This window comes from Bradyrhizobium diversitatis, from assembly GCF_016031635.1.
Taxonomy (GTDB): domain Bacteria; phylum Pseudomonadota; class Alphaproteobacteria; order Rhizobiales; family Xanthobacteraceae; genus Bradyrhizobium; species Bradyrhizobium diversitatis.
The window spans coordinates 1-56,349 of sequence record NZ_JACEGD010000034.1; the positions used below are offsets into that span (position 1 = coordinate 1).

Sequence of the window (56,349 nt, forward strand, 5' to 3'; positions counted from 1 at the left end):
CCGCCGAATCTTCATCTCTGGCCAGAAGCGCGGCGTCTTCGGTGTCATCAAGCGCGAGCTGCGCCGCCGTTCCGCCATCGAACCCATCATCGGACACCTGAAGACCGATGGCCACCTCGGCCGCTGCTACCTCAAAGGCCGCGCCGGCGATGCGGCCAACGTCATCCTCTCAGCCGTCGGCCACAACTTCCGCCGCATCCTCGCCTGGATCAGAGAACTCTTGTGCCTGTTCCTGATCCAGCTCTGGCGCACGCGCGCCTGTCCGGCCCCGCTCAATTCGGCTTCTTAACGGACGACCAGTTAATCGCAGGTGACGGTGTCGCGCCTCATCCACAGGCGAGCAGCGTGATCCTACGGCGCCAGATACCGCACCAGCTCCGGATTGTCCCTGACCTCGCCCGCCTCGCCTTGCAGTGCGACCCTGCCACGGTCGAGGACGTAGGCGTAATCGGCGACGCGCAAAGCGAGGTCGAGGTGTTGCTCGACGATGATGACGGCGATCTCCTTCGCAAGCTCGATCAGGCGTTCGGTGATCTCCTCGATCACCCCGATCCAGACGCCCTCGGTCGGCTCGTCCAGCAGCAGCAGCTTCGGGTCGCCGAGCATGGCGCGGCCGATGGCGAGCATCTTGCGCTCGCCGCCGGAGAGGGTGCCGGCGGGCTGGTCGAGCCGCTGGCCGAGTTTTGGGAAGATGGTCAGCACGTGATCGACCGCGTCGGCCTTCTTGCTCGCGAGCGAGCCGACCGCGAGATTGTCGCGCACCGACAGGCGCGCGAACACCGAATGCTCCTGCGGCACGTAGCCGATGCCGGCGCGGACGCGCTCCTGGGTGGCGCGGCGGCTGATGTCGCGGCCGTCGAAGCCGATCTCGCCGTTCCACGCCGGCAGCTCGCCGACGATGATCTTCATCAGCGTGGTCTTGCCGGCGCCGTTGCGGCCGAGCACGGCGACGCCGCCGCGCCAGGGAATGCCGAGGCTGACGTCGAACAGGACCTGGCTGCGGCCGTAGCCGGCGTCGAGATGCTTGATGTCCAAAAATTCAGGCACGGCGCAGATAGATCTCCTGGACGGCCTTGTTGGCCTGGATCTCGGACACCGTGCCTGACGCCAGCACCTTGCCCTGGTCGAGCACGGTGAGGCGATCGCAGATGTCGCGGATGAAATCGAGGTCGTGCTCGACGATGACGAGCGAGCAATGCTGCTTGATCGGCTGCAGCAATTCGCCGGTGACGCGGCGCTCCTCCAGGCTCATGCCGCCGGTGGGCTCGTCGAGCAGCAACAGCTTCGGCTTGCCGGCGAGCGCCATCGCAATCTCCAGCCATTGCTGCTGGCCGTGCGACAGCGCGGCGGCGGCATCGAAAGCGCGGTCGGCGAGGCGGAACTGCGTCAGCATGGTCATGACCTGGTCGTGCAGGAGCCCGCGCGTGCGCGAGAACACGAGGTCGAGCAGCGAGCACTGCGCCTGCAGCGCGAGCAGGATGTTGTCGTAGAGCGTCAGCGTCGGCAGCACGCTGGTGATCTGGAATTTCAGGCTCATGCCGGCCCGCGCCCGCTCGGTCGGCGTGAACGCGGTGATGTCGGTGTTGACGAAGCTCACCTTGCCCTGGGTCGGCACCTCGGCGCCGGCGATGCACTTCATCAGCGTGCTCTTGCCGGAGCCGTTCGGGCCGATCAGGCCGTGGAACTCGTTCTCGCCGACGGTGAGCGCCGCGCCGTCGAGCGCGGTGAGCTTGCCGAAGACCTTCTTGATGCCGGCGGCCTCAAGGAGCGGCATTGCGCTTCTCCTTTGGTTTCGCACCGAAGCTGCCGACCCGCTCGCGCTCGCCGAGCACGAAGCTGATCAGGCCGAGCGGCCGGAACAGGATCACGAGCAGCAGCAAAAGACCCAGGATGATCGGCCAGACGTCACGATAATTGTCCGACAGCCAGAAACTGACGCCCTCGACGATGACGGTGCCGATGACGGCACCGATCAGCGTGCCGGAGCCGCCGAACAGCACGTAGAGCACGACCTGGGTCGAGACCACGACGCCGACCATGTTGGGCCAGACGAAGCCCTCGTGGAAGGCGTAGAGGCTGCCGGCCAGGCCCGCAATGGCGCCGCCAATGGTGAAGATGATGGCTTTCAGGTGCTGCGCCTTGTAGCCGAAGAAGGCGATGCGCTGCTCGTTCTCGCGCAGGCCGGCCAGCGCCAGGCCGAACTGCGAACGCACCAGGAAGCGGCAGAGCAGATAGACCACGACGAGGATGCCGAGCACGAGATAGTAGAAGGCCGGACCTTCCGTGAACTCGTAGCCGCCAAGCGACATCGGCGCGATCGAGGGAATGCCGTTCTGGCCGCCGAGATAGTACCAGCCGCGAGCCAGGCGATCGGCGGCATAGGAACCGGTGAGCGTGCCCAGCGACACGAAGATCACGCTGGAGGGATGCCGTCCCAGCAGCAGGAAGCCGCCGAGCAGGAGCGCGGAGGTAAGTCCGATGATGGTCCCCGCCGGCAGCACCAGGAGGATGTTGGTGATGTCGAGGTCGCGCGCGAGCAGCGCGACGCCGTAGCCGGCCGAGCCGAAGAACAAGGCCTGGCCGAAGCTCATGATGCCGGCATAGCCCCAGACCAGGTCGAACGACAGCGCGAACAGCGCCAGGATGATCACCCGCGTCGCGAACACCGTGAGGTAGTCCTGCAGCACCAGCGGCGCGAGCAGCGCTGCGACCAGCACGACGCCCTCCACGATCGGCAGGATTTTTCGCCCTGACGATGTGCTCTTGGCCACCGGAACGTCCGTTTCGCTGCCAACGTTGGCGTGGACAGCCTGTTTAGCCGCACCCATGGACTTCAGCATTTCGCATTCGACATCGTGGGATCAGTCCGCCTTGTCGTGTGTCACCTCTCCCCAACGGGGAGAGGTGAAGAGAGAGCCTCTCGGCTGGTGCAGATGCAAGCCAAACTGACGATGACCCGCATTTGCCGTCAGCATTCCTTGGGATCGACGAGGCCGTTGCTGCGGGCGACGATCTCGTAGTTCCCGCCCTTGGCGACCGCGGTGTACATCTTCATCTTGCAGTGCCGCTTGCCGGGCACCATCTCGGCGGGCCCGCCCGGACCTTCGGCGATCTTGGCGTGGTCGAGCGCGGCGGCGACCGATTCGCGATCGATCTTGCCGGCTTCCTTGACCGCAGCTTCCCACAGCTTGAGGCCGCGATAGGTGCCGGTGGCGGCACTGCCGGCGGCGAACAGGAAGTTGCCGGGGAAATCCTTCTCGTAGGCGGCCTGGATCTTGGCGTCGAACGGGTTTTCCTTGGTCAGCACCTTGAAATAGTCGAGGCAGCTGGCGAGGCCCTCGATCTCCGCGGCCTGGTTGATGTTGAGCGTGTTCTCGTCATAGTAGACGCAGGCGAGCCGCCCGCCGCTCTTGAGGAAGCCCGCTTCATAGAGCTGCTTGAAGAACGGACCGACGCCCGGCGGGATGACGGTGTTGAAGACGACGTCGACCTTGTTGGAGATGATGCGGTTAACGGTCGAGGAGAAGTCGACCTGGTCGAGCGGGTAGTATTCCTCGAACACGACCTCGCCGCCGTTCGATTCGATCACCTTGCGGGCGTAGACGTTGAGCGTGTGCGGCCAGACATAGTTGGCGCTGGGCAGCGCGAACTTCTTGCCGCCGTTCTTGATCAGCCAGGGGATGAACTCGTCGCACTGCTGCGCCGGCGTCGGGCCGGTGCAGAACAGGTAGGGCGTGCACTCCTTGCCTTCGTAGAGCTGCGGATAGATGTAGAGCGTCTTGCCGCGGGCGACGATCGGATCCTTGATCGCGTTGCGCATCGACGAGGTGATGCCGCCGAGCACCATGTCGACCTTGTCGCGCTGGATCAGCTTTCGCACGTTGCCGACGGCGACGGATTCGTTGGACGCGGTGTCCTCGATGTAGAGCTCGAGCGGACGGCCGAGCAGGCCGCCGGCCGCGTTGATCTCCTTGATCACCATTTTCGCGACGTTGGCGTCGGCGTTGCCGGCATAGGCGATGGGGCCGGTGAGGTCGGTGGCGATGCCGACCTTGATCGGGCCCTCGGCCGCATTGGCCCAGGGCGCCGCGATCACCCAGCTGCCGACACCGGTTGCGACCGCGCCGGACGCAAAGGCGAAATTGGAGAGGAAACGACGTCGCGTGAGCCGAGTACGATCGAGCATGTGATTAAACCCCTTTTCCAGCGATGAGGCCCTGCGGGCGGAATTTGATGAAGACAATGGCGAGCACGAAGACGAGGACATCGGCGACGACGGGCGCCATCACCCAGGGCAGGGCGGCGCTGAGGGTGCCGATGACGCCGGCGCCGGCGACCGGACCGATGAAGGAGCCGACGCCGCCGACCATGACCGCGACAAAGCCCTGGATCAGGAAGCGCAGCCCGAGATCGGCGTAGAGGCTGAACACCGGCACGATCAGCGCGCCGGCAAGCCCGGCGAGCGCGGAGCCGAACGCGAAGGTGGCGCCGTACATCAAGGGCGTGGAAATGCCGGAGGCGCGCGCCAGCGAGGGGTTCTCCAGCGTGGCGCGCATGCGCAAACCGAAGCTGGTGCGCGAGAGCAGCAGGTAGCAGCCGGCCATCACCAGCAGCGTGATGACGATGATGGTGAACCGCCAGGCCGAGATGTGGACGGAGCCGATGTCGATCGAACCGCCGATCGGCTCCGGCACGGTGAGATAGAAGCCGCCGATCAGCCCGCGCACGGATTCGCGGATGATCAGGCCGAGCGCATAGGTGCCGAGCATGGCGACGATCGGAGCGGCGTAGAAGCGGCGGATGATCAGCGCTTCCAGCACGAAGCCGAGCGCGCCGACGACGAAGGGCGCCGCGACCATGCCGGCCCAGATCGGCAGGCCCCTGGCATAGGCGAGATAAGTGATGTAGGCGCCGAGCAGGACGAACTCGCCTTGCGCGAAGTTGAAGATGCCCATCATGCTGGCGATGATCCCGAGCCCCAGCACGATCAGAACGATGATCGCCCCGAAGCTCAGGATCTCGAACGTCGCGACGAACGCATTAGCCATGCGCCGGAGCCTTTCCCGTTCCGATGAAATCGGAACGGGCCTCTAGAATCCAGATTTGACGCATTTTCCTGACGCGAACCGGGGTCCAGTTCGCGCGAAAACGCCCTGGCGTTCCGCCCACCCGCATCAACACCTCGTTCACATCTTCTTCCAGTCGCCGATCTGCTCGAAGGCATGGGCGGCGCGGTAGATGGTCGTCTCCTCGAACATGCGGCCGACCAGCATCAGGCCGGCCGGCAGGCCATCGACCATGCCGCAAGGCAGCGACATCGCGGGATGATGCGTGATGTCGAACGGCGCAGTGTTGGAGATCATCTCGAGCGCGCGGGCGACGTACTCCTCGCGGCTGGCATTGGGCTCCGGCAGCTTGGTCGCCTTCATCGGCGTGGTCGGCATCAGCAGGAGATCGTAATCCCCAAACGCCTTGTCGTAGGCCGCGGTCAGGCGGCGCGAGATGTTGAGTGCCTTGCCGTAGAAGCGTGGACCGAAATTGTTGTTGATGTAGGTGCCGAGCATCATGAACAGCTTCGTGGTCTCCGACAGCGAATCGGCCTGCCGGCGCCAGCCGCGATGGAAATCCATCAGCGAAGTCGAATAGAGGTCGCCGCGGCTGAGGCCGTAGCCGTCGCCGAACATCATGGTCTGGGTCAGGCCTTCGGTGCCGATCGGGGTCCAGATCGCGCCGCCCAGGAGGTGCATCGGGATCGACACCGTCTCGACGCTGGCCCCGAGATCCTTGAAGCGCTTTGCCGCCTCGCGCACGCTTTCATTCACCGCAGCCTCGGCGCCCGGCTGATCGAATCCTTCCTTGACGATGCCGATCTTCATGCCCTTGACGCCCTGGCCGAGCGCCTTGGTGTATTCCTCGACCTTCGGAGCCTTGATGCGAGGATCGTAGCCGTCGTCGCCGGCGAGCACTTCGAGCAGCAGCGCATTGTCGGCGACCGTCGCGGTCATCGGGCCGGTATGGTCGACATAGATCTCGATCGGCATGATCCCGGTATAGGGCACGAGGCCCCAGGTGGGCTTCATGCCGTAGATGCCGCAGAACGAGGACGGCATGCGGATCGAGCCCCCCTGATCGCCCCCGATCGCCATATCGACCTCGCCGAGCGCGACCACGACGCCCGAGCCCGACGACGAGCCGCCGGCCGAGTAGCCCATCTTGTGCGGATTGTGCACCGGTCCGTAGGAGCCGGTGTGGCTGCCGCCGGACAGGCAGAAGTGCTCGCAATGCACCTTGCCCTTGATCTCCGCGCCGGCGTCCAGCATGCGCGTGACGATGGTGGCGTCGAAATCGGGCACATAGCCTTCCAGCGTCGACGACCCGTTGGTCATGGGAACGCCGGCCAGCATGATGTTGTCCTTCAGCGCAATGGTCTTGCCCTTCAGCTTGCCGCTGGCGGCACCTTTCACGGTCGACTTGCGATACCAGGCGTTGCGCGGGTTCTCCTCGGCCGAGGGCCGGTAGCCGGGCGTCCGCGGGTACTTCACCTCCGGCACCTCGTCCGGCATCGCGGCAACGAGATTGTAGGCCTCGATCGAGCCCTGCATCAGGCCGCGGAACGAGGCGACGTCGTCGTCGGTCAGCGAAAGGCCGCACTGCTCGGCGACGCTGCGAAGTTGGTCGGGCGTGGGAAGGACAACTGTCACGGCGCTCTCCTTGAAGGCTTCTTGTTTCCTGGCGTTGAACGGAAGCCTTCCGCCCGCGCCTGCACGGCGCGGGCCAATCTGGCTTCGCGGCGATATTACAGACGGAAATATTTTCCTTTTCAAGTATTATTTCACGCGACGGCTGCGACGTATCGGCGGCCGCATTCAGAACGTCTTGATGATCCTGAAGTCGAGACCGTCGGCTTCAGCGAAGTACATCGGCATCTCGGCGCGGCCGTCGCGAAGAGTCACGGGACCGCGGCCGGCCGAGTAGACGGTGTTGCGCGCGGCCTTCAGCAGCGGACGAAACGCCAGCGAGCCGGCGCGGTTGGCCACGGACTCCAGGAAGCGCAACCCTTCATAATTCGACTGGCCGACGGAACCGACCGGCGGCGCATTGGCGCCGAACATGGCTTCGTATTTGCTGAGGAACTCGTCGTTGGCGCGTGACGCCATGCAGTTGAAATAGCCGGAGGCGCAGAACAGATTCTCGGTATTGTCGGCGCCGATGCCGAGCAGCACGGTCTCGTCCATCGCGCCCCCGAGCCGCAACGTCGAGGTGGCAAGGCCCGCTTCGGCGAAGGCGCGGTTGAAGGTGATGCTGTCGGTGCCGATCAGGGAGATCAGCACCACGTCCGGCCTGGCGGCGCGGATGCGCGCCAGATGCGGCTCGTGATTGTCCTCGCCGACCGGAACGAACTCCTCGCCGACAACCTGGCCGCCCGCTTCCTTGATGTAGCGCTTCACCGCGCGATGCGATTGCCAGGGCCAGACGTAGTCGCTGCCGATCAGGTACCAGCGCGCCGCCTTCTTGACCTCCGCGAGCCAATGGATCGAGGGCCGGCTCTGCCAGCGCGGCGTCTCGCCGATCGCCATGACCCCCGGCGTGCGCTCGCCGCCTTCATAGACCGGGGTGTAGATATAGGGGATGCGGTCGCCGGTGACCTTGCGCAGCGCGACGCGGACGGCACTGATATGCGAGCCCATGATCAGATCGACCTCGTCGAAGGCGATCGCCTGCTCGGCGCGACGAACCACCTCGTCGATCGGGCCGCCGGAATCGTAGATCGACAGCTCCAGCTCGCGGCCCAGAATGCCGCCGCGCTTGTTGATCTCGGCGACCGCCAGCATCGCGCTGTTGGTGGAACTCGGGCCCCAGATCCCCGGCGAGCCGGTGAAGGTGAGGAAGTTGCCGATGCGCAGCTTGTTGCGGGCGCCGCGCCGCTTCATGAAATGTGCATCGACCGGGGACAGGTCGAAATCCGCCACCGATGACGACAAATTCCTGAACAGCAGGGACGGCGGCAACGCCGGTCCGCCGTGAGCCGGGAAGTTCACCGTCGCGCGCACGCCAACTCCTGTCTGGGACCAGACCTGAAAGCACATTGATCAGGCGGCCGCGGCTTCCGCCCTTTTGTTGGGCAATGATCCTATTTTGAAAATATTGAATGTTCAAGAATTGAAGTGCATATAGATGCAGCATTGATTGCAAGACATTCACTCATCTGGGTCAAGACGAAGTCTTAGCCGTGGCAAAACCGCCGAAAGAAAACTCCCCGATCACCGAACACCTCGCCTACCTGCTCGCGCAAGCCAACCGGGAAATCAACCGGCAGCTCGAACTGCGGTTGAGCAAGGAAGGCGTTCCCGTCGAGCAATGGCGCATCCTGAAAGTGCTGTCGGATGGCAACGGCCACTCGATGGGCGAGCTTGCGGATGCGGTGCTGCTCAACCATCCGACATTGACCAAGATGATCGACCGCATGGTCTCCGACACGCTGGTCTATCGCGTGCAGGACCCGAACGACCGCCGCAAGGTCCTGATGTTCATCTCCGACCGCGGCAAGGTGCTGTGCAGGAAGCTCAACTCGCTCGCGGTGGACCAGGAGGAGCACATCCTGGAGAGCTACGGCGGCAAGTCGACGAGCGAGCTCAAGCGGCTGCTGGAGAGCCTGATCGACAGCTCGAATTGATCTGCGCGTGAATTGAAACGTTAGCTTGGCGAGTTCTCAACGCTTGTCGTCCCGGACAAGCGCAGCGAAGCGGAGCGCAGATCCGGGATCCATAGCCACAGGCCGGTCGTTTCAAAGATTGGACCAGCAGTTGCGCTTTCTCGCGCGGTACGACCACCGCGCGCCACCGATGGATTCCGCGGTATGGGTCCCTGCGTTCCGCAGGGACGACGGCGTGGTGAGAGCTGAGCGCCACATGCTCAACCGTCATCGCCCGATTTAATCGGCCGATCCAGTATTCCAGAGACGGATGTGATTGAGCCGAGGAGCCGCGGCGTACTGGGTCGCCCGGTCGAGCCGGGCGACGACAGCGGAGGATGAGGCGCGAATATCGCGCCTTACGCGCGCACGGCCGCGAAGTTAGCCGCTAAGCATACCTGCCGTGGCAGTGCTTGTACTTCTTGCCTGAGCCGCACGGGCAGTCCTCGTTGCGGCCGATCTTGCCCCAGCTGGCTGGGTTCTTCGGATCGCGCAGCGACGCATCCGTGGCCGGGGCACCGAGGGTGACGCTGGCAAGCGCCATTTCGTCTTCGCCGGTATTCGGGTCGAACTTGTGCGCCTCCATCGGCGGCAGGACAGGAGCTTCCTGCTCCGGCGGGACGATCTCGACCCGCATCAGCTGCGCCGTGACCGCCTCGCGCAAGTGAGCGCTCATCTCCTGGAAGAGATTGAAGGCTTCGGTCTTGTACTCCTGCAACGGATCGCGCTGGCCGTAGCCGCGCAGGCCAATGACCTGGCGCAGGTGATCGAGCATGATCAGGTGCTCGCGCCAGAGATGGTCGAGGGTCTGGAGCAGGATGGTCTTCTCGACGTAACGCATCACGTCGGGACCCCATTGCCCGACCTTGGCCGCCATGTGCTCGTCGGCCTTGGTCTCGATGCGGTTCAGCAGCTCCTCGTCGGCGATGCCTTCTTCCTTCGCCCATTCGTCGACCGGCAGGTCGAGATCGAGCACGCGCTTCAGTTCCTCCTTCAGACCCGCGACGTCCCACTGCTCGGCATAGGCATGCTCGGGCACGTGCTTGGCGACGAGGTCGTCGATGAAGGCGTGACGCATGTCGGTGACGGTCTCGGCGACGCTCTCGTCCTTCATCAGCTCGACGCGCTGATCGAAGATCACCTTGCGCTGGTCGTTCTGGACGTTGTCGAACTTGAGGAGGTTCTTGCGGATGTCGAAGTTGCGCGCCTCGACCTTCTGCTGCGCCTTCTCCAGGGCCTTGTTGATCCAGGGATGGATGATGGCCTCGCCCTCTTGCAGGCCGAGACGCTGGAGCATGCTGTCGAGACGGTCCGAGCCGAAGATCCGCATCAAGTCGTCTTCGAGCGACAGGAAGAATTTCGAGCGGCCGGGGTCGCCCTGACGGCCGGAACGGCCGCGCAGCTGGTTGTCGATGCGGCGGGATTCGTGGCGCTCGGAGCCGATGATGTAGAGGCCGCCGGGCTTCTTCACGGTCTTGGCAGGCTTGGATCCCTTCGCCGGCTCGATCTCGACGGTCTCCTCGGCCTTGAGCACGATTTCGCGGAAGCGCTCGATGTCGGCCTTGATCTGCTCGATCTTCTTCGTCTTCTCGGCCTCGTCGGTGATAGCAGCGGTCTCCTGCTGGATGCGCATCTCCAGCGAGCCGCCGAGCTTGATGTCGGTGCCGCGGCCGGCCATGTTGGTGGCGATCGTGATCGCGCCGGGCACGCCGGCTTCCGCGACGATATAGGCCTCTTGCTCGTGGAAGCGCGCGTTCAGCACCGCGAACAGCTTCGCCTGCTTGCCGGCGCGGGCCGCGGCGTAGAGCTTGTCGAGCGCGCCCTCCTTGCCGAAATCGATCTGCTTGTAGCCGTTCTTCTTCAGGAACTCGGCAAGCACCTCCGATTTCTCGATCGACGCCGTGCCGACCAACACGGGCTGGAGCCGCGAATTGGCGCGCTCGATCTCGGCGAGAATGGCTGCGTATTTCTCCTGCTGGGTACGATAGACCTCGTCGTCCTCGTCGAGGCGCGCAACCGCCAGATTGGTCGGGATCTCCACGACCTCGAGCTTGTAGATGTCGAACAATTCGTCCGCTTCGGTCGCGGCCGTGCCGGTCATGCCCGCCAGCTTCTCGTACATGCGGAAGTAGTTCTGGAAGGTGATCGAGGCCAGCGTCTGGTTCTCGGGCTGGACCTGGACGTGCTCCTTGGCCTCCAGCGCCTGGTGCAGGCCTTCCGAATAGCGGCGGCCCGGCATCATGCGCCCGGTGAACTCGTCGATGATGACGACCTCGTTGTCGCGGACGATGTAGTCCTTGTCGCGCGTGAACAGCGTGTGGGCGCGCAGGGCCTGGTTGATGTGGTGCACGACGGAGACGTTCTCGACGTCGTAGAGCGACTCGCCCTTGAGCTGGCCGGCGTCGCGCAGCAGGGTCTCGATCTTCTCCATGCCGGCTTCGGTCAGCGTCACCGTGCGCTGCTTCTCGTCGACCTCGTAATCGGTCTTGTCGAGCCTGGGCAGGAAGCCGTCGATGGTGTTGTAGAAATCCGAGCGGTCGTCGAGTGGACCGGAGATGATCAACGGCGTGCGCGCCTCGTCGATCAGGATGGAGTCGACCTCGTCGACGATGGCGAAGAAGTGCGGGCGCTGGACCATGTCCTCGAGCCGGTACTTCATGTTGTCGCGCAGATAGTCGAAGCCGTATTCGTTGTTGGTGCCGTAGGTGATGTCGCAGGCATAGGCCGCCTTGCGCTCGGCATCGTCGAGGCCGTGCACGATCACGCCGGTGGTCATGCCGAGGAAGCCGTAGATCTGGCCCATCCAGCCGGAGTCGCGGCGGGCGAGGTAGTCGTTGACGGTGACGACATGGACGCCCTTGCCGGCGAGCGCATTGAGGTAGACCGCGAGCGTCGCGACCAGCGTCTTGCCTTCGCCGGTCTTCATCTCGGCGATGTCGCCCTCGTGCAGCACCATGCCGCCGATCAGCTGGACGTCGAAATGACGCTGGCCGAGCGTGCGCTTGGCAGCCTCGCGCACGGTGGCGAAGGCCGGTACCAGGAGATCGTCGAGCGTCTTGCCTTCGGCGAGCTGCTTCTTGAAGTCGGCGGTGCGCGCTTTCAGCGCCTCGTCCGAGAGTTTCGAGACCTCGGGCTCCAGCGCGTTGATCGCGTTGACGCGGGACTGATATCCCTTCACCCGCCGGTCGTTGGCGGAGCCGAAAAACTTGCGGGCGAGCGCGCCGATCATGCCTAGTTCCTGTGTTCGCGATTCAACCGCGTTGCAGCCAAGAAGTTGTCACCCGCCCGCCTATCAACTCACCGTGACGCCTCGCGGCATCAGAGCCCGGACTGCGGGTTCATCCGCCATATGGGTGGGAATTGGGCAAGTCTGGGTTCAACGGCCAAAAACGCAGCAAAATAAACGCCATCGCCATGGTCGCGACCGGGCAGAGATATGGCCCGGTCAGGGCCTTGTCAACGGCGGGCGCATTGCGGCTAATTCATCATTTTGACAGACTTTTCGCGTTGCCAAGCCCCCCTGAATTGGGCGAGTGTCCGCCCCGCTCGAGCAGCCCCCTGCTTCAACATAAGGATTTTCCATGACCACCTCGTTCCCGGTAACCACCGGCCAGCGCTTCCGGCATGCGTCGGCCCTGGCTGGCAGCCTCGGCTTGACAGCCTGCTTGGCGCTGTCCCTGGCGTTCGCGGGCCCGCTCCGGGCCGCCGACGATCCGGTGCTGGCGAAGGTCAATGGCGCGGAAATCAAGAAGAGCGACGTCGCCATGGCCGAGGAGGAACTCGGGCCGAGCCTCGCCCAGATGGACCCGGCGACCAAGGACGAGAACGTCCTGTCCTTTCTCATCGACATGAAGATCGTCAGCAAGGCTGCCGAAGACAAGAAGATCGCCGACAGCGAGGAGTTCAAGAAGCGCCTGGCATTCGCCCGCAACCGGCTCCTGATGGACAGCCTGCTCGCCAATGAAGGCAAGGCCGCCACCACGCCGGACGCCATGAAGAAGGTCTACGAGGAAGCCGCCAAGCAGATCACCGGCGAGCAGGAGGTGCGCGCCCGCCACATCCTGGTCGAGACCGAGGACGAGGCCAAGGCGGTCAAGGCCGAGCTCGACAAGGGCGCCGATTTCGCCGAGCTCGCCAAGAAGAAGTCCAAGGACCCGGGCTCCGCCGATGGCGGCGACCTCGGCTTCTTCACCAAGGAGCAGATGGTGCCGGAGTTCTCGGCCGTGGCGTTCTCGCTTGAGCCCGGCAAGATCTCCGACCCCGTGAAGTCGCAGTTCGGCTGGCACATCATCAAGGTCGAGGAAAAGCGCAACCGCAAGGCGCCCGATTTCGAGCAGGTCAAGGCCCAGATCGAGCAGTACGTGACCCGCAAGGCTCAGGCCGAGTATGTCGCCAAACTGCGCACCGAAGCCAAGGTCGAGCGGCTGGACCAGCCGGCGGCGGATGCGTCCAAGGACGCCAAGCCGGCGGATCCTGCCAAGCCGTCCGACAGCAAGATGGCGCCGCCAGCGAAGAAGTAAGAATTCGCTGTCACTTCGCTGACGCCGAGAGTATCTAAGCATCGCAATGGCCGGGCATCCCCCGGCCATCTGCATGTCCAGACCCACCAAGGCGCCCCACGATGTCCTCTGCCGTCTCTCCCCTCGCCCCCAAAGCCGTTCCCGACATGCCCGTGATCGCGGGCATCCGTCTTGCGACGGCCGAAGCCGGCATCCGCTACAAGAACCGCACCGACGTGCTGCTGGCGGTGATGGACAAGGGCACCGCCGTCGCCGGCGTCTTCACCAAGTCGAAGTGCCCCTCCGCCCCGGTGGAATGGTGCCGCGCCAAGCTGAAGGGCGGCAAGGCCCGCGCGCTCGTGGTCAATTCCGGCAATGCCAATGCCTTCACCGGCAAGACCGGCCGCGCCTCCACCGCGCTGACCGCGAAGATCGCCGCCAAGGCGGTCGGGTGCAGCGAGGGCGAGATCTTCCTGGCCTCGACCGGCGTGATCGGCGAGCCGCTGGATGCGACCAAATTCGACGGCGTGCTCGGCCGCCTCGCCGAGACCGCCGAGCCCCGCGACTATCTCGCCGCGGCCAAGGCGATCATGACCACCGACACATTCCCGAAAGTCGCGACCGCGACGGTCAAGCTCGGCAAGGCCAGGGTCACCATCAACGGCATGGCCAAGGGCGCCGGCATGATCGCCCCCGACATGGCAACGATGCTGTCGTTCATCTTCACCGACGCCCCGATCGCGCCGGCCGCGCTGCAGGCGCTGCTCAAGAGCGGCGTGGAGGACACTTTCAATGCGGTGACGATCGATGGCGACACGTCGACGTCGGACACGCTGCTGGCCTTTGCGACCGGCGCCGCCGCCGGGCAGGGCGCACCGAAGATCAGCCGCGCCAGCGATCCGCGCCTGAAGGCCTTCGTCAAAGCCTTCAACCAGGTGCTTGCCAACCTCGCCGAGCAGGTGGCACGCGACGGCGAAGGCGCGCGCAAGCTGGTCGAGATCACGGTCGAGGGCGCCAAGACCAAGGCCTCGGCGCGCAAGATCGCGATGTCGATCGCCAACTCGCCGCTGGTGAAGACCGCGATCGCGGGCGAAGACGCCAATTGGGGGCGCGTGGTGATGGCGGTCGGCAAGGCCGGCGAGCCGGCCGATCGCGACAAGCTCTCGATCTCGTTCAACGGCATCCGCGTCGCCAAGAGCGGCGCGCGCGATCCTGACTATGACGAAGCGCAGGTGTCGGAAGCGATGAAGGCGCCGGAGATCGCGATCAAGGTCTCGCTCGGCCTCGGCAAGGGTCGCGACCGCGTGCTGACCTGCGACCTCACCAAGGAATACGTCGCGATCAACGGGGATTACAGGTCCTGATCGGATGGCCGAACTGAAGCTCACCCTCGTCGTGGCCTGCGCGCTGGTCGATGCCGACAAGCGCATCCTGATCGCGCAACGTCCCGAGGGCAAGCAGCTGGCCGGCCTTTGGGAATTTCCCGGCGGCAAGCTCGAGCCGGGCGAGCGGCCGGAGCAAAGCCTGATCCGCGAGCTCCATGAGGAGCTCGGCATCACCGTCGCCGAGCCATGCCTCGCGCCGCTGACCTTCGCCAGCTACGGCTACGAGACCTTTCACCTCCTGATGCCGCTCTACATCTGCCGGCGCTGGGAAGGGATGGTGACGGCGCGCGAAGGGCAGAACCTCGCCTGGGTCCGCGCCAACAAGCTGCGCGACTATCCGATGCCGCCGGCGGACATTCCGCTGATCCCGCATCTGATCGATCTGCTGATGTGAGGTCGCAGTCGCCACTGCCTCAATCTCTTCGCCGTCCCGGACAAGCGCGCCCAAAGCGCGCGCAGATCCGGGATCCATAACCACGGAGCCATGTCGTAGAGGAAGTAGTCACTCCGAATCCTCGCCAAACGACTTCCTGTGGTTATGGGTCCCGGATCGGCGCTGCGCTCTGGACAACGCTGCGCGTTGCCAGGCTACGCTTGTCCGGGACGACATCCAATTCTTGGACGACGATCTCGGCCACGACGGAGAGAACGACTCAGCGTTCCCCCATCTTCTTCACTGCCTCTGCGAGGCTCGCCTTGGCCGATCCCGGCTTCAACGGCTGCTGCTGGCTCGCATGGGGGGCCCAGCCGGACAGCCAGATGACGTCGAACGTCGCCCGGATGCGGCCGTCGGCATCGGCAAAGCGCTCGGCATAGATTTCGGCCATCCGCAGCATCGTCGCGCGGCGGCTCGGCGTGCGGCGCCGTTCGATCAGCACATTGGCCGCGCCCATGCGGCGAAGATCCTGCATCAAGGCGAACGCATTGCCGTAGCGCACCACGACACGGTCGACGTCGGTCACCGGGAGCGCGAAGCCGGCCCGCTGCAACAGCGCGCCGATGTCGCGGAGGTCAGCGAATGGCGCCACGCGCGGCGACACGCCGCCCTCGCATTCGGCTTCTGCCGCGGCAAAGGCCTGCCGCAGCTCGGTCAGGCTGTCGCCGCCGATCATCGCGGCAAGCAGCAATCCGTCCGGCTTCAGTGCGCGACGGACCTGCGCCAGCACGCCCGGCAGGTCGTTGACGAATTGCAATGCCAGCGCCGAGACGACGAGATCGAGGCTTTCCGGCGCGAAGGGTAGTGTCTCCGCACCCGTCGCATCGGGTGCAATCCGCGCGATTGCCGGAAGCCGCGTGCCCAACGCCGCGAGCCCCTCGCCGGGCGTCCAGAGATCGGCCGGAGCGTGAAACTCGCGCATCACCGCAGCCAGCCGGTCGGACATGTCCTCGGCCACGCGATCGAGCAAAAATGTCACCTCGCCCAGCGCCTGGGCGCGCCGCTGCCGCGCGTTCAGCAAGGCGCGATCGAACAAGGCGGGCGGGGTTTGCGGGGTCTGAGCCATGCCGCTGGTTACGCCGATCGCCACGGTTCTTGCAACGCTCTCGTGTCCCGGACGCGCTGCAGCGCTCTTGCGCTGCTGCGCAGAGCCGGGACCCATGCATCTGCACGTGCGGCTCGCTGGGCCCCGGCTCAGCAGCGCACCATTGCGCGGTGCGCTGCGTCCGGGGCACGAGACCGGTATAGCCGCTTGAGCCCACGCAAACGGAGCGCTAGCCTTCCCTTATGGAAGCCAACGCCGCCCCCACCCCCTCGATCGCCGCACCGCTGCGGGCCGCGTGGACGACTGGCCGCCACGTGCTGTCGCGCGCGGCACGGCTCGCACTCGACATCGCGCTGCCGACGCAGTGCGTATCCTGCCACGAGCCGGTCGACGGCGAGGGCGTTTGCGCTTCGTGCTGGGCGCGGCTGTCGTTCATCGAACGGCCCTACTGCCCGCGGCTCGGCATCCCCTTTGTGTATGACCCCGGCCCCGACATGCTGTCGATGGAGGCGATCGCGAGCCCACCGGCCTACCAGCGCGCGCGGGCGGCGGTGCGTTACGACGACGTCGCGCGCACGCTGGTGCATGCGCTGAAATACCAGGACCGCACCGATCTGGCGCCTGCCATGGGCCGCTGGATGGCGCGCGCGGGCGGCGAGCTGCTCGCCGGCGCCGACATGCTGGTGCCGGTGCCCCTGCACTGGCGGCGAGCCTGGCGCCGCCGCTACAACCAGTCCGGGGCGCTGGCGCGCGTGATCGCGCGGCAGAGCGGCGTCAAGGTGCAGAGCGAGGTGCTGCGCCGGGTGCGCGCCACCGAGCAGCAGATCGGCCTGTCGCGGTCCCAGCGCGCCACCAATGTGCAGGGCGCATTCCAGGTATCTCCCGACCGTCAGGCCGAGGTTCAGGGCCGCCGCATTGTCCTGATCGACGATGTCCTGACGTCGGGGGCGACGCTGGATGCCTGCGCGCGGGTCCTGCTGCGCGCCAAAGCGGCCCAGGTCGACGTGCTCGTCTTCGCCCGGGTTGTCGAAAGCGGCCCCCGTCCCATATAGTTCAATGAATTCATGACATGAGAGCGCCAGACGAAATGACTGCTGCTGTCGAGATCTACACCCGGCCGGGCTGCGGCTATTGTTCCGCCGCCAAGTCGCTGCTGACCCGCAAGAAGGCGACCTTCACCGAATTCGACGTCGCCAAGAACCCGTCCTGGCGCCAGGAAATGTACGGCCGCGCCGGCCAAGGTTCGACTTTCCCGCAAATCTGGATCGGCGGCACCCATGTCGGCGGCTGCGACGAGCTCTATGCGCTCGACCGCGACGGCATGCTCGACGGCATGCTCGAGAGCGTCAAGGCGGTCTCATGAGCGAGAATCGCACCTTCACCGCGGCCATGGTGCAGATGCGCACCGGCCTGATGCCCGAGCCGAGCCTCGAACAGGCAACGAAACTGATCCGGCAGGCTGCGGCCAACGGCGCCGACTACGTGCAGACGCCCGAAGTCAGCAACATGATGCAGCTGAACCGCAAGGCATTGTTCGAGCATCTGCAGAGTGAAGAGGACGACGCTTCGCTGAAGGCCTATCGCGCCCTCGCGGCGGAATTGAAGATTCATCTCCATGTCGGCTCGCTGGCGCTGCGCTTCTCGCCGGAGAAGGCGGTCAACCGCTCCTTCCTGATCGGGCCCGAGGGCGATGTGCTCGCGAGCTACGACAAGATCCACATGTTCGACATCGAGCTGCCGGACGGCGAGAGCTATCGCGAATCCGCCAATTACCAGCCGGGCGAGACCGCCGTGATCTCGGATCTGCCCTGGGGCCGCGTGGGCTTGACGATCTGCTACGATGTGCGCTTCCCGGCACTCTACCGTGCGCTCGCCGAGAGCGGCGCGTATTTCATCACGGTGCCGTCGGCCTTCACCCGCAAGACCGGCGAAGCGCATTGGCACGTGCTGCTGCGCGCACGCGCGATCGAGACCGGCTGCTTCGTCTTCGCCGCGGCCCAGGCCGGCCTGCACGAGAACAAGCGCGAGACTTACGGCCACTCGCTGATCATCGATCCCTGGGGCGAGATCCTCGCCGAGGGCGATGTCGAGCCCGGCATCATCATGGCCAGGATCGACCCAGCCAAGGTCGAGACCGCCCGCCGGGCCATTCCGTCGCTCCAGCATGGCCGCCGCTTCGGCGTCTCCGACCCCAAGGCGGGACCGGACCATTTGCATCTCGTGCGGGGATCGGCATGATCCGCTACGCCCTTCGCTGCGACCGCGACCACGCCTTCGAGAGCTGGTTCCAGAGCTCGTCGGCCTATGATTCGCAGGTGAAGCGGAAGCTCGTGACCTGCCCGATCTGCGGCTCGGCCAAGGTCGACAAGGCGATCATGGCGCCACGCATCGTCGGCAAGAAGGGCCGCGGTCCCGCAGTGCCGCCGCCGGAGCCAGTTACCACGGCCACGACGCCCGATGCTGCACCGTCAGGACCGACCCCGCTGCTGATGGCGCAGGAGCGCGAGCTGCGCGCCAAGCTCAAGGAGCTGCGCGATCACATCGTCAAGAACGCCGACAATGTCGGCGAGCGTTTTCCGAACGAAGCCCGCGCCATGCACTACGGCGACAAGGAGCACCGTCCGATCTACGGCGAGGCCTCGCCGGAAGAGGCGAAGTCGCTGATCGACGAAGGCATCGAGGTCTCGCCGCTGCCGACGCTCCCGGAAGACCGGAACTGACGCGCGGAGCGCGTCATCCCGGAACGGTCCGAAGGACCGGACCCGGGATCTCGAGATTCCGGGTTCGCCCGTCGAGCGCCCCGGAATGACGCCCAGCTACACCGCCACCAGCACCGCCACGCCGATCACGATCAGCGCGATCCCTGCGAGCTCGCGCGGCGCGATCGGCTGCTTGAACGAGTAGTAGGCCACGGCCTGCGCGAACAGCACCTCGATCAAAGCGAGTGTGCGGACATTGGCAGCCGCCGTCAGCGCGAACGCCAGGAACCAGAATTGCGAGGCGAAGGCGCCCGTGAAGCCGGCGAGCATCGACGGCCGCCATAATCCGAGGATTCCCCGCAATACGTCTGGCGCGCGTAGAAGCAGATAGATCGTCAGCACCAGCGTCTGCACGAACAGGCCGAGCACCAGCGTGAACGAGGAGGCCGTCACGAACGACACGTCGGGCACCGTGATGATCGCTCCGCGAAAACCAACCGCGGACAGCGCGAACGCCGCGGCGGCGACGAGGCCGGTGATGGTCGGCTTCAGTTCGGCAAAGCTCTTCTCGCCGCCGGGGCGCAGCGCGGTGATGACGACGCCGACGGTGGCGATCGCGATCGCGAGCACCTTGAGCCAGGTGAGGTGATCGCCGAGGAAGATGAAGCCGAAGATCGCGGTCTGTATCGCCTCGGTCTTCAGGTAAGCCGTCGTCACCACGAAGGAGCGGTCGTTCATCGCGAGCAGCATCAGGCCGGTGGCGACGATCTGGCTGAGCGCCCCTAACAGCAGCCAGGCCCAGAACACGATCGGCGGCATGCTCAGATGATCGCCGGTCGCGAGCAGCACGACGGCGAGGAACAGCACCGAGAATGGAAAGCCGAACAGGAAGCGGATATTGGTCGCGCCCCAGGTCCCCAGCGGCTTCGTCAACGACCGCTGCATCGCATTGCGCGCGACCTGCCCGAGCGCGGCAATGATGGTGAAGGGAATCCAGAGGCTGGCGATGGTGAGCATCGGGGTGGGTAATCAGAGAGGAATGGTGATCAGCGTGACGGGAACAGATTCGCTGGTCAACCGCATGGGTGTCATGGGTGCGATGCGCTCGCAACAAATTCGGTGTCGTCCCTGCGCACGCAGGGACCCATAACCCCAGGGAGCAGTTTTGCGGAGGTCGCCAACCCGCGCGTCTCATACCACTCACTGCCGATAGATTCCGCGGTATGGGTCCCCTGCGTTCGCAGGGACGACAGTCTTTGCTGGGCAGCGTCAAACCAGGAGATCGCTCAGGTCCTGCCATTCCGGGTTGTCGCGCTCGATCAGCTCGATCTTCCAATCGCGCTTCCAGCGTTTGAGCTGCTTTTCGCGGGCAATCGCTTCTTCTGCCCGCTCGTACGCCTCGGTGTAGACTAACCGATACACACCATAGCGCTTGACGAACTCCGAGCCTTTGCCGGCGCGATGCTCTTCGAGGCGTTTCTGGAGCGAGTTGGTGACGCCGATGTAGAGCGTTCCGTGATGGCGGCTGGCGAGGATGTATACGTAGTACATGCTCGGGGCGCCTGTCTGGGCTAACTGGATGGGCCGGTGGTTATGGGTCCCTGCTTTCGCAGGGACGACACCATTCTAGAGGCACGACTTCGCATCTCGCTCATGCCCCCTCACACCATGGCTTCCGCAACCACCATGTAATTCACGTCCATATCGGACGAGAGGGTCCATTTGTCGGCGAAGGGGCTGTAGACCACGCCGGTCTGCTCCGTGATGACGAGGCGGGTGTCGAGCAGGTGTTTTGCGAGCTCGTCGGGGGTGACGAACTTGCTCCATTCGTGGGTGCCGCGCGGCAGCCAGCGCAGCACGTATTCGGCGCCGACGATGGCGAGCGCGAAGCTCTTCCAGTTGCGGTTCAGCGTCGAGACCACCATCAGGCCGTTCGGCTTCAGCATCGCGGCGCAGCGCTTCAGGAAGACGCCGACATCGACGACGTGCTCGACCACCTCCATCGCCAGCACGATGTCGAAGCGCTCGCGCGGGTCGATCTCCTCCACCGTGGTGCAGCGGTAGTCGATCGCAAGATGGCTCTTGTCGGCGTGGAGCTTTGCGGCCGCGATGTTGCTCTGGGAAGGATCGATGCCGATGACCTGTGCGCCCAGCCGCGACAACGGCTCGCACAGCAGGCCGGCGCCGCAGCCGATGTCGAGCACGCGCAGGGACCCGAGGCAATTGAGGCTGCGCACGTTGCGCTCGAACTTGCGGCAGGCGGCATCGCGGATATAGCCGAGCCGCAGCGGGTTGATCCGGTGCAGCGGCGCCATCTTGCCCTTGGGGTCCCACCACTCCGCGGAGAGTTTTGAGAATTTCGCGATCTCGGCGGCGTCGACGGTCGAGCCCGACTGGGCGGAAAGGGAAGTATTTTGCTGCATGCTCATGGTTGCGCGCGGTCCTACCGCGTAGTGATCGAACTACGGAAGGCGAGCGGCGAGGCGATCGTCCTGATCGTCTCGATGCCCTCGCCGACGCCGCGAATCGTCACGTCGCCGTAGTTGAGAATACGTCCAAGGATGGACTGGTCGACGTCGACGCTCTCGACCTTGTCCAGCGCCATCTCGAAGGTTCGGCGCTTGATGAAACCGGTCTTGTGCACGACCCTGAGATTGGTGACGTCGGTCTCGGTGGTGAAGCGATGGAACCAGCCCTTGATGGTCCAATACAAGGCCGCCAGAGCCACGAGACCCGAGGCGACCAGGCAAAGCAGGACGAGCCAGTCGGCGGTGGCCTGCCGGGACAGCACGAACAGGGCCAGCGCCACGATCCAGGCCACGATGGCCGGAAAGTGGAAGATCCAGTGCGCATTGGTCGAATACAGCACCCGCTCGCCCGGTTGCAGGATCTCGTCGATATAGCGCGCCATGATCTCGGTTGACCTACTTCCCCCGCGCCCTGCCCCCGCAGGAACCCGCTTGCCCCCGGCCCCGCCGCTATGTATACGCGCGTCGGTGTCCGCGAGGCACCCGTCCAGTGCGGGTCACCATACTGATCCTTATGAAGGAATGCACGCGTCGTCATGAGCCGCCTCGTGATGAAATTCGGCGGCACGTCCGTCGCCAACATCGAACGTATCCGCAACGTCGCACGCCATGTGAAGCGTGAGGTCGATGCCGGCCATGAAGTGGCCGTGGTCGTCTCGGCGATGGCCGGCAAGACCAACGAGCTGGTCGCCTGGTGCACCGAGGCCTCGCCGATGCACGACGCGCGCGAATACGACGCCGTGGTCGCCTCGGGCGAACAGGTGACGTCGGGTCTTCTTGCCATCGTGCTCCAGGGCATGGGCATCCAGGCCCGCTCCTGGCAGGGCTGGCAGATCCCGATCAAGACCAGCGACGCCCATGCCTCGGCCCGGATCGAGGACATCGACGGCAGCGAGATCATCAAGCGCTTTAGGGAGCGCAAGGAGGTCGCGGTCATCGCCGGCTTCCAGGGCATCAACCCCGAGACCAATCGCATCACCACGCTCGGCCGTGGCGGCTCCGACACCTCGGCCGTGGCGATCGCCGCCGCCGTCAAGGCGGACCGCTGCGACATCTACACCGACGTCGACGGCGTCTACACCACCGACCCGCGAATCGTGCCGAAGGCCAGGAGGCTCGACAAGATCGCGTTCGAAGACATGCTGGAACTGGCCTCGCAGGGCGCCAAGGTGCTCCAGGTCCGCTCGGTGGAACTCGGCATGGTCCACAACATGCCGATCTTCGTCCGCTCGAGCTTCGACAAGCCCGAGGATATCGACCCGCATGCCAACCAGCCGCCCGGCACGCTGATCTGCAGCGAGGAGGAGATCATGGAAAGCCACGTCGTCACCGGCATCGCCTTTTCGAAGGACGAGGCCCAGATCTCGGTGCGCCAGATCGAGGACAAGCCCGGCGTCGCGGCCTCGATCTTCGGCCCGCTGGCGGATGCCAACATCAACGTCGACATGATCGTGCAGAATGTTTCCGAGGACGGCAAGACCACCGACCTCACCTTCACGGTGCCGGCCGCCGACTATACCCGCGCCAAGGATACGATTACCGCCGCCAAGGCCAAGATCGGCTATGCGCGGCTCGATACCGCCACCGACGTCGCCAAGATCTCGGTGATCGGCAGCGGCATGCGCAGCCATGCCGGCGTCGCCGCCCAGGCGTTCTCGGCCCTCGCCGGGCGGAACATCAACATCCGGGCCATTACAACCTCCGAGATCAAATTCTCGGTTCTGATCGATGCCGCCTATACCGAGCTGGCGGTGCGCACCCTGCATACGCTCTACGGCCTCGATCAGGCCTGAAGCGCGACCATCGTTGCGCTTCAGATTGTTGTCAGAGCATGGTCTTTCCGGAAAACCGCCTCGCACTTTTCCGGACCATGCCTAGGCTAATTTTCTCTTAGCGGTCGCAGCAAACGGGAAGGTGTACACACCTTCGCGTTTGGCAGGCGTTTTGCTTGGCAAAACAAGCCTCAATTCGCTATACGGCGAACAGGGTGGGCTGCCGCAGACTGTGTCCCAGTTCAGGCGGCGCTGATTCGGTACAAGCGCTAAATCTCAGGTAGATTTTGGGCTTGTGCCTGCGCCGGACAAACAATTTGGTTGTTTTTCTGGAATTTTGAGCCAGCCGCCGGCTGATACCGCCGGGCCCGGCAGACGGAGGAGATTGACGGTTCATGCGGAGCGCGTCGGGAGGTCCCCGCGTCTTGTTGAGACGGCTCCGCGAAACCATGGCGGAGCAGGTCTCGGCCCAGGAGCGGCTGGACAAGATCGTGGTGCTGATCGCCGCCAACATGGTGGCCGAGGTGTGTTCGGTCTATGTGCTGCGCATCGACAACACGCTCGAGCTCTACGCCACCGAAGGTCTCAACCGCGAGGCGGTGCACCATACCGTGCTCAGCGCCCATGAAGGCCTGGTCGGCCTGGTCGCCAGCGAGGCGACGCCGCTCAATCTGAGCGATGCGCAGAGCCACCCCGCCTTCTCGTTCCGCCCCGAGACCGGCGAAGAGATCTACCACTCCTTCCTCGGCGTGCCGATCCTGCGCGCCGGCAACACGCTCGGCGTGCTGGTGGTGCAGAACCGCGCCAAGCGCAACTATGTCGAGGAGGAGCTCGAGGCACTCCAGACCACCGCGATGGTGCTGGCCGAGCTGATTGCCTCGGGCGAGCTGTCCGCGCTGGCCCAGCCGGGCCAGGAGCCGGCGGCGCGCCATTCCGCGCAGAAGGCCGGCGCGATCCTGTCCGAGGGTATCGCGCTCGGCCATGTCGTGCTGCACGAGCCCCGCGTCGTCATCAAGGACTACATCGCCGAGGACCTGCCGAAGGAGATCAAGCGGCTGGACACCGCGCTCGCCAAGCTGCGCGCCGACCTCGACCGCATGCTGGAGCGCGGCGACGTCGCCGACGGCGGCGAGCATCGCGAGGTGCTGGAAGCCTACCGCATGTTCGCCAACGACCAGGGCTGGTCGCACAAGCTGCACGAGGCGGTCGCCACCGGCCTCACCGCGGAAGCCGCCGTCGAACGCGTGCAATCCGACACCCGCGCGCGCATGCTGCGCTCGACCGATCCATACTTGCGCGACCGCCTGCACGACCTCGAAGACCTCGGCTACCGCCTGATGCGGCAGCTGGTCGGCCAGGATCACGCGCCTTCGCGCGAACAATTGCCCGACAATGCCATCGTCATCGCCCGCGCGATGGGCCCGGCGGCACTGCTCGACTACGACCGCAAGCGCCTGCGCGGCATCGTGCTGGAGGAAGGCACCGCCAATTCGCACGTCTCGATCGTGGCGCGCGCGCTCGGCATTCCCGCGGTCGGCGAAGTACCGAACGCGCCCGGCATCGCCGATCCCGGCGACGCCATCATCGTCGACGGCACGTCCGGCTCGATCTATGTGCGGCCGTCGCAGGAGATCGAGGCGGCCTTCGCCGAGCGCGTGCGCTTCCGCGCCCGCCGCCAGGCCCAGTATCTGGCGCTGCGCGACCGGCCCTGCGTCACCAAGGACGGCCAGAAGGTCGAGCTGATGATCAACGCAGGGCTCGCCATCGACCTGCCGCATATCGAGGACACCGGCAGCGCCGGCATCGGCCTGTTCCGCACCGAGCTGCAATTCATGGTCGGCCAGAGCCTGCCGCGCACCAGCGACCAGCTCGCGCTCTATCGCACCGTGCTGGACGCCGCCGGCAGCAAGCCCGTCACCTTCCGCACCCTCGACATCGGCGGCGACAAGGCGCTGCCCTATATGGAAGCCGTGATCGAGGAAAATCCCGCGCTCGGCTGGCGCGCGATCCGGCTCGGGCTGGATCGTCCCGGCCTGCTGCGCGGCCAGATCCGCGCGCTGCTGCGCGCCGGCGGCGGCCGCGCGCTGCGCATCATGTTCCCGATGATCTCGGAGGTCGCCGAGTTCGATTCGGCCAAGGCGCTGGTCGAGCGCGAGCTGACATATCTGCGCCAGCACGGCCACACGCTGCCTGAAAGAATCGACATCGGCACCATGGTCGAGGTGCCGGCGCTGCTGTACCAGCTCGACGAGCTCCTGAAGAAGGTCGACTTCATCTCGGTCGGCTCCAACGATCTGTTTCAATTCCTGTTCGCGGTCGATCGCGGCAATGCCAAGGTGTCCGAACGCTTCGACACCATGTCGGCGCCGATCCTGCGCGCGCTGCGCGACATCGCAAGCAAGGCGCACGCGGCGAAGAAATCGCTCTCTCTGTGCGGCGAGATGGCGTCGAAGCCGATCGGCGCGCTGGCGCTGATCGGGCTGGGCTACCGCTCGCTGTCGCTCTCGGCGACTGCGCTCGGCCCGGTCAAGGCGATGGTGCTCGACCTCGACGCCAAGAAGGCCGAGGCGGCGCTTGGCCCACTGCTGGACGCGCCGGCTGGCAGCGTCTCGATCCGGCAGAAGCTGACGGAATTTGCCGAGGCCGAAGGGCTGGCCTTGTAGCGGGCCTGTCGCCGCGTCCCGCCGCCTCGCCTCTTGCCGCTATTGAGACTGAACCGATGTCGTCACTCCCCGAAGCCAAACTGGACGTCCTGCTCGCGCATCACGCCTCGCTCGAGGCCGAATCGCTCGGACAGCTCACCTCCGAGCGTTATGTGCAGATCACGCGCGAGCTCGCCGAGATCACCCCGCTGGTCGAGGCGGTGAAGGCCTATCGCTCCGCCGTCAAGGAGCTGGCGGACACCGAGGCGCTGATCGCCGATCCCGCGACCGATGCCGAGATGCGCGGCATGGCGGAGGCCGAACGGGACGAGCTGACGCGACAAATCGAGGAGCTGATCCAGAAGATCCGCGTCGCGCTGTTGCCGAAGGACGCCATGGACGACCGCAACGTGGTGCTGGAGATCCGCGCCGGCACCGGCGGCGACGAGGCCTCGCTGTTCGCCGGCGACCTGTTCCGAATGTACGAGCGCTTTGCCAGCCTTCAGGGCTGGAAGGTCGAGGTGATCTCGGCCAGCGAAGGCACCGTCGGCGGCTACAAGGAAATCATCGCCGAGGTGCAGGGCCGCGGCGCGTTCTCGAAGCTGAAGTTCGAATCCGGCGTGCACCGCGTGCAGCGCGTGCCCGACACCGAGACGCAGGGACGCATCCACACCTCCGCCGCGACGGTGGCCGTGCTGCCGGAGGTCGAGGACGTCGACGTCGACATCAAGAACGACGACCTGCGGATCGAGACCATGCGCGCGCAAGGAGCGGGCGGCCAGCACGTCAACAAGACCGAATCGGCGATCCGCATCACCCACATCCCGACCGGCATCGTGGTGATGATGCAGGACAGCCGCTCGCAGCACAAGAACCGCGCCTCCGCCATGAACATCCTGCGCTCGCGCATCTACGACGCCGAGCGGCAACGCGTCGACGCCGCACGCTCCGCCGAGCGCAAGGAGAAGGTCGGCTCCGGGGACCGCTCCGAGCGCATCCGCACCTATAATTTTCCGCAAGGGCGCGTCACCGATCACCGCATCAACCTCACGCTCTACAAGCTGCCGCAGGTGATCGCGGGTGAAGCGCTGGGTGAATTGATCGACGCACTGACGACGGAGCACCAGGCCGCACAGCTCGCTGCGCAAGGCGCGGCGGCCTGAGGCGTGAGCAACCCCTTCACCGGACAATCCATCGAGGGTGCGCGGCGCACGCTCTCTGCGCTGTTGAGATCGGCACAGCTCGACGAAGCCGAGCTCGACGCCCGCATCCTGATCGGTGCGGTGCTCGGCCTCGACCTCACCGGCCTGGTCACGCAGGCTGCCCGTCCCCTCACCGCGGCCGAAGCATCGCGGCTCGCGCAGCATGCGCAGCGCCGCGTCGCCGGCGAGCCGGTGGCGCGCATCCTCGGAACACGCGAATTCTGGGGCCTGCCATTTCGCTTGTCGGAAGCAACCCTGGTCCCGCGCCCCGATACCGAGACCGTCGTCGAGCTTGCACTCGAGATATTTCGCGAGCGGCAGGCGTCTCATCCGCCGCGTATCGCCGACATCGGCACCGGATCCGGCGCGATCCTGCTCGCGCTGCTGCACGAAATTCCTGATGCTTTCGGCGTCGGCACCGATCTCAGCCAGAACGCGCTCAGGACCGCCAGGGACAATGCCGCCGCGCTCGGCCTCGCCGACCGCGCCGCCTTCGTCGCCTGCTCCTACGCCGCTGCGCTCCGCGGCCCGTTCGATCTCATCGTCTCGAACCCGCCCTATATTCCCTCGGCCGAGATTCAGAAACTGAGCATCGAGGTGCGCGGGCACGATCCGCATCTGGCGCTCGACGGGGGCAATGACGGATATGACGCCTACCGCGCGCTCATCCCCCAGGCGGCCGAACGGCTCGCGCCCGGCGGAGCGGTGATCGTCGAGGCCGGACAGGGGCAGGCCCAAAATATTGAAACCTTGATGAGGGGCGCCGCGTTATCGCTGGACCGGCCGCCCAAGGCCGACCTGGCGGGCATTCCGCGGGCCGTTTCGGCCCGAAAAATGCCTCCATAAAAGCTGGATTGGGCTGCAAAAACCTCTTGGAATATCGCCTGGGAACGACTACGTTCCGTCCAACACATCGGTGCCGGCCCCGTATACCTACGGGTGAAAGCCGGGCTCTCGGGCGAGAGCTTTACTGATTTAAAGGTTCCAAGCCGCAGGTCCTGTTGAGCGCGATGGCCAGTGGAGCTGCGCTGCTCTCCGACCGCAACGTGAACGAAAGCCTGATATTGCGCTTGAAGACTTACGCAAGAACGCTGGGCTTGTTTCGGCAGGCGAAATGAATGGGTTCGCTGGCAATGAATGCTGGCGGGTGGGGAACGCGTCTTTGTTGAACGCGACGGTCGACGAACATTGGCAGGGCTCGATCCGGCTTGCGCGCGGTGCGCGCGAGAGATGTGAGCCGCTGTCACCAGGTCACTCCTAGCAATCAGTAATGCGTGCAACCTTTAGGGCTGGAATCGAAGGCAGGACATGAGAAACGGTCAGAACAAGCAGCGGATGCGCAACCGCAACAACAATAACAACAACCGGCGTGGCCAGAACCCGATGACCCGGGTCTACGAGTCCAACGGACCCGACATCAAGATTCGCGGCACCGCTTCGCACATCGCTGAAAAGTATCTCCAGCTTGCGCGTGATGCGCGCTCCTCCGGAGACCCCGTTGCAGCCGAGAACTACTACCAGCATGCCGAGCATTACTTCCGCCTGATCGCGGCGGCCCAGGAGCAGTTCCGCCAGAACCAGCAGCCGCGCGGCGATGAGCCCGTCAGCAGCAGCGACGACGGCGAGGATGACGGCGAGAATTTCTCAGCTTTCGGCCAGGAGCCGGGTTTCGTCCCGCAGCCTCCGCAGCAACCCTTCATGCGCGACCGCGATGGCCAGCGCGATCACCACCAGCGTGATCAGCAGCCGCGCGAGAGCCAGCCGCCCTATCAGCGCGACAACCAGCAGCCGCGCGAGCACCGCGAACGCGATCATCGTGCTCAGCCGCAATATCAGCCGCAACCCGCCAACCAGCCGCAGCCCGTCATCGCCGATGCCGGCAGCGTCGACCGCCTGCCCTCCTTCATCACCGGCGCGCAGCCGCAAGTGAATGTCGCAGCGAATGGCGGCCAGGGCGGGTTCGAGGGCGCCGGTGGCGGCGAGCGCTATCCGCGGCGGCGGCGCCGGCCGCATGGCCCGCGCCCCGAGCGCGAGGCCGCCCCAGTCGCGTCCAGCGACGAGGTCGCCCCTGGCGAGTAGCCATTTCTGATCTGATGTCCTGAACTGAAATCGTCCCGGCCTCGCGCCGGGACGATTTGTTTTGGACGGTGTGCGTTGGTCCAATCGGCGGGGGCCGCAAGCACGGACCACCTCTCCCATAGGGACCCATAGGGAGAGGTTAAGCTAGCCGCGCGTCGCTGTCGTCTGGGACGGCACCAGCACCGGCTTCGCGAGCGAGGGAATGAGCCGCGCGCGCTCGCGCTTGGCGGGGATCGCGCGGTAGACCTGCTTGGTCGCCTCCACGATATGGACGCCGGCAAAGGGCAGCGACAACGCTGCCCCGGCGCGCTCCCACATCTGCGCCGATTTCAGCACCCAGCCTCCGGCATAGGGCGGCATGAACAACGCCTCGCCCCAGGCGGTCGGGGTGAACCAGGTCTGGCGCAGCAGCTCGGTGATCTGCGAGCGCGAATAGGGCCGGCCGTGACCGAAGGGCGTGCTGTCGGTGCGGGTCCACACCCCGCGCCGGTTCGGGATCACGGCGATCACGCGCCCGGACGGCGACAGCACGCGCCACACCTCGCGCAGCAGCGCGGCCGGATCGTCCGACATCTCCAGCGCGTGGACCAGGAGGATGCGGTCGACCGCGGCGTCAGGAAGCGGCAGCGAGTATTCGTCGACGAGCGAGGCCAGCGCCGGTCGTCCCGTCGGCCATTTCAGGACGCCCTGGGCCGCCGGCATGAAGGCGATGCAGCGCTCGGCGTCCTCGCGGAACAATCCCAGATAGGGTGTGGGATAGCCGATGCCGAGCACGCGCTGGCCCTCGGCGCTTGGCCAGCGCTCCCTGATGCCGCGATTGATCATTTGCCGCGCCACGATCCCGAGGCGGCGGGAATAGAACTCGCGGAGGTCGACGACGTCGATGGTCATGACGGCAATGTAACATGCGCCAGGCCGTCGCTGCGCGCGGAATATTGCATTGCCTGCGCAACGTTAACGCCATATTTGTCTGGCGGGGCTGAGCCCGATGGAGATGACATGGCCGCCGAAATTCGTACTTTCACCTGTTTAAACGACAATTTCGGTTATCTGATCCACGATGTGGAAACCAAGGCGACGGCGTCGATCGACGCGCCCGAGGCCGGTCCCATCCTCCAGGCCCTGGAGCGCGAGGGCTGGCAGCTCACCGACATCCTGATCACCCATCATCACGGCGATCATGTCGGCGGGGTTGCCGAACTCAAGCAGAAATACAATTGCCGCGTCGTGGCGCCGCACGACAAGACCACGAAGATCGCGAATGTCGACCTGCGTGTCGCCAACGCCGACGTGGTGAAGATCGGGAATTTGCTGGCGCGTGTCGTGGAGACGCCCGGCCACACGCTCGACCATATCTCCTACGTATTCGACACCGAGAAGACGGTCTTCGCCGCCGACACGCTGTTCTCGATCGGCTGCGGCCGCGTCTTTGAGGGCACCTACCCGATGATGTGGGATTCGCTTCTGAAGCTGCGCGCCCTGCCCGACGACTTCAAGCTCTATTGCGGCCACGAATACACGGCGTCCAACGTCAAGTTCGCACTCACCATCGAGCCGGACAATGCGGCGCTCCAGGCGCGCGCCGCGGAAGTGGCGAAGCTGCGGGCCGAGAACAAGCCGACCATTCCCTCGCTGCTCGGTGAGGAGAAGCGCGCCAACGTATTCCTGCGCGCCGATGAGCCGGCGGTCGCGGCGAAGCTGCACATGAAGGGCGCGGATGCCGCCGCGGTGTTCGGCGAACTGCGCGAGCGCAAGAACAAGTCCTGAAGACCAAGTCCTGACGGGGATCGATGCCGACCGCAGCCGAGATCATCGCGCGCCTCGAACTCCGGCCGCATCCCGAAGGCGGGCATTACCGCGAAACGTTTCGCGATCTGGCCACGGACGCCAACGGGCGTTCGCGCTCGACATTGATCTATTTCCTGCTCGCCCGCGGCGAGCGTTCGCACTGGCATCGCGTCGATGCGGTCGAGACGTGGCACTATTACGCCGGCAGTCCCTTGATGCTGCGCATCGCCCATGACGGCTGCTCCCAGCATGAGGTGCGGCTGGGCACCGACCTCGCCAACGGCGAGCGGCCGCAGGCGATCGTGCCGGCGCAGGCCTGGCAGATGGCGGAAACCACGGGCGAGTGGACGCTGGTCGGCTGCACCGTGGCGCCCGCATTCGAGTTCGCGAAGTTCGAGCTCGCACCAAAGGGCTGGGAGCCGTAGCTCACCTCTTCCGCAGCACCATGTCCTTGGCCGCGATCAGGCCGCCCCCGGCGATGAGGATCGCAGCAAGGGCGATGTTGGCGCTGGCCTTGGCGAAACCGGCAGCGATGAGGAATCCCGTCGAGAGCAATGGCGTCGCGTAGGAGGCGGCGCCGAGCACACGAATGTCGCCGCGCTTCATGCCGATGTCCCAGGCGTAGAACGCGGCGCCGACCGGGCCGATGCCGAGTGCGATGACCGAGAGCCATTGCAAGCCCGTCTCCGGCCAGACCGTGGTTTCAAGCAGACCGTGCATCAGCGCGGCCAATATTGCCGTGGCAAGACAGAAGCCCGCGACCGCATCGGTCGGCACCGCCTTCAACCGGCGCGACAGCACCGAATAGGTCGCCCAGACAAACGCCGCGATGAAGGCCGCGATGAGACCCGGCACAGCTCCAGGCGCAAAACCGCTGGTGTTGCCGGCGAACAGCAGCACCGTGCCGACGAGGCCGAGCACGGCGCCGATGATGTGATGCGCGGCCAGCCGCTCGCCCGGCAGGAAGGACGAGAACAGCACGATCAAGAGCGGCCACAGGTAATTCAGAAGGCCGGCTTCGGCCGGCGGGGCGAAGCGCAGCGCGAGAAAATACAGCGCATGATAGCCGAACAGGCCACCAACGCCGACGACCCAGACGGCGAGCGGCTGACGCAGGCTTTTCGCCGCCTCGCTCCGCCCGATCCAGGTGAGCAGCCCGACGACACCGCCGATCGCGAAGGTCATCGCGGCGAGCTGGAATGCCGGGATCTTTCCGGTCGCCACCGTCATCACTGACAGCAGCGACCACATCAGGATCGCGGTCAAACCGATCAGCGTGGCGGTACGGGGAGTCATTCCAGGGCCTCGTCGTTCCGGGGCGGCTCGAAGAGCCGAACCCGGAACCTCGAGATTCCGGGTTCGCCGCTAGCGCGGCGCCCCGGAATGACAGGGCATCATGCCCGGGACAAGCCCGGGCATGACGACGTGGAAAATATCAGCCGGCGTGATGCGATCGCATCACACCATGTACTGGCCGCCGTTGATCGTCAGCGTCGAGCCGGTGATGAAGCCGGACTCGTCGGCCGCGAGGAACACGACCGCGCGCGCAATCTCTTCGGGCTCGCCGAGCCGGTTGGCCGGGATCTGCGGGATCACGTTCTTCTCCAGGACGTCCTTCGGCACCGCCTGCACCATTTCGGTGTTGATGTAGCCCGGGCAGATCGCATTGACGGTGATGCCGCCCTTGGCGTTCTCGAGCGCGAGCGCCTTGGTGAAGCCGACGTCGCCGGCCTTCGCCGCGGAATAGTTGACCTGACCGAACTGCCCCTTCTGGCCGTTGATCGACGAGATCGAGATGATGCGGCCGAACTTGCGCGCGCGCATGCCCTCGATGACCTGGCGCGTCATGTTGAACAGCGAACCCAGATTGGTATTGATGACGGCGGTCCACTGCTCGAGCGTCATCTTGTGGAAGGCGGTGTCGCGGGTGATGCCGGCATTGTTGACCAGCACCTCGATCGGCCCGAGATCGGCTTCGACTTGCTTCACGCCGGCCGCGCAGGCGTCGAAACTGCTGACGTCCCATTTGTAGACGGCGATGCCGGTCTCGGCCTTGAACTTCTCCGCCGCCGCATCGTTGCCGGCATAGTTCGCCGCGACCTTGTAGCCGGCCGCCTTCAGCGCCTTGCTGATCGCCGCTCCGATGCCCCGCGTACCACCCGTCACCAGTGCAACACGTGCCATGTCGTATTCCTTCCCTTGGACTCTTCGGACGCTTGAGAGTGACTGTTTTTAGCTGCGGATTATGCGGGACGTTTGACGGACATCAAGAACAAAACGCCCGGCGTCGAGCCGGGCGTTTCTCTTTAGTCGAGGCTTGCGTGGTTGCGAAGAATATTTGATTTGCAACCGCCGCCTTTTTAGCCGCGTGCAACGCAGCGCTGACGTGTGCGGCGCACGCGTCAGCTCCGTGCAAGGTTGTCGTCAGTCGCGCGCCAAACACATCGCGATACCCATGCCGCCGCCGATGCACAGCGTGGCCAGGCCCTTCTTCGAATCGCGCTTCTGCATTTCGTGCAGCAGCGTCACCAGCACGCGTGCGCCGGATGCGCCGACCGGATGGCCGATTGCGATCGCGCCGCCATTGACGTTGACCTTGGAGGTGTCCCAGCCGAGATCCTTGTTGACGGCGCAGGCCTGTGCCGCGAAGGCTTCGTTGGCCTCGATCAGGTCGAGATCGCCGACGCTCCAGCCGGCCTTTTTCAGCGCGGCGCGCGAGGCCGGGATCGGGCCCGAGCCCATGATCTTAGGATCGACGCCGGCCTGAGCCCAGGACACGATGCGCGCGAGCGGCTTCTTGCCTTCCTTGGCCGCCTGCTTGGCGGTCATCAGCACCACGGCGGCGGCGCCGTCGTTGATCCCGGAGGCCGAGCCCGCAGTGACCGTGCCATCCTTCTCGAAGGCCGGCTTGAGCTTGGCCATCGCGTCGAGCGTGGCGCCATGACGCGGATATTCGTCGGCGCTGACGACCACGTCGCCCTTGCGGGTCTTGATGGTGACGGGGACGATCTCGTCGTTGAACCTGCCGGCCTTCTGCGCGGCCTCCGCCTTCTGCTGCGAAGCGACGGCGAACTCGTCCTGCTGGGCGCGGGTGATCTGCCACTGCCGTGCGACGTTCTCGGCGGTGTTGCCCATGTGGTAGCCGTTGAAGGCATCCCACAGGCCGTCCTTGATCATGGTGTCGACGAACTCGACGGGGCCCATCTTGACGCCACCACGCAGGTACTGGGCGTGCGGGGCCATGCTCATGGATTCCTGGCCGCCTGCGACCACGATCTCGGAATCACCGTTGAGCAGCGCCTGATAACCGAGCGCAACCGTGCGCAGGCCCGAGCCGCAAAGCTGGTTCACGCCCCAGGCCGGGCTCTCCACCGGAATGCCGGCGGCGATCGAAGCCTGGCGGGCGGGGTTCTGGCCCTGGGCGGCGGTCAGGATCTGACCCATGATGACCTCGGAGACCCGGCCGGGCTCGATGCCACCGCGCTCCAGCGCGGCCTTGATGGCGATGGCGCCGAGATCGTGGGCGGGAAGGGTCGCGAACGCTCCGTTGAAGCTACCGACCGGGGTGCGGGCGGCGCTGACGATGACGACATCGTCTGACATGGGCATCTCCTGGGTTTGAAGGGGGCAGGCGGGGCTGGGGAAAAGACGGCTCGCCAGTCTCGACCGGCATCCTGTTAACGTCGTTGAGGCATGTCAATCGGACGGTCTCCGAATTCATGCCGCAACGCATTCAAAATAGCGTTCTTGGCGCTTTCGCAAGCACGATTTTGCTCTGCAATTAACCGTGCCGCACAAAACGGTAGCGTGAGCCCTTTGAAAATGCTTATTTTGTTGCGTTGCGTACTCTTCCCGCCCTGCGGCATTGCCCGACAGGTTCCCGTTCTCCGCGTTTGCAAGTGAGAGCCCATGGCGAAATCAGACCAACCCACCACCATCAAGAAATACGCGAACCGCCGGCTCTATAACACCGGAACGAGTACCTACGTGACGCTGGAAGACCTCGCCGCGATGGTCAAGGACGGCGAAGATTTCCTGGTCTACGACGCCAAGACCGGCGACGACATCACCCGCTCCGTGCTCGCCCAGATCATCTTCGAGCAGGAGAACAAGGCCGGCCAGAACCTGCTGCCGACCACCTTCCTGCGCCAGCTCATTCGCTTCTATGGCGACAGCATGCAGATGGTGGTGCCGAAATATCTGGAGCAGTCGATCGCGACGCTGACGCAGGAGCAGGAGAAGTTCCGCAAGCAGATCGCCAATACGCTGTCCGGCACGCCTTTTGCTCCGCTGGAGGAGCAGGTCCGCCGCAACATGGAGCTGTTCCAGCAGACCTTCTCGATGTTCAAGCCGTTCGCGGCGCCCCGTCCGACCACCTCTCCCGAGCCGGAGGCCGGTGCGAATACCGAGGAGTCGAAGGATAGCAACATCGACGATCTGCGCCAGCAGATGAAGGAGATGCAGGAACGCCTCGAGCGGATGTCGAAGAAGGACGAGTAGTCCTTCATTTGCACCGGCCCCCAGCGAGCGGGAGGACGAGCGAGGACGAGCCATGTCTGACCGAAGCACCCATTGGGACCATGTCTACGCCACCAAGGGCGAAGCCGAGGTCAGCTGGTTTCAGGACAGTCCGACAATCTCGCTCGAGATGATCCGCGCGGCCAATCCGGATCATGGCGCAGCCATCATCGATATCGGCGGCGGCGCCTCGCGGCTGGTCGATGCGCTGCTGCAAGACGGATATCGCGACGTCGCCGTGCTGGATCTCTCTGCCAACGCGCTTGATGCGGTGAAGAAGCGAATCGGCAAAATCGGTTCGATCGTCGACTGGATCGTTGCCGACGCCACGACGTGGCAGCCGGCGAAGACCTACGACGTCTGGCACGATCGCGCGGCGTTTCATTTCCTGACCGAGCCGCGCGACAGGGCGGCCTATGTCGAGCGCCTGCGGGCAGCGCTTACCCCCGGCGGACAAGTCGTCATCGGCACGTTCGCGCCCGATGGTCCGGAGAAATGCAGCGGCCTGCCGGTTCAGCGACACGACAGTGCGAGCCTTGCGGCGGAGCTCGGGCCTGAGTTTGAGCTCGTCGAGACGCGCAGCGAGACGCATCACACGCCGTGGGATTCAACGCAGGCGTTTCAGTTCAGCCGGTTCCGGAGACGCGGCTCATAAGCGAGCGACAGCCGGCTCAAGCCGCCAGCTTCACCGCATGCGCGAAATCCCAATAGAGCTTTCGCGCGCGCGTATAGAACGGCCCCGGCTTCAGCTCGCGCTCGTCGATGCGGATCACGGGCGCGACCTTGGCGAAATTGCCGGATGAAAAGATCTCGTCGGCGGCAAGGAAATCGGCATAGCGTAGCGTCTTCTCGACCACGGTGACTCCGTCGCCACGAAGCAGGCTGATGACACGCTGGCGCGTGATGCCGTTCAGGAAAGTGCCGTTCGGCACCGGCGTAAAGACCACGCCGTCCTTCGCCATGAACACGTTCGAATTGCCGAACTCGGCGACGTTGCCGAGCATGTCGAGCATCAGTGCGTTGTTGAAGCCGCGCGCGGCGGCCTCGGCAAGCGCGCGCGAATTGTTCGGATAGAGGCAGGCCGCCTTGGCCTCGACCGGCGCGCATTCGGCGGTGGGCCTGCGGAACGGCGACAGCGTGATCGCGTTGCCGACGGGTTTTGGCATCGGCGCCACGTAGATGCACAGGCACCAATTGGTGGTCTCGGGGTCGAACAGCACGCCGCCGCCGCTCCCGTTCTGCGCCCAGTACATCGGACGGATATAGAGCTCGGCATCCGCCGCAAATCGCGCAATGCCTTCCTGCGCGAGCGTCAGCCAGGCGCCGGTATCGAGCACCGGCTTCAGGCCAAAATTGATCGCCGATTGATTGACGCGGGCGACGTGCCGGTCGAGATCGGGCGCAACACCCTCGAACGCGCGCGCGCCGTCGAACACGATCGAGCCGAGCCAGGCCGCATGCGTGCGCGAGCCCATGATCGGCACGTTGCCGTCGTGCCATTCGCCCTCGAAGAAGGTCCAACTCGGCGAATAGTCGATGGGCTTCTTGATCTCGGCCATGACCGGCCTCCCCTTGGAAATATCGGGCACTATTGCGCCCAATTTCTAAAAGATTCCCTGCGGGGGCTTGGTGAGTTACCCTCTCCTCTTGTGGGAGAGGGTGGCTCGTCGCGTAGCGGCGAGACGGGTGAGGGGTATCCATCCGCGAACTCATCTGCGGAGAAACCCCCTCATCCGGCGCTGCGCGCCACCTTCTCCCACAAGGGGAGAAGGAAGAATCCATGCCGCTCGATCCGCTCGCCAAGCGTTTGTTGACCATGATGGCTGCGGCTGCGCCGCAGGCGCGGAGCCGGCCCAGCGTGGAGGCGCGACGGCAATCGCTGGCAAAGCTGATGCAGTTCGCGCGTGCCGAGGCGGCGGATGTGACGACGTCCGACGGCGTTCTGGCCGGCGGCGCCGGCGAACTGCCCTATCGCCTCTACACGCCGGCAAGCGCCGAGGAACTCGCACCGGGCTTCGTGTTCTTTCACGGCGGCGGGCTCGTCGCCGGCAGCATTGCCACGCACGACCGCATCGCAGCCGCGCTGGCGCATGCCACCGGCTGCCGCCTCGTGTCGGTCGACTACCGGCTCGCGCCCGAGCACAGATTCCCCGCCGCCGTCGACGACGCGATCGCCGCCACCGAATGGGTGGCGCGCGAGGCGGCATCGCTCGGCATCGACGCGGACCGTCTGGTGATCGGCGGCGATTCCGCCGGCGCCACGCTGGCTGCGGTCGTGTGCCAGGAGGCAGCGCAGACCGCCGGCCTCTCCATTGCCGCGCAATGTCTGATCTGCCCGGTGCTGGATTTCGAGGAGACCTCGCCCTCGCGCGAGGCCTTTGCCGAGGGCCACCTGATCGACCGCGCCACGATCGAAGCGGATCTTTCCGACTATCTGCCCGAGGGCATCGACGCCGCCGATCCCCGCGTCTCTCCGTTGCGCGCGACACGGCTGACGGGACTGCCGACCGCGATCATCCACACCGCCGAATACGACCCGATGCGCGACGAAGGCAATGCCTATGCTCGCAAGCTGCTCGCCGCGGGCGTCGCCGTCGAGCATGTCTGCCACGACGGCATGGTCCACAATTTCCACGCCATGGGCGCGATCCTGCCGCAGGCCCAGCTCGTGCTGTCGCAGATCGGCGAACAGGTGCGGAGGGCGGTGAAGAAGTGAGTGAGCGCGAGAATCACACGCGTGCGTCGAGAACGGCTCTGGCGGCCGCGAGATACTCGGGCCAGTGCGCATCCGCATAGCGCTCCGCCTGCCGTGCGCAAGTGACGTCCGGAGCATGCGCGCCAGCGATCATGCGCGCAAAGCGTTCTTCGGCAACCGTCACATCATCGACCACTGGCGCCGGTGCGGCCGCCGCAGCGGTCGGAGCGAGGGCGAGCCCCGCCATTCCGGCGAGCAGGATGCGGCGTGACGTGTTCATGGCTGTCGTCCTCCGTTGTCTGGCCTGCACTCTGGCCGGCGAGAGTGTCGGTGCAGTCACGACAGGGTAGCCGCGTGCGTCGATACAGTCCATCGTTTGCGGATAGCGCTTGACCGCGGGAACAATCACGTTCCATCTAGCGAGCGTTTCCGCCACCAGAGCCTCACGCGTCGGATTGTCACGTGTCAACTCGCAAACCACCGCATCGTCCGGCTTTGCGCGCGATCGCGCGGGGGCTGGCCTGCCTGACGGTTTCAGCGAGCGCTGCCTTCGCCGCCGAGGCGGACGAGGACGCACCGGCAAAGCCGGCTGTTCCGAACATCTACCTCGACCTCCGCACCAGCTACGCGACGATCCCCGCAGGCACGCTCGGGCTCGGCTTCGGCACCACCTCGCTGTCGGCCGCGCTCCAAGCCCTGGCGGCGCGACGAAGCACGACGCTGCCGAACGGCTTGCCGGCGGCGAAGTCGATTGCCGTTGACCTGCCGCTGACTGTCGACGTCACCGACCGCGTCTCGCTCTATGGCGGCGTGTCCGGATCGACGACGGATATCGGCGGCGGCTGGTCGTCCTTCGATATCACCAGCTGGAACATCGGCGTGCAGGCCGACCTCTACCAGCAGAATGGCGGCAAGATCCCGACGATCACGCTGCAATCGACGCTGACGCAGTCGGTGCCGAACGAGCAGGGCATGGTGAATTCCTTCAACAACATCCTGGAATTCGACTACGCGCTCGACGAGGACGAGACGCGGGGCTGGTTGGCCGGCATGCAGTACACCACCGCCACCATTGCCAGCCCGTTCGCCAGCATCCGGCCGAACACGGTCCTCTATGGCGGCGGCTATTACCAATGGCCGAGCAACTGGAAGTTCACCGGGCGCTTCGGCATGCAGTCGTTTGGTGGCGCACAGCTCGCGGGACGGACGATCGCGGAGTCCTTCACCCAGCCGATCCTGCGGCTCGACCTTGACCGCATGGACGACAACGACAACCGCCTGTTCGGCATCACCGCGCTGATCGCGTGGACGCCGAAGCCATCCTATCAGCTGACGTTGCGAACGCCGCTCTACGCCGTGCGCAATTGAGCATGATCCCGGAAAAGGATCATGCTCAAACGAAACGAAACCGCTGCTAATCCGGCACCGGCACGTCGAACGTGTTGAGCGTGACCGAGACCATGCAGTAGACGCCGACCAGATAGGACAGCTCGGCCGCGCCGTGTTCGCCGAACTCCTTCACCGCCGCACGATAGGTCAGCTCCGGCAGCACGCCACCGCTGACCAGGGCCGAGGCCATGTCATAGGCGACCGCCTCCTGCCTGGTCAGATCGACAGGCCGCTGTCCGGCGACGATGGTCGCGAGCTTCTCGTCGGACAGACCGCGCTGCTCGGCGACCAGAACGTGGGCATAGAGCTCGTAACCGGACCGGAAATGCGAGCCGGTGACGAGGATCGCGACCTCGCGCACCGGAGCGGGCAGCAGCGGGTTCGACGCGACCGCCTTGACCAGCTCCCACACCGGCCCGCCGAAGCGCGGCTCGCGGATCCAGGGGTTCCAGGGCCCGAGCAGCGCGCCGTCGTCGCGCATGTTCACAAAACCCTTGAAATGGTCGGTGATGCCGGCTCGCATGTCGTCATAGAGCGGCTTCTGTTCGTCGGTCAGATCCTTGGGGTCGAGAATGGGAAGGCGCACGATGGGATCTCCTCGTTGAGACCACAACCGTCACCTGCATGCGTGCGCAGGGCAAGTGAAGTTGCCGTGACGGTCGTGCCAATTTGAAAAACGGCAGGAAGACGCTGCTATGACGCGGCGGGGCTTCGTATGCCCTGCGGATTGAAGACGTCGTCGACATCGAGCCTCAGCGGCTCGCCTGTCGCGAGGAACGACGACAAGGCCGCCTCGTAAGGCGCCGGATCGAGGCCGCGCGCCGTCAGCCATGCGGGCTCGTAACAGGTCTGCCGGTAGCGCTCGCCGGAATCGCAGATCAGCGTCACCAGCGACCCTGTCGCGTTCGCCTGACGCATTTCCGAGGCGAGCCGGCACAGCGCCAGGAAGTTGGTGCCGGTGGAGCCGCCGACCGCGCGGCGCAGCCGGCGCGACAGCACGTTCATCGCCGCGATCGTCGCCGCATCCGGGATCTTCATCATGCGATCGACCACACCCGGCACGAAGGACGGCTCGCAGCGCGGCCGGCCCACACCCTCGATCAGCGACGGGCGGTCGCAGACATGGGAGCGGTCCTGCGAGCGGAAGCAGTCGAAGAAGGCGGAATGTTCGACATCGGCGACGCATAGCCGCGTCGGATATTGCCGATAGCGCAGATAGCGCCCGATGGTGGCCGAGGTGCCGCCGGTGCCCGCGCCCATCACGATCCAGTCCGGCAGCGGGCGCGGCTCGCCCTGCAATTGCGTGAAGATGGACTCGGCGATGTTGTTGTTGCCGCGCCAGTCGGTGGCGCGCTCGGCGAAGGTGAACTGATCCATGTAGTGGCCGTTCAGACGGGCGGCGAGCGCCGCGGCGTCCGCATAGAGCGCGCGACCGTCGTCGATCAAATGGCAGTTGCCGCCATAATGCTCGATCGCGGCAATCTTCTCCGCCGAGGTCGTCCGCGGCATCACGGCGTAGAAGGGCACGCCGATCATCTGCGCGAAATAGGCTTCCGACACCGCCGTCGATCCCGACGATGCCTCGATCACGGGCGTGCCTTCGCCAATGTGGCCGTTGCAGAGCGCATAGAGGAACAGCGAACGCGCGAGGCGATGCTTCAGGCTGCCGGTCGGATGCGTAGACTCGTCCTTGAGATAGATGTCGATGCCGGAGAGCGCCGGCACGATCAGCCGGATCAGATGCGTGTCGGCGGTGCGGCACTGGTCGGCCTCGATCGCAGCTACGGCCTCGTCAACCCAGCCGCGCCGATAGCTCGGCCCGGCCGGATTGAACTGGCGGAAGGGGAATGTCTGCATCGGGTGAACCTCTCATGATGCCGATCGCGCATCAAGTGCGCTGGATTTTGTTTGACGTGTTTTATGATGCGAACCGGCTTCCACTTCGCTGGAAAACGCTTCCGTTCAAAACTCCAGCGGCGCGTTGTCGACGACTTCCTTCATCACGAAGAAGGTTCGGGTCTGGCGCACGCCGGGCAGCGCGATGAGCTGCTCGCCATGGATGCGGTTGAAATCCTCCATGTCGCCGACGCGGATCTTGAGGAAGTAGTCGAAGTCGCCGGCGACTAGGTGGCAGTCGAGCACGAATTTCAACTTCGCGATGGCCTTTTCGAAGGTGGCAAAACTCTCAGGCGTCGAGCGGTCGAGCACGACGCCGACCATCACCAGCGTGCCCTTTGCCAGCTTCTTCGGCGCGATCATGGCGCGCACGGTGGCGATGAAGCCGTCCTCGAACAGGCGCTGAGTGCGGCGATGGCAGGTGGCGGGGCTGATCGCGACCGTCTCGGCCAGCTCGGCATTGCTGAGCCGGCCATTATTTTGAAGCAATCTCAGTATCTTAAGGTCGATGCGGTCAAGTCGAGCGGCCATGGAAGAAGCTTTCATTCATTACGCACAATATGGAAGAAATCCGGCTTATCGTATCTATTTGTGCAAGATACGAATAGTATCGAGCCGATATTCGAGAGCACATTTATCCAAGGTAATGCTAGCTCCGTTTCCCAGACGCCACCGCCAATCGGGATGACCAATGATGCTGGAAAAATTCGCGCGCTACCCGCTGACCTTCGGCCCGACGCCGATCGAAAAGCTGGAGCGACTGTCAAAACACCTCGGCGGCAATGTCGAGATCTATGCCAAGCGCGAGGACTGCAATTCCGGCCTCGCCTATGGCGGCAACAAGCTGCGCAAGCTCGAATACATCATCCCCGATGCGATCGCCTCCAACGCCGACACGCTGGTCTCGATCGGCGGCGTGCAGTCCAACCACACCCGCATGATCGCCGCGGTCGCGGCCAAGATCGGCATGAAGTGCCGTCTGGTGCAGGAGGCCTGGGTGCCGCACGAGGATGCGGTCTATGACCGCGTCGGCAACATCATGCTTTCGCGCATCATGGGCGCCGACGTGCGCCTGGTCGACGACGGCTTCGACATCGGCATCCGCAAGAGCTGGGAACAGGCGATCGAGGAGGTGAAGGCGGCGGGCGGCAAGCCCTACGCGATTCCCGCCGGCGCCTCCGTGCACAAGTTTGGCGGCCTCGGCTATGTCGGCTTCGCGGAGGAGGTGCGCAAGCAGGAAGCCGAGCTCGGCTTCAAGTTCGACTACATCATCGTCTGCACCGTCACCGGCTCCACCCATGCCGGCATGCTCGTCGGCTTCGCCGCCGATGGCCGCGCCCGCAAGGTGATCGGCATCGACGCCTCGTTCACGCCGGCCCAGACCAAGGCGCAGGTGCTCGAGATCGCGCAGAACACCGCTAAGCTCGTCGAGCTCGGCAAGGATCTCGTGGATGACGACGTCGTCCTGATCGAGGACTACGCCTATCCCGCCTATGGCGTGCCGTCGGAAGAAACCAAGGAGGCGATCCGCCTCACCGCGCGGCTCGAAGGCATGATCACCGACCCCGTCTACGAGGGCAAGTCGATGCAGGGCCTGATCGACCTCGCGAAGAAAGGCTATTTTGAGAAGGGTGCGAAGATCCTCTACGCCCATCTCGGTGGCGCCCCCGCGCTGAACGGATACGCGTATGCGTTCAGGAATGGGTGAGTGAGGGCATAGCCCTCGCCTTGTACACAGCTGTCGTCCCGGACAAGCGCAGCGAAGCGAAGCGCTGATCCGGGACCCATACGCCGCAGCGATGGTTTTACGATGAATTGTGGTTGCCAGCGTGACGCAGCGACCTCGTCCTGTGGCTATGGATCCCGGATCTGCGCGCGCTTTGGGCGCGCTTGTCCGGGATGACGGCGGAGTTTTTGGCTCGCGCCCTACCGCGTCCTGATGATCTGCAGCAGCTCGTCGCCGTAGTGCTCGAGCTTCTTGTCGCCAATCCCCGGCACGTTGCGGAGTTCGTCCAGCGTCGTCGGCCAGGCCCGGACGATGCCGTCGATCGTTGCGTCGTGCAGCACCACGTAGGCCGGCACTCCACGTTCGCGCGCCACGTCGGAACGCCATGAGCGCAGGCGCGCGCGCAGTTCGGGATCGACATCGCCCTGCGGCGCGCTGGCCGTGGGCGCGAGGTCGCCGCGACGGGATTTGGCGCGGCTCGAACGCAGCCGGATGCCCGGCGCCTCCTCGCGGAGCCAGACCTCGGTCTCGCCGCGCAGCACCCCGCGCGAAGACTCCGTCAGCTTGAGCGCGCTGTAGGCTTCGCTGTCACTTCGCAAATGGCCCATCGCCACCAATTGCCGGAGCACGGTGCGCCATTGCTTCTCGTTGAGCTCGCGGCCAATGCCGAACACTGACAGCTTGTCGTGACCGAACTGCGTGACCTTCTCGGTCAGGCGCCCGACCAGCACGTCGATCAGGTGCATCGCGCCGAAGCGTTGCCCGGTACGGTAGACGCAGGAGAGCAGCTTCTGCGCCAGCACCTTGCCGTCGCGCATCTTGGGCGGGGTCAGGCAATTGTCGCAATTGCCGCAGCTCTCGCCCATCACGATCTCGCCGAAATAAGCGAGCAACCGGTGGCGCCGGCAATGCGGCGTCTCGGCAAGGCCGACCAGTGCATCGAGCTTGCCGATCGAGACCCGCTTGAATTCGTCGGAGGCGTTGGACTCGTCGATCATGCGGCGCTGCTGCACGATGTCCGAGAGGCCATAGGCCATCCAGGCCGTCGACGGCTTGCCGTCGCGGCCGGCGCGCCCCGTCTCCTGATAATAAGCCTCGATGCTCTTGGGCAGATCGAGATGGGCGACGAAGCGCACATCGGGCTTGTCGATGCCCATGCCGAACGCCACGGTCGCGACGATGACGATGCCGTCCTCGTTGAGGAAGCGGTCCTGGTTGCGCGAGCGCAACGCCCCGTCGAGCCCGGCGTGGTAGGGCAGCGCCGCAATGCCGGCGTCTTGAAGCGCGGCGGCGACCTCCTCGACCCGGTTGCGCGACAGGCAATAGACCACGCCGGCGTCGCCCATGTGGCGCTCGCGGATCAATTCCTTCAGTTGCGACACCGCGTTGCGCTTGTCGACGATCTCGTAGCGGATGTTGGGCCGGTCGAAGCTCGAGACGAATTGCGGCGCACCCGTCAGTTGAAGCCGCTCGACGATCTCCTTGCGCGTCAGCTCGTCGGCCGTCGCGGTCAGGGCGATGCGCGGCACGTCGGGAAACCGCTCGGCGATGATGGAGAGGCCGACATATTCGGGTCGGAAGTCATGCCCCCATTGCGAGACGCAATGCGCCTCGTCGATCGCAAACAGCGCCACCTTCGCCTGCGCCAGCAGCGACAGGCAGCGCGGCGTGACCAGCCGTTCCGGCGCGACATAGAGCAGGTCGAGATCGCCCGCGAGAAGGCGTCGCTCGATGTCGGACGCCTCCTGCTGCGTCAGCGACGAGTTCAGCGCGGCGGCATTGACTCCGGCCTCGATCAGCCCGGCAACCTGGTCGCGCATCAGCGCGATCAACGGCGACACCACGATGCCGCAGCCTTCGCGCAGCAAGGACGGAAGCTGATAGCACAGCGACTTGCCACCGCCGGTCGGCATCAGCACGAGGCAATTGCCGCCCTCGGTAACATGCCGGATGATCTCGCCCTGCGCTCCGCGAAAACCCGGCAGGCCGAACACCGAATGCAGCACCGACAGCGCGTCGCGGCCGTTGGCCGGCGCAGAGAGCGGAGCGGTGGAGGGAGCGGACATGGGCGGAACAGATCAGGCCGTGAGATTCATCACAACGCCAGTCGCATGCCGGCGTGGGCGTGGCAAGACTGTTTGGGGGCGAGACACGCAGCTTCCTCTCCCTCTCCCCGTTCTTACGGGGAGAGGGTTCGGGTGAGGGGCATTTCTCCGCAGATGAGATGCATGTGAGACCTGTACCCCCTCACCCGGATCGCAAGGGCGATCCGACCTCTCCCCGCGAGCAGGGAGAGGTGAACAGGCCTACGCCCCGATTCGCCGCAGTGCCTCTGCGACCGTCACGATCGGCATGTTGCGCTTCCCAGCGGCCTCCAGCGCATGACGCATCAGATGCGGCGTACAGCCATAAGGACTTGGCGCATCGGCGACGTCGTGGCCGTAGAAGATCAGCCAGCCGCCGCTAGCGACCGCCTCGTCAAAATAGCGATCGACGCCTGCCTGATCGATCTCGCAATCCACAAGCGGCGAGGCGCGCAGGAACTGGAGATCGATGACGTCGCTGTTGACACCGGGAAGAATGCCGCGCGCGGAACGGAAGGCTTTCGCGAGTTGCGGCTTGCGCCAGACCGAGGCGAGCCCATAGGGGTAGGCGAAGTTCTCCAGCGTGATCGAGGAATCGATGCCGCGGAAATGACTGCGGTTCCGCTCGATCTCGCGTGCCATCGCGGCCTCATCGAGAGTGGCCGAACTCCGGTGCGAGAAGGTGTGGCAGGCGATCTCGTGACCGGTCCGATGAAGCCGCACGATCGCATCGTTCGACAGACCGTGCCAATGGTCCGACGGCTGATCGATCAAGCTGCCGGCGAGATAGAATGTCCCCCGGCCGCCATGCTGCTCCAGAAGCTCGGCGCCCTCGCCTGCGGCGCTATCGGGGGCATCGTCGAAGGTGAAGCTCACCATCGGCGCATGCGCAGGCAATCGGTGCGGCGCGGCATGGAAATGCCGGGCCAGACGATTGTTCACGCGTCCCTGGAGTGCCGACCACACGCTGCGCTTCCCGTGATTCCCTATTCCTCTACTGAAACATTCGTGCGCAGGTTGAGGCAAGCCTAACGCCTGGGTAATCCTAACGTGAGACCAAGACCGCTTCGGCTAGCGCGCTGCTACTGACGCGTCGGCGTCCGCGCCGAGATAGCGCAACCAGTTTCGGAACAGCATTGCTGCCGCGTTGCCGGCGCCGATATCGGCGCGCAAGTTCAGCCCAGGCAGCTCGTTGGCGAGTGCCGGATGGCGCTGATGCGCCGCCTTCTTCTCGAAGCGAGCCAGCTTCTCTTCGGTCGCTGCGTCAAAATAGCTCACCGGCAGGCGCGGGTAGGTCTCGCGCTCCCGCGCGAGATAGCGGCCAATGTCGCGCAGATATTCGCGCTGGAGCGACAGCGCGTCATATTCCGGGTGGCCCTGGAAGAACACGAAGCGGCTGGCATATTGGCGGACGAAGACGTCGACGCCGGCTTGGGGCGAGCGTGTCAGCACCTGATAGCCGGCCTGCACGAGGTCGCTCTCGGCGATCTCGTTCAGGCGTGAATGCGAGACCTTGAGCGGCGCAGGCGCAGCACGGGTCAACCCATCGCGCGTCACGACGTCGCAATCGAAAATGCCGTGACATTTGGCCGGCAGCCGCCGCCGTTCAATGCCGTCGAGGTGCAGCACTGCGGCATGCGCGGCAAGGCACGACCAGATCGTCGAGCGCGTGTTGGTCTTGGCCCAGTCGATGAGGTTCGTGAGGTCCTGCCAGTATGGCTCCTGGTCGAGCTCGGGCGCGATCGGCTCTGCGCCGGTCACGATCAGTCCGTCGAACTTGCCGCGCTCGAGATCGGAAAGGTCGGAATACTCGCTCTCGACATGCCACTTCGCTTCCGGCGACCGCTTCACGCTGGGAAGCGAGAAACAGTGGAAGCGGATGCGGTGCGGGCCCGCGGCGGCCTGGAGCAGCTTCATGAATTGCCGTTCGGTCGCCTTCAGCGCCGGATCCGGCATGTTGTTGATCAGCCCGATCGTGAGGTCGGCGCCGGCATGATCGCGCACGAGATCGCCCTCGCCCGGCACCAGGGCCGGGCTCGATACGACTTGATCCCTGTCGATCAGGATCGTCATGGGCGACGCCGCCTACTCCGCGGCCTCGAGCCGCGCCGACGGGCAGGCTTTTTCCAGCGCCTGGTCGATATCCTCGATGATATCAGACACATGCTCGATGCCGATCGACAAGCGGATGGTCTCCGGCAGCACGCCGGCAACGCGCTGCTGCTCCGCCGACATCTGCCGATGGGTGGTCGAGGCCGGATGGCAGGCCAGTGACTTGGCGTCGCCGATATTGACGAGCCGCGTGATCAGCTTCAGCGCGTCATAAAACGTCTTGCCGGCCTCCATGCCGCCCTTGATACCGAAGGTGAACAGCGAGGAGGCGTTGCCGTTCAGGTACTTCTGCACCAGCGGGTAATAGGGGCTGTCCGGAAAACCGGTGTAATTGACCCAGGCGACGCGCGGATCGCCGCGGAGGAATTCGGCGACCTTGCGCGCATTCTCGACATGGCGCTCCATGCGCAGCGCGACGGTCTCGATGCCCTGGAGCAGCAGGAAGGCGTTGAACGGCGACAGCACCGAGCCCATGGTGCGCTGATAAACGCTGCGCGCGCGCTCGATAAAGGCGGTACGGCCGAAGCGCTCGGCATAGACGAGGCCGTGATAGGAGGCATCCGGCTTGTTGTAGGCCGGGAAGCGCTCGGCGTATTTGGCCCAGGGAAAGTTGCCAGAATCGACGATGGCGCCGCCGAGCGTGGTGCCGTGACCGCCCAGGAACTTGGTGAGCGAATGCACCGCGATGTCCGCGCCGTAGTCGAACGGCTTGAGCAGGATCGGGGTTGCGACAGTGTTGTCGACGATCAGCGGCACGCCATGCGCATGCGCGATCTTCGCCAGCGCCTCGATGTCGCAGACGTTGCCGGCGGGGTTGCCGATGGTCTCGGCAAAGACGGCCCGGGTGTTCTCGTCGATCAGCTTCTCGATCGCCTCAGGCCTGTCGCTCTCGGCGAAGCGGCCGGTGATGCCTTGGCGCGGCAGGATGTGGGAGAGCAGCGTGTGCGTGGTGCCGTAAAGCTGCGGCACGGAAACGATGTTGCCGCCGTGATCGGCCACGTTGACGAAGGCGAAATGCAGCGCGGCCTGCCCGGTCGCGACCGCAAGCGCGCCGACGCCGCCTTCAAGTTGGGCGATACGCTTCTCCAGCACCGCACTGGTCGGATTGGCGATGCGGCTGTAGCGAAAACCTTCGGTCTCGAGATTGAACAGGGCGGCGCCGTGATCGGCGCTGTCGAATGCGTAGGCCGCGGTCTGGTAGATCGGCACGGCCACCGCATGCGTCGTGGCCTCGGGCTCGTAACCGGCGTGAATAGCGATCGTCTCGTTGCGCATCGTACCACCTCCGCGTGGAGCGGGCCGCACTTATTGGCCTAGAATGAGGCATGTGCGTTGTCCGCCGTCCTCGTGTTAGAGGCGGGTGGTAAAGCGGACAATAATTCGCCTAGAGATCGAGGAAGTAACCCTAACCGCCGTTGGCAAATTGGCTAAAGTTCGAGTTAAATTGGATTAATCAATTAGCGGCGGCGATGTCGGCTACCGACGCCCTGTGGTGATCCCCAGCGAAAGCGTACTTCCGCCACTTCCCGGATGTGGGCGCGGGCCTTGTCCTTTTCCCGTTCGGACCGGACGATCCTCCATGGGATCAACGGAGCCTTACTCGGCAGCCAATGCCGCTTGCAATTCCGGCTTTTCGCGTGAAGCCTCATGCATATCATCTGCGGTCGGCTTGATCCGGAACCACGCTGCATAGAGCGCTGGGAGGAACAGCAGGATCAGCACCGTTCCGACCGCGGTGCCGCCGATCAACGTGTAGGCCATCGATCCCCAAAAGACGGAGTGCGTGAGCGGGATGAAGGCAAGCACCGCAGCAAGCGCCGTGAGGATCACGGGCCTGGTGCGTTGGACTGTGGCTTCGATGACAGCGTGATAGTCGTCAAGTCCGGCGGCGAGGTTCTCCTTGATCTGTTCGGTCAGAATCAGAGTGTTGCGCATTAGAATGCCCGCCAGTCCGATCAGGCCCAGGATCGCGTTGAACCCGAACGGCTGGTTGAAGAGGAGCAGTGCCGGCACGACGCCGACGAGGCCGAGCGGTCCGGTTAGCACGACCATCGCCATCGTCGAGAAGGACCGCACCTGTAGCATGACGACGATCAGCATCGCGGCAATCATGGCGGGGAAGATCGTCGCCAGCGCGTCGTTGGCCTTGGTAGCTTCCTCGATCGATCCGCCGAGCTCGATACGATAGCCGGCCGGAAGGGAGGCGATCAGCGGCTGCAGGGCCGTCTTGATCTCCTTGGAGACCTCCGGAGGTTGGGTCGCCTCATTGATATCAGAGCGAATGGTGACGACCGGCGTGCGATCGCGGCGCTTCATGATCGGCTCTTCGAGTCGGATTTCTGAATGACCGACCTGGTCGAGCGGAATCGAGCGGCCGTCCCTGCTCATCAATGAGAAATCCGCCAGACGCGATGGATCCAGCCGCTCGCCGCCGGCGCTGCGCGCCACGATGGGGACATTGCGGATGTCCTCGCGAACCTGGGTCACGGCAATGCCAGTGAGCAGGAATTGGAGCTGGCGGCCCACCTCGGCCGGCGAAAGGCCGATCAGGTTCAGCCGATCCTGATCTGGGATGAAGCGGAGCACTGGCGTGCGATCGCCCCAATCCCGATTTGCCTGCCGCGCGTCATGAACGCCACGCATGACTTCGAGAGCCTTCTGAGAGATGGCATACAATTGAGCGGGATCCGGCCCCATGATCCGGAACTCCACCGGGAAGGGCGTATAAGGTCCGAACACGAGTTGGGTGACGCGCACATTGGCCTCGGGTGCCAGGCCCTGTGACACGGTCTGCCGGAGCCGGTGCTTCAAAGCCTCCCGCGCCTCTGCGTCAGGCGTCAGGACGACGATCTTTGCGAAGGCCGGATCGGGCAGCTCCGGCGCCATCGCGAAGAAGAAGCGCGGCGCACCCTGACCGACATAGCTGGTAATGATTTTGGCCTCGGGTTGATCGTGCAGCCAACCCTCGAGCTTCTCGACGGTGGCCGTGGTCGTCTCGATGCTGGTGCCTTCCGGCAGACGGACCTCCACCAGCACTTCCGGGCGGTCGGACGTCGGGAAGAACTGCTGCTTGACTCCGCCCATGCCGACGACGGAAAGCGCGAAGGCGACGGCGACGATGCTGGAGGTCAGGAACTTGTGGCGCACGGCGAGGGTGATGAGGCTACGCAGGCGCTGATAGTTGGGCGTGCCGTAAATCGCGTGGTGACCGCCTTCGACCGGCTTGATCGCGGGCAGCATCTTGACGCCAAGATAGGGCGTGAAGATCACCGCGACGATCCAGGAGACGATGAGGGCGAAGCCCACGACCCAGAAGATGTTGCCGGCATATTCGCCGGCGGTCGAGCGGGCGAAGCCCACCGGCAGGAAGCCTGCGATCGTCACGAGCGTTCCGGACAGCATCGGCGCCGCGGTGTGGCTCCACGCGTAAGCTGCCGCGCTGATGCGGTCCATACCCTCTTCCATCTTCACCACCATCACCTCGATGGCGATGATGGCGTCGTCGACGAGGAGACCGAGCGCCAGGATCAAAGCACCGAGCGTGATGCGGTCGAAGAACCGGCCGGTCTCCAGCATGATCAGGAACACGACGGCGAGCGTCAAAGGCACGGCAGCCGCCACGACGATGCCGACGCGCCAGCCGAGGCTGAGAAGGCTCACCAGCAGCACCACGCCGAGCGCCATCGCGAACTTCATCATGAATTCGTCGACCGCCGAGGTGATGTTGACGGCCTGGTCGCTGACCTTGGCCAGGCTCATTCCGAGCGGCAGCGTCCCAGCGATCGCTGCGGACCTCTCCTCCAGCGCCTTGCCGAGCGCCAGACCATTCCAGCCCTCCTGCATCACCGCTGCGAGCATGATGGTGGGCTCGCCCTGGTGCCTGATGATGTAGGTGGGTGGATCCTCGTAGCCGCGGCGGACCTCGGCAATGTCGGACAGCTTCAGCGTCCGCCCGGCAGCGACGATCGGCGTGTCGGCGATCGCCTCGACGCTGTCATAGGCGCCGTCGACCCGGATGAAGACCTGCGGTCCCTTGGTGTCGATCGAGCCTGCCGGCGTGACGGTATTCTGCCGCTGCAAGGCGGCAACGATATCCGTTGCCGATACGCCGAGCGTTGCCAGCTTGGCATAGGAAAATTCGACGAAGATCTGTTCGGGACGCTCACCGAGGATGTTGATCTTCTTGACGCCGGGCACGTGCAGGAGGTCCTGACGGATGGTCTCGGCTTGCCTTGCGAGTTCGCGCATCGGCATGCCCTTGGCCTTGAGCGCATAAAGCGCGAAGCTCACGTCTGAATATTCGTCGTTGACGAAGGGGCCGAGCACGCCAGAGGGCAGCTTGCGCGCTTCGTCTCCGAGCTTCTTGCGGGCCTGATAGAACTCCTCCTGCACGCTCGACGGCGGCGTGCTGTCCTTCAGCGTCACGGTCATGTAGGCATAACCGGGCCGCGTCGTCGTCTCCACCCGGTCGTACCAGGTCAGCTCCTGAAGCCGCTTCTCCAGCGGTTCGGCGACCTGGTCCTGCATCTCGCGCGCGGTCGCGCCCGGCCAAACCGTCGTCACCGTCAGGGTCTTGATGGTGAAGGACGGATCCTCGGCCCGCCCAAGCATGAAGAAGGCGTAGGCGCCCGCAGCTGCCAGCAGGAGGATGAAGAACAGGGTGACGGCCCGTTCGCGAACGGCGAGGGCGGAGAGGTTGAAGCTCATCAGTTACTCCTGGTTTCCGACGCGGTCCTGACGCGAGCGCCCTCGTGCAGAAGATGAGCGCCCAGGGAGACAATCTGGTCACCGGACTTCGATCCGGAGATAACAGCCGTTTCGCTGGTCACGCGCAGAAGCTTGACGGGCTGCAAGCGCACGGTTGAGTTCGCGCTGTCGAAGACCCAAACGCCGGTCGTTCTGCCGTCATCGAGCACGGCTCCCAGCGGCACCTGGACTTCCGGCCGATGATCCTGGCTTGCAAGCCGAATGGTGACCGTCGCGCCAAGCGGCGCCGCCGCGGCGTCACCATCGAGCACGTATCGGGCCTCATAGGTGCGGGTCTGGGGATCGGCGGAATCCGACAACTGGCGCAGATGCGCGGTAAAGCGGCGCCCATCGCTCCCATACAGGCTCGCCTCGGCGAGCGATCCGATCGCCGGCCGGGTCGTTTCGGGAAGCGCCACCACAGCTTCGCGAGGACCGGACTGGGCCAGCCGAACCACCGCCTGGCCGGCGGCGACGACTTGGCCGGGCTCACCAAGCGTTTGGGTGACCGTTCCGTCAGCGTCCGCCACCAGCACGGAATAGGTCGCCTGGTTCTCGGCGACTCCTGCTTCGGCTTCGGCTGCCGCGAGCTGCGCCTTGGCGGTGTCCGATGCGGCCTTCGCCTGCTCGTAGCGTTGCTTTGACGTCCATCCGTCGTTCACCAGATTGGCGTAGCGCCGCTCGTCGGCGTCGGTCTGAACGACAACCGCACGCGCAGCGGCGACGGCGTTGCGCTTCGCTGTGACCGCCAGGCGCAGGTCGGTTTCGTCGATCCGCATCAGCGGCTGGCCGGATTTGACCTGCTCACCGACATTCACGAGTCGTTCGACGATCTTCCCGGCAACGCGGAAACCGAGATTGCTTTCCACGCGGGCGCCGACGGTCCCCGTGAAACCACGTTCAGATCCGCTGACGCGAGTGGGCGTCACCAGGCGGACCATAGGGGGCTCTTGCCTGGGGTCGATGACCGCAGAGGCTTCATGGGCGGGAATCGCAAGAGCAACGAAGGTCGCCACCCCCGCCGGGATCAAAATACCGGCGAGCACCGCAACACCCCTTTTCATGACCGTCTCCTTTTGAAATTTAGATTTCAAGCGACCTCTATATGGAATTTAGATTTCGTTCGCAATCTAAATTCTGAGATGATCACGGGAGCGTGATCCCCAGAGCACGGGTTCTCGTCGCGCTGCGCTCAAAATCTAGCTGCGCGGATTTATAGATTGCGATTGAACTCTATATTGACTATAGAGGTTGGACGAAATCCAAATGGAGATCCGCGATGCGAGTGAGTCGCACCCAGGCGGCCGAGAACCGCCAAACCGTGATCAATGTGGCCAGTCGCCTCTTCAGGGAGCGCGGCTTTGATGGCATCGGCCTCAAAGATCTGATGAAGGGGGCCGGGCTAACCCAAGGCGCCTTCTACAAGCAGTTCGCATCAAAAGAGGATCTGGCGGTGGAGGCGTCCAGGCGCGCATTGGAAAGCGCATCCGGCCGATGGTCAGACGCGGCCGCGACCCATCCCGACGATCCACTCGGCGCAGTGATTGGGTTCTACCTCAGTGGAGACCATCGCGGAGAGAAGATGGACGGCTGCCCGATCGTGGCGCTTGGCTCGGATGCCGCTCGACAGGGCCCTGAGGTGAAGGCGGAATTCGAAGCAGGAATCAAAGCGCATCTCGACGTGCTCGACCGCTTTCTCGCCGGAACTCGCGACGAGGCCTCCCGCAGCAAGGCCATGGCCATTCTCGCGACGATGGTCGGCGCGGTGACGCTATCGCGCGTGGTCAATGACCCTGAGCTGGCTCAGGCCATTCTGGATGCAGCGGCCGAACAGGTTCGCGCTGCCGCAGCCGCTTGAACGCCCCCCGAAGCACGGAGACAGTCCAATGCTCAGCATCGCCGAAGCCAAACCCAGTTTGTTGGAGATATCGGACAAGTTAAGCGTACGTTTTCAAGAGACTGGCAGCGGGCCTCCGCTGCTCCTCTTGCATACGATCCGGACCCAGCTGGAATACTTTCGTGCTCTTGCGCCCATCCTCGCGAGATCACACACAGTGTACGCCATTGACCTTCCCGGTCACGGACACTCGGCAATCGACCCAAGCGCAAGCTTCGATGAACCCTACTTCAGACGGGGCGTGATACGCTTCATCGAAGAGCTAGACCTCTCGGACGTGACGCTCGTTGGTGAATCGATCGGCGGAACACTGGCCCTTACAGTTGCAGCGTCGCTTCCGCAGCGGGTGAAGCGGGTCGTTGCGATCAATCCCTACGACTACGACACCCGTTACGGCGACGGCATTCGGCGCGGCAACTGGTTCGCGAATTTCATCATCGGAAGCCTGCAGATCCCGGTGCTCGGCGCCATCAATGCTTGGCTCGAAAACAAGCTCGTCCTCGGCAAGATCATGGGCGGCGGATATCACGACCCGCGCAAACTGCCGGCCGATCTGCTCGCCGAATTCGGTGAAGTCGCCCGCCGCCCCGGATACAAGCGAGCGGCGCGGAAGGTGCTGGCTGGTTGGCGCTCCTGGAGCAAGGCACGCGACTACTATCAGCAGATCTCGGCGCCCGCGACGCTCGTCTATGGCGACAGCGACTGGTCTCGGCACGATGAGCGCGAACGCACAAGGTCGCTGATTCCCGCTTCGCGGATGGTGACGCTCAAGAAGACAGGCCACTTCTCGGCTGTCGAAAACCCGTCGGAACTGGCTCGCGTGATCTTGGGATAGAATACCCGTCCATCAGCGGTGAACGCCGTTAATCCGACATAAGCGACTGTCTCGATCTGGCTCTTCAGCGCCGCAGAGCTCCGGCTGCCGAGACGCTGTCCGCGAGCCCCCTCTTCCGCAAGGGGATAGGGATAAGGCTATCGCCCTAACCCATCCTCTCCCAGAGCTGGCGCGTCAGCACGCCGGCACGCTTCTCGATCGCGGCGGCGGCATTGAGTGCGAGGTCCTCGCGGTAACGGCCGGCGATGAGCTGCACGCCGATCGGCTTGCCGTCATGCAGCGCCACCGGCACCACCGCGCCGGGCAGACCCAGCACGTTGATGGCGGAGATGAAGCGGATCTCGCCCCAGAAGATCTCGCGCACGCGCTCGGCGCTGACGGTGTCGTCGCGCGGGCCCGGCGTCGGCTTCACCGTGGTCGGCGCCAGCACAACCGGATACTCCTCGAAGAACAATTGCCAGGCGCGGATGTGGCTGCTGCGTGCTGCAGTCGCCTGCATCCAGGCCTTGAGATCGAGCACGTTGGCCTTGGCCTTCATGCCGCCCCAGGCCTTGTGGAAATCCTCCGACGTGACCTTCAGCATGCCGGCCTCCTGCATCACCACGGTCTCGTTGGTGATGATGTCGCACCAGGTCTGCCAGACACCGTTGATGTCGGGCACCTCGACCTCGCTGACGCGATAGCCGGATCGCTCGAGATGGTCGGCGGCCTGGCGAAGCGCTGCGGCGACGGAGGGATCGACGTCCATGTCCTCGGGGATCTTCGCCAGCGCGACCTTGATCGGCCCCTTCGGCTTGGGTCCGATCAGCGGTGCCGGCACCCACCAGGGGTCGCGCGGATCGCGCTGGCTCATCGCCTCCAGCGCGAGGCGGACGTCGGCGACGTGGCGGGCGAGCGGACCCTGCGCCGACATCAGATGCGCCAGCATCGGCCGCTCCGCCGTTGCGCTTCCGTTGAAGGCGGGGATGCGGCCCTGCGTCGGCTTGATGGTGGCGACGCCGTTGCAATGCGCCGGCCAGCGCAGCGAACCGCCGATGTCGTTGCCATGGGCGATGGTGCCGATGCCTGCCGCGACCGCCGAACCCGCACCGCCCGAGGAGCCGCCACAGGTGATATCGGGATCCCAGGGGTTCAGCGTCAGCCCGTGCAGGGGATTGTCGGTGAAGCCGCGGAAGGAGAATTCCGGAGTGTTGGTGAGACCAAGAACGATGGCGCCGGCCTTCCTGAGGTTGCGGACAACAGGCGCATCCGATGGCGCGATGAGATCCTTGTTGGCGGGAACGCCGTTGAAGTTGGGCCGGCCTTCATAGTCGACATTCTCCTTGATGGTGATGGGCACACCGTGCAGGAGGCCGAGCTCACCGCCCTTGGCGCGCTGCTTGTCGGCGGCGTGCGCGGCTGCGAGCGCTTCTTCCGAGAGATCCACGACAACGGCATTGAGCCCCGGATTGACGGTGCGCATCCGCTCGAGATGCGTTTCCACGACCTCGACCGCGGAGATTGCGCCGGAGCGGATCGCGGCCGCGGTATCGACCGCGGACCATTGCCAGGCCGGTCCCCTGGGCCGGCGCGCGGTGGCTGATTTGCGCGCGGCGACCTTCTTGGCGGGCTTGATCGTTTTCGCAGCGACGCCCTTTCGGGCTGAGGTCTTCTTGCTCGATGCCTTCTTGCTCGTCTTCGTTGC

General features: G+C 64.9%; 52 protein-coding genes (1 of these 52 only partly in view). 23 read left to right on the forward strand and 29 right to left on the reverse strand.

What is annotated here, in order from left to right:
* The coding region (locus tag H1B27_RS30440; protein ID WP_197967352.1) for a transposase at nt 1–289 on the forward strand (289 nt) is incomplete at its 5' end.
* A 62-nt stretch (nt 290–351) separates the two neighbouring features.
* Here H1B27_RS30440 and H1B27_RS30445 read toward each other — a convergent pair.
* The 7 genes from H1B27_RS30445 to H1B27_RS30475 form a co-directional block, all read right to left on the reverse strand.
* Nucleotides 352–1,047 carry a branched-chain amino acid ABC transporter ATP-binding protein gene (locus H1B27_RS30445; protein WP_197968585.1) on the reverse strand — a complete coding sequence of 232 codons (696 nt, stop codon included), beginning with the start codon at nt 1,045–1,047 and terminating at the stop codon, nt 352–354.
* On the reverse strand, nt 1,040–1,774 hold the full coding sequence (locus tag H1B27_RS30450) for an ABC transporter ATP-binding protein (RefSeq protein WP_028177470.1): 735 nt from the start codon (nt 1,772–1,774) through the stop codon (nt 1,040–1,042). Before H1B27_RS30450 ends, H1B27_RS30445 begins: the two co-directional genes overlap by 8 nt.
* Nucleotides 1,761–2,840 carry a branched-chain amino acid ABC transporter permease gene (locus H1B27_RS30455; RefSeq protein WP_197968586.1) on the reverse strand — a complete coding sequence of 360 codons (1,080 nt, stop codon included), beginning with the start codon at nt 2,838–2,840 and terminating at the stop codon, nt 1,761–1,763. The genes H1B27_RS30450 and H1B27_RS30455 overlap by 14 nt, the downstream gene beginning before the upstream one ends.
* 128 nt (nt 2,841–2,968) lie before the next feature.
* Nucleotides 2,969–4,186 (reverse strand): substrate-binding protein, encoded by a 1,218-nt coding sequence (locus tag H1B27_RS30460; protein WP_197968587.1) that lies wholly within the window; start codon nt 4,184–4,186, stop codon nt 2,969–2,971.
* A gap of 4 nt (nt 4,187–4,190) precedes the next feature.
* The gene (locus H1B27_RS30465) at nt 4,191–5,048 is read right to left on the reverse strand and encodes a branched-chain amino acid ABC transporter permease (RefSeq protein ID WP_061882643.1); all 858 of its coding nucleotides are present in this window, start codon (nt 5,046–5,048) and stop codon (nt 4,191–4,193) included.
* A 138-nt stretch (nt 5,049–5,186) separates the two neighbouring features.
* Nucleotides 5,187–6,701: an amidase gene (locus H1B27_RS30470; protein WP_197968588.1), complete on the reverse strand. Its 1,515-nt coding sequence runs from the start codon at nt 6,699–6,701 to the stop codon at nt 5,187–5,189.
* Between the two features lie 165 nt (nt 6,702–6,866).
* Nucleotides 6,867–8,051, reverse strand: a complete 1,185-nt coding sequence (locus H1B27_RS30475; protein ID WP_197968589.1) for a substrate-binding domain-containing protein — start codon at nt 8,049–8,051, stop codon at nt 6,867–6,869.
* A gap of 179 nt (nt 8,052–8,230) precedes the next feature.
* Here H1B27_RS30475 and H1B27_RS30480 point away from each other — a divergent pair, with 179 nt between their 5' ends.
* On the forward strand, nt 8,231–8,674 hold the full coding sequence (locus H1B27_RS30480; protein ID WP_061882645.1) for a MarR family winged helix-turn-helix transcriptional regulator: 444 nt from the start codon (nt 8,231–8,233) through the stop codon (nt 8,672–8,674).
* Nucleotides 8,675–9,080: 406 nt separating this feature from the next.
* On the opposite strand, the gene secA is transcribed toward H1B27_RS30480, so the two are convergent.
* Complete coding sequence (secA, locus tag H1B27_RS30485; protein WP_197968590.1) at nt 9,081–11,921, reverse strand: preprotein translocase subunit SecA; 2,841 nt, start codon at nt 11,919–11,921, stop codon at nt 9,081–9,083.
* Nucleotides 11,922–12,273: 352 nt separating this feature from the next.
* On the opposite strand from secA, the gene H1B27_RS30490 reads away from it, so the two are divergent.
* The 3 genes from H1B27_RS30490 to H1B27_RS30500 all read left to right on the forward strand — a co-directional run bounded on the left by H1B27_RS30490 (nt 12,274) and on the right by H1B27_RS30500 (nt 14,970).
* Entirely contained in the window at nt 12,274–13,212 is a 939-nt protein-coding gene (locus tag H1B27_RS30490) for a peptidylprolyl isomerase (protein ID WP_061882647.1), read from the forward strand.
* A gap of 101 nt (nt 13,213–13,313) precedes the next feature.
* Nucleotides 13,314–14,555 (forward strand): bifunctional glutamate N-acetyltransferase/amino-acid acetyltransferase ArgJ, encoded by a 1,242-nt coding sequence (argJ, locus tag H1B27_RS30495; RefSeq protein WP_197968591.1) that lies wholly within the window; start codon nt 13,314–13,316, stop codon nt 14,553–14,555.
* A 4-nt stretch (nt 14,556–14,559) separates the two neighbouring features.
* Nucleotides 14,560–14,970, forward strand: a complete 411-nt coding sequence (locus tag H1B27_RS30500) for a (deoxy)nucleoside triphosphate pyrophosphohydrolase (protein WP_061882649.1) — start codon at nt 14,560–14,562, stop codon at nt 14,968–14,970.
* A gap of 259 nt (nt 14,971–15,229) precedes the next feature.
* Here the strand turns inward: H1B27_RS30500 and H1B27_RS30505 are convergent, their stop codons facing one another.
* Nucleotides 15,230–16,078 carry a methyltransferase domain-containing protein gene (locus tag H1B27_RS30505; RefSeq protein ID WP_061882650.1) on the reverse strand — a complete coding sequence of 283 codons (849 nt, stop codon included), beginning with the start codon at nt 16,076–16,078 and terminating at the stop codon, nt 15,230–15,232.
* A gap of 221 nt (nt 16,079–16,299) precedes the next feature.
* Between H1B27_RS30505 and H1B27_RS30510 the strand changes: the two genes are divergently transcribed.
* The 4 genes from H1B27_RS30510 to H1B27_RS30525 are packed head-to-tail and all read left to right on the forward strand — an operon-like array spanning nt 16,300 to nt 18,777.
* Nucleotides 16,300–17,109 (forward strand): ComF family protein, encoded by an 810-nt coding sequence (locus tag H1B27_RS30510; protein ID WP_061882651.1) that lies wholly within the window; start codon nt 16,300–16,302, stop codon nt 17,107–17,109.
* 35 nt (nt 17,110–17,144) lie between these two features.
* On the forward strand, nt 17,145–17,420 hold the full coding sequence (grxC, locus tag H1B27_RS30515) for a glutaredoxin 3 (RefSeq protein WP_197968592.1): 276 nt from the start codon (nt 17,145–17,147) through the stop codon (nt 17,418–17,420).
* Nucleotides 17,417–18,295 (forward strand): carbon-nitrogen hydrolase family protein, encoded by an 879-nt coding sequence (locus H1B27_RS30520; RefSeq protein ID WP_061882653.1) that lies wholly within the window; start codon nt 17,417–17,419, stop codon nt 18,293–18,295. The genes grxC and H1B27_RS30520 overlap by 4 nt, the downstream gene beginning before the upstream one ends.
* On the forward strand, nt 18,292–18,777 hold the full coding sequence (locus H1B27_RS30525; protein WP_061882654.1) for a DUF1178 family protein: 486 nt from the start codon (nt 18,292–18,294) through the stop codon (nt 18,775–18,777). The genes H1B27_RS30520 and H1B27_RS30525 overlap by 4 nt, the downstream gene beginning before the upstream one ends.
* Before the next feature lie 96 nt (nt 18,778–18,873).
* On the opposite strand, the gene H1B27_RS30530 is transcribed toward H1B27_RS30525, so the two are convergent.
* The 4 genes from H1B27_RS30530 to H1B27_RS30545 all read right to left on the reverse strand — a co-directional run bounded on the left by H1B27_RS30530 (nt 18,874) and on the right by H1B27_RS30545 (nt 21,667).
* The gene (locus H1B27_RS30530) at nt 18,874–19,773 is read right to left on the reverse strand and encodes an EamA family transporter (RefSeq protein ID WP_061882655.1); all 900 of its coding nucleotides are present in this window, start codon (nt 19,771–19,773) and stop codon (nt 18,874–18,876) included.
* A 252-nt stretch (nt 19,774–20,025) separates the two neighbouring features.
* The gene (locus H1B27_RS30535; RefSeq protein WP_197968593.1) at nt 20,026–20,307 is read right to left on the reverse strand and encodes a GIY-YIG nuclease family protein; all 282 of its coding nucleotides are present in this window, start codon (nt 20,305–20,307) and stop codon (nt 20,026–20,028) included.
* 110 nt (nt 20,308–20,417) lie between these two features.
* Nucleotides 20,418–21,185, reverse strand: coding sequence for a bifunctional 2-polyprenyl-6-hydroxyphenol methylase/3-demethylubiquinol 3-O-methyltransferase UbiG (gene ubiG, locus H1B27_RS30540; protein ID WP_197968594.1), 768 nt, complete (start codon nt 21,183–21,185; stop codon nt 20,418–20,420).
* Nucleotides 21,186–21,199: 14 nt separating this feature from the next.
* On the reverse strand, nt 21,200–21,667 hold the full coding sequence (locus tag H1B27_RS30545) for a PH domain-containing protein (RefSeq protein WP_061882657.1): 468 nt from the start codon (nt 21,665–21,667) through the stop codon (nt 21,200–21,202).
* Nucleotides 21,668–21,820: 153 nt separating this feature from the next.
* Here H1B27_RS30545 and H1B27_RS30550 point away from each other — a divergent pair, with 153 nt between their 5' ends.
* The 5 genes from H1B27_RS30550 (at nt 21,821) to H1B27_RS30570 (ending at nt 28,979) form a co-directional block, all read left to right on the forward strand.
* Entirely contained in the window at nt 21,821–23,077 is a 1,257-nt protein-coding gene (locus tag H1B27_RS30550) for an aspartate kinase (protein WP_061882658.1), read from the forward strand.
* A 374-nt stretch (nt 23,078–23,451) separates the two neighbouring features.
* Nucleotides 23,452–25,719, forward strand: a complete 2,268-nt coding sequence (gene ptsP, locus H1B27_RS30555) for a phosphoenolpyruvate--protein phosphotransferase (protein ID WP_197968595.1) — start codon at nt 23,452–23,454, stop codon at nt 25,717–25,719.
* A 56-nt stretch (nt 25,720–25,775) separates the two neighbouring features.
* On the forward strand, nt 25,776–26,861 hold the full coding sequence (gene prfA / locus H1B27_RS30560) for a peptide chain release factor 1 (protein ID WP_197968596.1): 1,086 nt from the start codon (nt 25,776–25,778) through the stop codon (nt 26,859–26,861).
* 3 nt (nt 26,862–26,864) lie between these two features.
* Nucleotides 26,865–27,746: a peptide chain release factor N(5)-glutamine methyltransferase gene (gene prmC / locus H1B27_RS30565; protein WP_197968597.1), complete on the forward strand. Its 882-nt coding sequence runs from the start codon at nt 26,865–26,867 to the stop codon at nt 27,744–27,746.
* A gap of 462 nt (nt 27,747–28,208) precedes the next feature.
* The gene (locus H1B27_RS30570) at nt 28,209–28,979 is read left to right on the forward strand and encodes a DUF4167 domain-containing protein (RefSeq protein WP_061882662.1); all 771 of its coding nucleotides are present in this window, start codon (nt 28,209–28,211) and stop codon (nt 28,977–28,979) included.
* A 144-nt stretch (nt 28,980–29,123) separates the two neighbouring features.
* On the opposite strand, the gene H1B27_RS30575 is transcribed toward H1B27_RS30570, so the two are convergent.
* Entirely contained in the window at nt 29,124–29,870 is a 747-nt protein-coding gene (locus H1B27_RS30575; RefSeq protein ID WP_061882663.1) for a class I SAM-dependent methyltransferase, read from the reverse strand.
* Between the two features lie 108 nt (nt 29,871–29,978).
* Between H1B27_RS30575 and gloB the strand changes: the two genes are divergently transcribed.
* Nucleotides 29,979–30,746: a hydroxyacylglutathione hydrolase gene (gene gloB / locus H1B27_RS30580; protein ID WP_061882664.1), complete on the forward strand. Its 768-nt coding sequence runs from the start codon at nt 29,979–29,981 to the stop codon at nt 30,744–30,746.
* Between the two features lie 23 nt (nt 30,747–30,769).
* Nucleotides 30,770–31,192, forward strand: a complete 423-nt coding sequence (locus H1B27_RS30585) for a cupin domain-containing protein (RefSeq protein WP_061882665.1) — start codon at nt 30,770–30,772, stop codon at nt 31,190–31,192.
* A 1-nt stretch (nt 31,193) separates the two neighbouring features.
* Here the strand turns inward: H1B27_RS30585 and yddG are convergent, their stop codons facing one another.
* The 3 genes from yddG to H1B27_RS30600 form a co-directional block, all read right to left on the reverse strand.
* Nucleotides 31,194–32,063 carry an aromatic amino acid exporter YddG gene (gene yddG / locus H1B27_RS30590; RefSeq protein ID WP_197968598.1) on the reverse strand — a complete coding sequence of 290 codons (870 nt, stop codon included), beginning with the start codon at nt 32,061–32,063 and terminating at the stop codon, nt 31,194–31,196.
* 162 nt (nt 32,064–32,225) lie between these two features.
* Entirely contained in the window at nt 32,226–32,951 is a 726-nt protein-coding gene (gene phbB, locus H1B27_RS30595) for an acetoacetyl-CoA reductase (protein ID WP_061882667.1), read from the reverse strand.
* A gap of 240 nt (nt 32,952–33,191) precedes the next feature.
* Nucleotides 33,192–34,370, reverse strand: a complete 1,179-nt coding sequence (locus tag H1B27_RS30600) for an acetyl-CoA C-acetyltransferase (protein WP_061882726.1) — start codon at nt 34,368–34,370, stop codon at nt 33,192–33,194.
* Nucleotides 34,371–34,676: 306 nt separating this feature from the next.
* Here H1B27_RS30600 and phaR point away from each other — a divergent pair, with 306 nt between their 5' ends.
* Both phaR and H1B27_RS30610 read left to right on the forward strand, forming a co-directional pair.
* The gene (phaR, locus tag H1B27_RS30605) at nt 34,677–35,267 is read left to right on the forward strand and encodes a polyhydroxyalkanoate synthesis repressor PhaR (protein ID WP_061882668.1); all 591 of its coding nucleotides are present in this window, start codon (nt 34,677–34,679) and stop codon (nt 35,265–35,267) included.
* Nucleotides 35,268–35,319: 52 nt separating this feature from the next.
* A complete protein-coding gene (locus H1B27_RS30610; RefSeq protein ID WP_061882669.1) occupies nt 35,320–35,940 on the forward strand; it encodes a class I SAM-dependent methyltransferase in 621 nt (206 codons plus the stop codon).
* A gap of 16 nt (nt 35,941–35,956) precedes the next feature.
* On the opposite strand, the gene H1B27_RS30615 is transcribed toward H1B27_RS30610, so the two are convergent.
* Nucleotides 35,957–36,844, reverse strand: a complete 888-nt coding sequence (locus H1B27_RS30615; RefSeq protein WP_197968599.1) for a branched-chain amino acid aminotransferase — start codon at nt 36,842–36,844, stop codon at nt 35,957–35,959.
* Nucleotides 36,845–37,065: 221 nt separating this feature from the next.
* Between H1B27_RS30615 and H1B27_RS30620 the strand changes: the two genes are divergently transcribed.
* Nucleotides 37,066–38,001 (forward strand): alpha/beta hydrolase, encoded by a 936-nt coding sequence (locus H1B27_RS30620; protein WP_061882671.1) that lies wholly within the window; start codon nt 37,066–37,068, stop codon nt 37,999–38,001.
* Nucleotides 38,002–38,014: 13 nt separating this feature from the next.
* Here H1B27_RS30620 and H1B27_RS30625 read toward each other — a convergent pair whose 3' ends face one another.
* On the reverse strand, nt 38,015–38,260 hold the full coding sequence (locus H1B27_RS30625) for a hypothetical protein (RefSeq protein ID WP_061882672.1): 246 nt from the start codon (nt 38,258–38,260) through the stop codon (nt 38,015–38,017).
* 215 nt (nt 38,261–38,475) lie between these two features.
* On the opposite strand from H1B27_RS30625, the gene H1B27_RS30630 reads away from it, so the two are divergent.
* The gene (locus H1B27_RS30630; protein ID WP_061882673.1) at nt 38,476–39,348 is read left to right on the forward strand and encodes a hypothetical protein; all 873 of its coding nucleotides are present in this window, start codon (nt 38,476–38,478) and stop codon (nt 39,346–39,348) included.
* Nucleotides 39,349–39,394: 46 nt separating this feature from the next.
* Here the strand turns inward: H1B27_RS30630 and H1B27_RS30635 are convergent, their stop codons facing one another.
* The 3 genes from H1B27_RS30635 to H1B27_RS30645 all read right to left on the reverse strand — a co-directional run bounded on the left by H1B27_RS30635 (nt 39,395) and on the right by H1B27_RS30645 (nt 41,796).
* Nucleotides 39,395–39,955 (reverse strand): carboxymuconolactone decarboxylase family protein, encoded by a 561-nt coding sequence (locus tag H1B27_RS30635; protein ID WP_061882674.1) that lies wholly within the window; start codon nt 39,953–39,955, stop codon nt 39,395–39,397.
* A 107-nt stretch (nt 39,956–40,062) separates the two neighbouring features.
* On the reverse strand, nt 40,063–41,226 hold the full coding sequence (locus H1B27_RS30640) for a PLP-dependent cysteine synthase family protein (RefSeq protein ID WP_061882675.1): 1,164 nt from the start codon (nt 41,224–41,226) through the stop codon (nt 40,063–40,065).
* A 105-nt stretch (nt 41,227–41,331) separates the two neighbouring features.
* A complete protein-coding gene (locus tag H1B27_RS30645; protein WP_197968600.1) occupies nt 41,332–41,796 on the reverse strand; it encodes an Lrp/AsnC family transcriptional regulator in 465 nt (154 codons plus the stop codon).
* A 163-nt stretch (nt 41,797–41,959) separates the two neighbouring features.
* On the opposite strand from H1B27_RS30645, the gene H1B27_RS30650 reads away from it, so the two are divergent.
* Nucleotides 41,960–42,973, forward strand: coding sequence for a 1-aminocyclopropane-1-carboxylate deaminase (locus H1B27_RS30650; RefSeq protein WP_061882727.1), 1,014 nt, complete (start codon nt 41,960–41,962; stop codon nt 42,971–42,973).
* Nucleotides 42,974–43,191: 218 nt separating this feature from the next.
* Here the strand turns inward: H1B27_RS30650 and recQ are convergent, their stop codons facing one another.
* The 6 genes from recQ to H1B27_RS30680 all read right to left on the reverse strand — a co-directional run bounded on the left by recQ (nt 43,192) and on the right by H1B27_RS30680 (nt 52,997).
* The gene (recQ, locus tag H1B27_RS30655) at nt 43,192–45,057 is read right to left on the reverse strand and encodes a DNA helicase RecQ (protein WP_197968601.1); all 1,866 of its coding nucleotides are present in this window, start codon (nt 45,055–45,057) and stop codon (nt 43,192–43,194) included.
* A gap of 240 nt (nt 45,058–45,297) precedes the next feature.
* On the reverse strand, nt 45,298–46,041 hold the full coding sequence (locus tag H1B27_RS30660) for a polysaccharide deacetylase family protein (protein WP_197968602.1): 744 nt from the start codon (nt 46,039–46,041) through the stop codon (nt 45,298–45,300).
* A gap of 105 nt (nt 46,042–46,146) precedes the next feature.
* Nucleotides 46,147–47,148, reverse strand: a complete 1,002-nt coding sequence (gene metA / locus H1B27_RS30665; protein WP_197968603.1) for a homoserine O-succinyltransferase MetA — start codon at nt 47,146–47,148, stop codon at nt 46,147–46,149.
* A 12-nt stretch (nt 47,149–47,160) separates the two neighbouring features.
* Nucleotides 47,161–48,462, reverse strand: coding sequence for an O-acetylhomoserine aminocarboxypropyltransferase/cysteine synthase family protein (locus tag H1B27_RS30670; protein ID WP_197968604.1), 1,302 nt, complete (start codon nt 48,460–48,462; stop codon nt 47,161–47,163).
* A gap of 321 nt (nt 48,463–48,783) precedes the next feature.
* Nucleotides 48,784–51,894, reverse strand: a complete 3,111-nt coding sequence (locus H1B27_RS30675; RefSeq protein ID WP_197968605.1) for an efflux RND transporter permease subunit — start codon at nt 51,892–51,894, stop codon at nt 48,784–48,786.
* The gene (locus H1B27_RS30680; protein ID WP_197968606.1) at nt 51,894–52,997 is read right to left on the reverse strand and encodes an efflux RND transporter periplasmic adaptor subunit; all 1,104 of its coding nucleotides are present in this window, start codon (nt 52,995–52,997) and stop codon (nt 51,894–51,896) included. Before H1B27_RS30680 ends, H1B27_RS30675 begins: the two co-directional genes overlap by 1 nt.
* A gap of 215 nt (nt 52,998–53,212) precedes the next feature.
* Between H1B27_RS30680 and H1B27_RS30685 the strand changes: the two genes are divergently transcribed.
* Both H1B27_RS30685 and H1B27_RS30690 read left to right on the forward strand, forming a co-directional pair.
* Nucleotides 53,213–53,791 carry a TetR/AcrR family transcriptional regulator gene (locus H1B27_RS30685; RefSeq protein ID WP_197968607.1) on the forward strand — a complete coding sequence of 193 codons (579 nt, stop codon included), beginning with the start codon at nt 53,213–53,215 and terminating at the stop codon, nt 53,789–53,791.
* Nucleotides 53,792–53,819: 28 nt separating this feature from the next.
* Nucleotides 53,820–54,665, forward strand: coding sequence for an alpha/beta fold hydrolase (locus tag H1B27_RS30690; RefSeq protein WP_197968608.1), 846 nt, complete (start codon nt 53,820–53,822; stop codon nt 54,663–54,665).
* Nucleotides 54,666–54,810: 145 nt separating this feature from the next.
* Here the strand turns inward: H1B27_RS30690 and H1B27_RS30695 are convergent, their stop codons facing one another.
* Nucleotides 54,811–56,349 carry the 3' portion of an amidase family protein gene (locus H1B27_RS30695; protein WP_197968609.1) on the reverse strand. 48 nt of this gene lie beyond the right edge of the window, so the window shows 1,539 of its 1,587 coding nt (coding positions 49–1,587); its start codon lies beyond the right edge, outside the window; it ends in the stop codon at nt 54,811–54,813.

What these genes read in the sequence shown, in the direction of transcription:
- H1B27_RS30450 (WP_028177470.1), bottom strand. Translation starts at nt 1,774, where the DNA reads ATGCCGCTCCTTGAGGCCGCCGGCATCAAGAAGGTCTTCGGCAAGCTC.
- H1B27_RS30455 (WP_197968586.1), bottom strand. Translation starts at nt 2,840, where the DNA reads ATGCTGAAGTCCATGGGTGCGGCTAAACAGGCTGTCCACGCCAACGTT.
- H1B27_RS30460 (WP_197968587.1), bottom strand. Translation starts at nt 4,186, where the DNA reads ATGCTCGATCGTACTCGGCTCACGCGACGTCGTTTCCTCTCCAATTTC.
- H1B27_RS30465 (WP_061882643.1), bottom strand. Translation starts at nt 5,048, where the DNA reads ATGGCTAATGCGTTCGTCGCGACGTTCGAGATCCTGAGCTTCGGGGCG.
- secA (WP_197968590.1), bottom strand. Translation starts at nt 11,921, where the DNA reads ATGATCGGCGCGCTCGCCCGCAAGTTTTTCGGCTCCGCCAACGACCGG.
- H1B27_RS30490 (WP_061882647.1), top strand. Translation starts at nt 12,274, where the DNA reads ATGACCACCTCGTTCCCGGTAACCACCGGCCAGCGCTTCCGGCATGCG.
- argJ (WP_197968591.1), top strand. Translation starts at nt 13,314, where the DNA reads ATGTCCTCTGCCGTCTCTCCCCTCGCCCCCAAAGCCGTTCCCGACATG.
- H1B27_RS30500 (WP_061882649.1), top strand. Translation starts at nt 14,560, where the DNA reads ATGGCCGAACTGAAGCTCACCCTCGTCGTGGCCTGCGCGCTGGTCGAT.
- H1B27_RS30505 (WP_061882650.1), bottom strand. Translation starts at nt 16,078, where the DNA reads ATGGCTCAGACCCCGCAAACCCCGCCCGCCTTGTTCGATCGCGCCTTG.
- H1B27_RS30510 (WP_061882651.1), top strand. Translation starts at nt 16,300, where the DNA reads ATGGAAGCCAACGCCGCCCCCACCCCCTCGATCGCCGCACCGCTGCGG.
- grxC (WP_197968592.1), top strand. Translation starts at nt 17,145, where the DNA reads ATGACTGCTGCTGTCGAGATCTACACCCGGCCGGGCTGCGGCTATTGT.
- H1B27_RS30520 (WP_061882653.1), top strand. Translation starts at nt 17,417, where the DNA reads ATGAGCGAGAATCGCACCTTCACCGCGGCCATGGTGCAGATGCGCACC.
- H1B27_RS30525 (WP_061882654.1), top strand. Translation starts at nt 18,292, where the DNA reads ATGATCCGCTACGCCCTTCGCTGCGACCGCGACCACGCCTTCGAGAGC.
- H1B27_RS30530 (WP_061882655.1), bottom strand. Translation starts at nt 19,773, where the DNA reads ATGCTCACCATCGCCAGCCTCTGGATTCCCTTCACCATCATTGCCGCG.
- H1B27_RS30535 (WP_197968593.1), bottom strand. Translation starts at nt 20,307, where the DNA reads ATGTACTACGTATACATCCTCGCCAGCCGCCATCACGGAACGCTCTAC.
- ubiG (WP_197968594.1), bottom strand. Translation starts at nt 21,185, where the DNA reads ATGAGCATGCAGCAAAATACTTCCCTTTCCGCCCAGTCGGGCTCGACC.
- H1B27_RS30545 (WP_061882657.1), bottom strand. Translation starts at nt 21,667, where the DNA reads ATGGCGCGCTATATCGACGAGATCCTGCAACCGGGCGAGCGGGTGCTG.
- H1B27_RS30550 (WP_061882658.1), top strand. Translation starts at nt 21,821, where the DNA reads ATGAGCCGCCTCGTGATGAAATTCGGCGGCACGTCCGTCGCCAACATC.
- ptsP (WP_197968595.1), top strand. Translation starts at nt 23,452, where the DNA reads ATGCGGAGCGCGTCGGGAGGTCCCCGCGTCTTGTTGAGACGGCTCCGC.
- prfA (WP_197968596.1), top strand. Translation starts at nt 25,776, where the DNA reads ATGTCGTCACTCCCCGAAGCCAAACTGGACGTCCTGCTCGCGCATCAC.
- H1B27_RS30570 (WP_061882662.1), top strand. Translation starts at nt 28,209, where the DNA reads ATGAGAAACGGTCAGAACAAGCAGCGGATGCGCAACCGCAACAACAAT.
- H1B27_RS30575 (WP_061882663.1), bottom strand. Translation starts at nt 29,870, where the DNA reads ATGACCATCGACGTCGTCGACCTCCGCGAGTTCTATTCCCGCCGCCTC.
- gloB (WP_061882664.1), top strand. Translation starts at nt 29,979, where the DNA reads ATGGCCGCCGAAATTCGTACTTTCACCTGTTTAAACGACAATTTCGGT.
- H1B27_RS30585 (WP_061882665.1), top strand. Translation starts at nt 30,770, where the DNA reads ATGCCGACCGCAGCCGAGATCATCGCGCGCCTCGAACTCCGGCCGCAT.
- yddG (WP_197968598.1), bottom strand. Translation starts at nt 32,063, where the DNA reads ATGACTCCCCGTACCGCCACGCTGATCGGTTTGACCGCGATCCTGATG.
- phbB (WP_061882667.1), bottom strand. Translation starts at nt 32,951, where the DNA reads ATGGCACGTGTTGCACTGGTGACGGGTGGTACGCGGGGCATCGGAGCG.
- H1B27_RS30600 (WP_061882726.1), bottom strand. Translation starts at nt 34,370, where the DNA reads ATGTCAGACGATGTCGTCATCGTCAGCGCCGCCCGCACCCCGGTCGGT.
- phaR (WP_061882668.1), top strand. Translation starts at nt 34,677, where the DNA reads ATGGCGAAATCAGACCAACCCACCACCATCAAGAAATACGCGAACCGC.
- H1B27_RS30610 (WP_061882669.1), top strand. Translation starts at nt 35,320, where the DNA reads ATGTCTGACCGAAGCACCCATTGGGACCATGTCTACGCCACCAAGGGC.
- H1B27_RS30615 (WP_197968599.1), bottom strand. Translation starts at nt 36,844, where the DNA reads ATGGCCGAGATCAAGAAGCCCATCGACTATTCGCCGAGTTGGACCTTC.
- H1B27_RS30620 (WP_061882671.1), top strand. Translation starts at nt 37,066, where the DNA reads ATGCCGCTCGATCCGCTCGCCAAGCGTTTGTTGACCATGATGGCTGCG.
- H1B27_RS30625 (WP_061882672.1), bottom strand. Translation starts at nt 38,260, where the DNA reads ATGAACACGTCACGCCGCATCCTGCTCGCCGGAATGGCGGGGCTCGCC.
- H1B27_RS30640 (WP_061882675.1), bottom strand. Translation starts at nt 41,226, where the DNA reads ATGCAGACATTCCCCTTCCGCCAGTTCAATCCGGCCGGGCCGAGCTAT.
- H1B27_RS30645 (WP_197968600.1), bottom strand. Translation starts at nt 41,796, where the DNA reads ATGGCCGCTCGACTTGACCGCATCGACCTTAAGATACTGAGATTGCTT.
- H1B27_RS30650 (WP_061882727.1), top strand. Translation starts at nt 41,960, where the DNA reads ATGCTGGAAAAATTCGCGCGCTACCCGCTGACCTTCGGCCCGACGCCG.
- recQ (WP_197968601.1), bottom strand. Translation starts at nt 45,057, where the DNA reads ATGTCCGCTCCCTCCACCGCTCCGCTCTCTGCGCCGGCCAACGGCCGC.
- metA (WP_197968603.1), bottom strand. Translation starts at nt 47,148, where the DNA reads ATGACGATCCTGATCGACAGGGATCAAGTCGTATCGAGCCCGGCCCTG.
- H1B27_RS30670 (WP_197968604.1), bottom strand. Translation starts at nt 48,462, where the DNA reads ATGCGCAACGAGACGATCGCTATTCACGCCGGTTACGAGCCCGAGGCC.
- H1B27_RS30675 (WP_197968605.1), bottom strand. Translation starts at nt 51,894, where the DNA reads ATGAGCTTCAACCTCTCCGCCCTCGCCGTTCGCGAACGGGCCGTCACC.
- H1B27_RS30680 (WP_197968606.1), bottom strand. Translation starts at nt 52,997, where the DNA reads ATGAAAAGGGGTGTTGCGGTGCTCGCCGGTATTTTGATCCCGGCGGGG.
- H1B27_RS30685 (WP_197968607.1), top strand. Translation starts at nt 53,213, where the DNA reads ATGCGAGTGAGTCGCACCCAGGCGGCCGAGAACCGCCAAACCGTGATC.
- H1B27_RS30690 (WP_197968608.1), top strand. Translation starts at nt 53,820, where the DNA reads ATGCTCAGCATCGCCGAAGCCAAACCCAGTTTGTTGGAGATATCGGAC.